Genomic DNA, 57,671 nt, shown 5'->3' with positions numbered 1-57,671 from the left:
TGTTTCATCAAAAGGTTCAAAAGAAAAAGTGTTACTAGCAAAGTTAATTTTAAAAGTATAAAAACCAGCTGTAATTCCGCTAGCTCCTGCAGTAGGAAATCTTTCTGGGTCTGAACCTGTACCATCGTTTACACCAACAGAAGAACCATCATCTGTACCGTATTGAGGTGTCCATAAACCTTTTGTAGCTAAAACTTTAAAGTGTCCGTTATCTGCAAAGAAACCTGTATAATAATAAGTATTACTATCATCAGCATCTCTAAATAAAGCAGGATTGTTGTTGTTGTTGTTCCAACCTGGTGCAGTTGCATCACCTACAATATAAAAATCGTTAAAAACGTAATTAAAGAAAGGATATACTTCTAAAGTTATTGTGTTTGACGGAGTTTTTGCACCATTTTGAGTTCCTAAAGAAGAAACTACTCTAACATATAAATCTTTCCATTCAAAAGGATTTAAACCTGCATTTCCTGCCGCTGCATTAACTTCGTTTACTGATAAAGTTACCGAGTTTAAACCAGTAACTACAGTAGCAATTGCTGGAGCAGTAAACTCTTCGTCTGCAGAAAACTCTACAGTATAATTTACGGCAGCTTGTTGTCCGTAATCTGCTTTATCCCAATTAAGGGTTAAAGCAGGGTTGTTTGTGTTAACAGCATCTAGTTCTAATTTAGAGAAACTTAATTCTGATAAATTAGCAGCTGTAGGTGTCGATATTTCGAATAATTCAGAACTATCATCGCAAGCATTAAATGCTAATAGTAGCATTCCAATGATTGCAAATACTGAAAATCTTTTTATATTTTTCATTCTTAAAATGTATTAGTTTTTAGTAACCTAAGTTTTGTTGTAAGTTTGGACTTGTTGCTAAACTTGCAGAAGGAATAGGGTATAAGTCTAAATGACTTGGTAAAGAAATACCATTTGTACCGTTACCTTTCCATGTCCAATTATAAGAACCACCAGTAAACTTACCAAATCGAATTAAATCTTGTCTTCTATGAGCTTCTAAGTGCAATTCTCTTGCTCTTTCATCTAAGATAAAATCTAAATTTAATTCAGCAGAAGTAATTGTCTGTGGATTGTTAGCTCTAATTCTTAAATTATTAATGTACGTTAAAGCATTTACTTCTGATGTATTTGTAGCACCTCTTAAGTGAGCTTCTGCATACATTAAATAAACATCTGCAAATCTAAATAAAGGAAAATCTGTGTCAACAAAAGTTTGGTCAGAACCAAAACCTCCTGTAGATTTTGCATTCGAAAATTTCTCGATTACATAACCTTGGTCTTTATTAGAAATATCTAAAATATCGATGCTTCTAGAACCAGAGATAATATTATTTCTTGTGTCTTGCAAGAAAACACCACCATCAAATAATTGTACAAATTGTTTTCTTAATCTGATTGCGCCTCCCCAGCCACCAGCGCCAACACCTAATGGTGCACCGTTAGCCTCTAAACTACCTACAGAACCGTTTACCAAAACAGTTGTTGGTCCGTAATTTTGAACAATTGTACCGTCTGAAACTAAAGGAAAAATAATTTCATTCGTTGCCGCATTGGTATCATTGTCTGCAGTAAAGTTTAATAAATAATCTGGTGCTAAAGAATATCCAGCATTAATTATTTTGTTAAGCTCTACAACACATTCGTCATATTTTGCTTCACCAATATATACTTCTGCATTTAAATACAATTTAGCTAAAATCATTGCAGCTACAGCTTTATCTGCTCTACCATGTTCGTTTGTTTTTGCATCTAATAAATCTGCATCGATAGCTTTTAATTCTGCTTCGACATAAGTAAAAAGTTCTGCTCTGTTTGCTGCTTTTGGTATAGAATTAACTTGATCTTCTTCTGTTACAAAGTTTGCTTGACCAAATAAATCTATTAAGTAATAGTAAGACATTGCTCTTAATAATCTTGCTTCTGCTCTGTAGGTAACAATATCTGCTCTTACATCAGTAGAAACATTTCTACTATCTAATTTTTCTGAAGTAGTTTCTCTTAAAAAATTATTAGCAAAAGCTACAGTTGCATGTGCTCTACTAAACATACCTAAAATTAATGGGTTTTGGTCTGTCCAGTTATTTCTTTGAATCCCGGCAACACCACCATCATTTTCATAAGACCAAATTATTTGATCTGCAGCTAGAGTTTGTAAGTATAATAAAGTTCTACCAAACTGACTTGTACCTGCATCTAAACCAATAATGTTAGAAGATTCTGGGCCATTAATACCTGTTAAAGATAAGTTTGCATAAACACCAGCTAATAATTCTTTATAGGAAGTTTCATTGGCGAAAAAGTCTTCTCCTAATAATGTTTGATCATCTTGAGGAGTAATATCTAAATCTTTAGTACATGATGTAAATGAAACGAAAAATATCGTTACCAACATCATTACTTTATATGTTGTTAAATTTGTTTTCATAATTAATTTGATTAAAATTTAATATTAGCTCCTAACAAGAAAGTTCTAGATCTTGGAAAGTTTAGGTTATCTATACCGTTGTTAAAAATTTCTGGATCTAGACCAGAGTAATTTGTAACTGTAAATACATTCTGAACACCTGCCCATAAACGAATACTGTTTCCAGAGAACTTTTTGATTAATGGATTGATTGTGTACCCGAAAGTAATGTTATCCATTCTTAAGAAAGAAGCGTTTTCTAAATAAATATCAGAAGAAATTACATCTGCTGTATTTCTAAAATTATAATCTAATACAGAAGTAGGTATGTTACCTAAAACTTGCTGATCTTGTAATAAAGCATACTGTGCAGTAGAAGAGTTTACGTTATTATAAGCGTAATTACCAATACTTGCTCTTAAATTAAAAGATAAATCGAAGTTTTTGTAGTTAAAGTTAGATTGAAAACCTAAAGTTACATCTGCAAGACCATTGTCTTTAATGTATCTATCATCTGCATTTACAATTCCGTCTCCGTTTAAATCTGCATAAGCACCTTCTATAGGAGCACCGTTTGCGTCATATAATTGTTTATAAACGTAAAATGAATTAGGAGCAAAACCTTCTCTTTGCACTTGAATAGTAGCACCTGTACCACCAGCAATAGAACCTACATTTAAATCTCTACCTAAAGGAATAGAAGTAATTTCTCTATCGATATAAGTTGCGTTAAAGTTTAAGTTCCAATCAATGTCATCAGTTTTAATTACATCAGAATTTAAAGAGAATTCTACACCTTGTATTTGTAATTCACCAATGTTTCTTGTAATGTTATTGGTAAAGTTTGTACCATCTGCAATAGGAGTATCAAATAATAAATCGTTTGAGTTCTTTTGAAAAACGCCTAATGTACCAGAAACTTTATTGTCAAATAAACCATAATCTAAACCAAACTCTAACGTTGTAGTTTCTTCCCATTTAATATCTGGGTTAAATGGTTGTGGTATTGTAGATTGAATTGCGTTACCATCAAATAAAAATTGCGAGTTACTATTACCAAAACGGTAAGTAGTTAAGTAAATTTCTGGGTTGCTAATATCTTGCTGACCAGTAATACCATAACTTGCTCTTAACTTTAAGTTAGAAACTACATCAGAATCTTTTAAGAAATCTTCGTCACTAATTCTCCAAGCTGCAGCAACCGCAGGGAAATTACCCCATCTGTTTTCTGAACTAAATTTAGAAGTACCATCTCTTCTATAAGATAATGTAAGTAAATACTTTTCTAAAAATGTAAAGTTTGCTCTACCAAAAAAACCAATTAATACCTCTGGTGTATTTACGTAAGTATCTCTACTGCTGTTAGGGTCATTTAAGTTACCGCTGTTAAAACCGTCTCCAGTAAATTCTTGGTAAGAATAACCTGCAGTAATATCTGCCTTTACGTTTTTAAACTCTTTTGTATAATTAAAGTAAGAATCTAATAATTCGTTATGTCTATTTTGGTTTCCGTAAGAATTATTACCAACTACTACTGTATTAAAACTTCTTGGTCCTAAAACAGATCCGTTAGAAATGTAACTTCCTTCTGTTCTATCGAAACCAACGTTTACAACAAATTTTAGTTCTGGTAAAAAATGGAATTTATAATCTAAATTTAAATTACCGTATTGTCTAAAAGATTTACCAGTGTTGTTATTTTGTAATAAGCTAGCCACTGGGTTTGTACCACCATTAGCTAATACAAAATCAGAATTTCCGCCTGTGTAATGTTGATAAAAACCACCGTAAGGTCCTGCAGCTCTTACAGGTTGTGTTGGGTCGTATCTTAAAGCAGCACCAATACCACCAGCAGCAAATCTACTATTTGTAAATGCTCTGTTGTAGTTTAAAGAAACCTTTAAATGATCTTCAAAGAAAGAAGGATTCATTGCTAAAGAAACGTTTGCTCTGTCAAATTCTGATGTAATAATACCACCTTGTTGTTCAGAAAAACCAACAGATAATCTAGTTGGTATTTTATTAAAAAGAGATCCTTTTGCAGTAATGTTGTGTTGTGTAGAAACAGTGTTTTGTAAAACTTCGTCTTGCCAGTTTGTGTTGGCATTACCTAATAAACTAGTATCTAAAGTTGTACCAGAAATTGGTTGAGAGTTTACAAGGTTTCTAAATTCGTCTGCAGAAAATACATTAATTCTATCTAAAACTTCACCAGCACTGTATTGATAATCATAATCTAAAGAGAAAACACTTTTTCCTTTTTTAGTTACAATAATAATAACACCGTTAGAAGCTCTAGAACCATAAATTGCAGTTGCAGAAGCATCTTTAAGTACAGAAAAAGATTCGATGTCTGCAGGGTTAATACTAGAAAGGATTCCTCTACTACCAGCAGTACCGTTATTGGTAACTGGTAAACCATCAATAACAATTAATGGTGCGTTTGATGCACTTAAAGAAGAACCACCACGAATGGTAATTTCAGATCCAGAACCAGGAGCACCACTTGTTGTAATGTTTACACCGGCAACTCTACCATTTAATAAGTTTTCTGGCGTTACAATATTTCCTTTTGTAAATTCTTTTGCAGTAATAGCTTCTACAGAGCCAGTTGCATCTTTAATTGTTGTAGTACCATAACCAACAACAATAATTTCATCTAGTTGTTCAGAAGATTCTGTAAGTTCTACAGTTAAGTTTACTTCTGTACCAATAGTAATTTCTTTATCGGCATACCCTAAGTATCTAAAAACAAGAATAGCTCCTGAATTTACCTTTTCTAATCTAAAGTTTCCGTTAAAGTCGGTTTCTGTTCCTTTAGTAGTACCTTTTACTACTACACTTACACCCGGTAAAGGATCACCCGATGCTTTTTCTTTTACGATACCTTTTACAGTTTGTTGAGCAAACATTGTAAATGAAGTACTTAAAAGAATACCAAATAACAATAATTTAAAGTTTTTCATGTATAATTTGTTAAATAATAACTATATTTTGAATTTGTTATTAACAATAAATTTACATTCCACTCTGTAAATATAGAAGTTAGATTCGCAAATACAATATTTTAAAAGTTACGAAATCGGTTTCGTGTTGACAACTTTACTTAAAATATCATTAAATTATAAAAAAAGACTATTAAAAATTGCATTTTTGTAAAATATGAAGCAAAAAGTTACCATAAAAACAATAGCTAAAGAATTAGGGGTTTCTACTTCAACAGTTTCTAAAGCGTTAAAAGACAGCCACGAAATTAGTAAAGAAACAAAAGAAAAAATTCAAGCTTATGCAGATCTATACAATTATAAGCCCAATAATTTAGCGCTACAATTAAGAAATCAAAAAACAAAACTGATTGGTGTCATACTCCCGAAAATAGTACATCACTTTTTTTCTACTATTATTAAAGGTATAGAAGAAGGTGCGCATGATAAAGGTTATAGAATAATGGTTTGTTTTTCTGATGAGTCTCATACTAAAGAAGTCGAAAACTTAAAGGTCTTGTCTAATGGTAGTGTAGATGGTTTAATTGTGTCAATAGCAAACGAAACCCTTGCAAATAAAGATTTTAAACATTTTCAAGATCTAGTATCAGAAGAAATACCATTAGTTCTTTTAGATAGGGTAGTAGATGAAATCTTATGTGATAAAGTTGTAGTTGATGATTTCGGAGCAGGCTACAAAGCAACAAAACACCTTTTAAATACTGGTTGTAAAAAAGTAGCTATTCTTACCACGCCAGAATACGTTAATGTGGGTACTTTAAGAAGAAAAGGATATGAAAAAGCACTTTTAGAAAGAAAAATACCAATTGACAAAGACTTGATTATTGAAATTGACGAGAAACAAAACGTTAAAGAACAAATAAGACCAGTTTTTGATCATAATATTGATGCAATTTTTGCGGTAAATGAAATTTATGCGGCAAAATCTATAAGAATTGCTAAAGAAAAGAGTATTCGTATACCAGAAGAATTGTCTGTAACCGGTTTTACAGACGGTTTAATTTCAGAATATTCTACACCTTCTATTACTACTATTGCTCAACATGGCTTAACAATGGGAAAGCAAGCAGTAGAGGCGCTTATCAATAGAATAGAAAATGAAAGCGAAAAATTTAAGCCTAAAACTATTGTAATTTCTAGCGATTTGAAGCTTAGAGAATCTACGAAACCGTCGTCGTAGATTTGTAAAGTTTTTATTATCAAATTGATAATTTAAGCTTATTTTTGTTGCATTATTACGATTTATCAATAAATTACATTCCACACATGATAATAATTGATAAGTCTAACATGCTTATCGTAATATTAATTTTATAGTATAACGATAATGAACAAAAAGAAATTAAGTTTCTTGCAAATCTGGAACATGAGTTTTGGATTTCTTGGAATTCAATTTGGAATGGCCTTAACAGGTGGTTTCATGTCACGAATATTTCAAACACTTGGTGCAGAAATAGAGGATATTCCTATTCTCTGGGTTGCGGCTCCGTTAACAGGTTTAATTGTGCAGCCAATTATTGGTTACATGAGTGATAGAACTTGGAGTCCTAAGTGGGGGCGAAGAAGACCTTACTTTTTAATTGGTGCTATTCTAAGTTCTTTGGCGTTAATTATAATGCCACATTCACCTACTTTATGGGTAGCAGCTGGTTTTCTGTGGATTTTAGATGCTTCTATTAACATTTCTATGGAGCCTTTTAGGGCTTTAGTTGCAGACAAATTACCAAGCTCTCAAAGATCTTATGGTTTTGTAATTCAAACACTTATTATTGGTGTTGGTACTTGGGTTGCTAGTAGTTTGCCTTGGATGGTTTCTCAATTTGGAGTAAGCGATTCTGCAGCTTCTGGTATTGTACCAATGTCTGTTAAAGTTGCTTTTACAATTGGTGCAGTAGTATTTTTATTAAGTATTTTATATACTGTTTTTACTACGAAGGAGTATCCGCCAGAAGACATGCAAGCTTTTGAGGAAGAAAAGGCGCAAAAGAATAGGTTTGTTGCAGATATTTTAGAAAATATTGGAAACATGCCTACGATTATGAAAAAGTTAGGTGTAGTTCAATTTTTTAGTTGGTTTGCTTTTTTCACTATGTGGTCTATGGCAAACCCTGCATTAACAGAACATGTTTTTAAAACACCTGCTCCTGTAGAAAAAGAGTACGTAATGTCTAATCCAGTGCAAAAAGCTGCTTTTGATGTTGAAAATACTGCTTTTCAAAAATCTTCTAACGAAGTAGGTTCTTACATGGGTATTTATGGTTTGTCTTCTATGGCTTTTGCTTTAATTCTTGTATTGTATACAAGAAAAAGAAGAATCAACAGAAAATACATACATATGGGTTCTCTTATACTAGGAGGATTAGGTTTTATTCTAATGTATTTTATTCCTTCACCAGAATATTTAGCAATTTCATTTATTCTTATCGGTTTTGCATGGGGTAGTATTTTATCTATGCCTTACGCAATGTTATCTAGTGCTGTAAATCCTACCAAAATGGGAGTATTTATGGGGATTTTTAACATGTTTATAGTAATACCACAAATAATTGCAGCTTTAGGAGGTATCAACTTTGTATCTAATTTATTAGGAGAAGAAACTATTAATGCTATGATTGTAGCAGGTTTAAGTTTAATTATTGCAGGACTTTGTAATTTTTTAATTACAGAAAAAAATGCAATTACATATCAAGAGAACAATTAAAAATGAATAAGAAAGGATTTATTTTCGATTTGGATGGTGTTATTGTTGACACTGCCAAATATCACTATTTAGCTTGGAAAAAATTAGCTAATCAATTAGGTTTTGAATTTACTGAAGAACAAAACGAATTATTTAAAGGCGTTAGTAGAAAACGTTGTTTAGAAATTCTTTTAGAAATAGGAAAAAGAGAAGCAACTAAAGAAGAGTTTGATACTTGGATGATCGACAAAAATGAAGATTATTTAGAGTATATAAAAAACATGGATGCATCAGAAATATTACCAGATGTACCTAAGATTTTACAATTTTTAAAAGAAAATAATGTTCCGATTGCTTTAGGTTCTGCAAGTAAAAACGCACAACCAATTTTAGAAAAAGTAGGTTTATTACATTATTTCGATACAATTGTAGACGGTAACAATGTTACAAAAGCAAAACCAGATCCAGAAGTATTTCTTTTGGCAGCAAAACAATTAAATGTTTTGCCAGAAAACTGTGTTGTTTTTGAAGACGCGGTTGCTGGTGTAGAAGCTGCAAATGCAGCTAATATGGTAAGTATTGGTATTGGAGACGATAAAGTCTTATCAGAAGCCCAATTTAATTTTGTAGACTTCACAGAAATTAATACCGATTTTATTAAAGAGTTATTAGAAAAATAAGAAAGGAGAAGATAGAAATAAGAAAATTTTATTTTTTCTCTATTCTTTTCTCTTAAAAGAAAAAAAAATGAATCAAGATTATATACAACCAAATGAATGGTCAATTCTAGAAGAAGGATTTGATGCTCAAAAGGTAAAATCTTCAGAAAGTTTGTTTAGTATTGGTAATGGTGCCATGGGACAAAGAGCTAACTTCGAAGAACAATATACAGGTAGTACATTTCAAGGAAGTTATATTGCAGGTGTTTACTATCCAGATAAAACCAGAGTTGGTTGGTGGAAAAACGGATATCCAGAATATTTTGCAAAAGTTTTAAACGCTCCAAATTGGATTGGTATAAACGTACTTGTAAATAACGAAAAATTAGATTTACATACGTGTAAAGAAGTTTCAAAATTTAAGAGAGAACTTAACATGAAAGAAGGTTGGTTGTCTAGAAGTTTTGAAGCGGTTTTGCAAAACGATGTAAAAATAAAAGTAGACACAAAACGTTTTTTAAGTTTAGAGTTAGATGAAGTTGGTGCAATAAGTTACAATGTAACACCAATAAATTCTGATGCAAAAATTACCTACATACCTTATTTAGACGCAGGTATTACAAATGAAGATACCAATTGGGATGATCAATTTTGGGATGTTTTAGAAGTCTCTCAAAATAATCAGCAATCTTTTATCGAGGCAAGAACCATGAAAACGCATTTTTACACATGCACATTTATGCAGTCTCGTTTGTTTGTAAATGGTAATGAAGTTTCTGCAGATTGTGAAAATGCAAAAACAGATAAAACAGCTTCTTGTAGCTATACACAAGAGATAAAACAGAATGAAACCTACACAATTCACAAATTTGGTGGTTATGTTGTAGACAGAAATCATAAAAAGGAAGCTTTATTAGGTGCTGCTAAAGAAGCATTAGATAAAGCCGTTAGTTTTGGTTTTGATGCATTGTTAGAAATGCAAATTCAGTCTTGGGCACAAATCTGGAAAATGTCTGATATTACGATTGAAGGTGATGTAAAGGCACAACAAGGAATCCGTTTTAATATTTTTCAATTAAACCAAACGTATTTAGGTACAGATGCCTCTTTAAATATTGGTCCTAAAGGATTTACTGGAGAAAAATATGGTGGAAGTACGTATTGGGATACCGAAGCATACTGTATTCCTTTTTACATGGCAACTAAAGATCAATCTGTAGCAAGAACTTTACTAGAATACAGATACGAGCATTTAGAAAAAGCTATCGAAAACGCAGCTAAATTAGGCTTTAAAAACGGAGCAGCATTGTATCCAATGGTTACAATGAACGGAGAAGAATGCCATAATGAATGGGAAATTACCTTCGAAGAAATTCATAGAAATGGTGCTATTGCATTTGCTATTTTTAATTATTTCCGTTTTACAGAAGATTACTCTTACATTCCAGAAAAAGGACTAGAAGTTTTAATAGGAATTGCACGTTTTTGGCATCAAAGAGTTAACTTTTCTTCTGATAAAGAGAAGTTTGTAATGTTAGGTGTAACGGGGCCTAATGAATATGAAAATAATATCAACAATAATTTTTATACAAATTACATAGCAAAATGGTGTATTGAGTATGCTTTAGAAAATATTGATATTGTTAAAAATGATCATATTTCAGATTACATCAGAATTAAAGAAAAAGTAAATATTACTGATGAAGAATTGGCTTCTTGGAAAAATGTTGCAGACAATATGTACTTCCCTTTTTCAGAAAAGCACAATGTTTACTTACAACAAGATGGTTTCTTAGATAAAGAGTTAATTACTGTAGCAGATTTAGATAAAAGCCAAAGACCTATAAACCAAAAATGGAGTTGGGATAGAATTTTACGTTCTCCGTACATAAAACAAGCTGATACATTACAAGGTTTTTATATGTTCGAAGATCAATTTTCTACGGAAGAATTAGAGCGTCATTTTGATTTTTACGAGCCATTTACGGTTCATGAAAGTTCTTTATCACCTTGTGTACACAGTATTCAGGCTGCTAAATTAGGTAGAATGGAGCAAGCTTATGAATTTTACTTAAGAACTTCTAGATTAGATTTAGATGATTATAATCATGAAGTAGAAGAAGGTTTACACATTACTTCTATGGCAGGAACTTGGATGAGTATTGTAGAAGGTTTTGGAGGTATGAGAATTGTAAATAATACACTTTCTTTTACACCAAGAATACCAGATGGCTGGAAATCTTACTCTTTTAAAGTAAATTTTAGAAATCAAGTAATTACAGTTAACGTTTCTCAAAACGGAACAAGTTTTGAGTTGAACGGAAAACAAGAAATAAACATTTTAGTTAACGGAGAAAAAGTAGTTGTGTCTCCTAACAGCTTATTAACAGTTTAAATTAGTAGTTCATGAAACTTATCAGAAACATTTTTTTAGTTGCAATTTTAGTTGCTTTACAATCTTGTAATACATCAGAATCCTCTAAAAATGTTTCTGAGGTTTCTATTTCTAATACTTTTTTAGAAAGAGTAGAACCGCCCAATTGGTTTGTAGATTTTAAAAATACATCACTACAATTATTAGTAAAAGAAGAAAGTATTGGCAATGCTACACCAACAATTTCTTACGCAGGCGTTACAATTAAGAAAGTAAACAAAGCAAAAAGTAAAAATTACCTTTTTATTGATTTGGATATTGATAAAAACACAAAACCAGGAAAATTTGACATTGTTTTTAAATTCGAAAACGGTTCTAAAAAAACACATACTTACGAGTTGAAATCTCGAGTAAAAGCTGCAGAAGATTTTATAGGTTTTAATGATTCTGATGCTATTTATTTAATTACTCCAGATCGTTTTGCAAATGCAGATGCATCTAACGATATCAATAAAAATTTACATGAAATTACTATTGATAGGTCGCATGGTTACAAGCGTCATGGTGGTGATATACAAGGAATAACAAATCATTTAAATTATATAGAAAACCTAGGTTTTACTTCGGTTTGGCCAACACCGGTGTTAGAAAACAACATGTACAATGGTTCTTACCACGGATATGCAATTACAGATTATTATAAAGTAGATCCTCGTTTTGGTAATTTATCTGACTATAAAAAATTAGCAGATGAATTAAGAAAAAGAGGCATGAAATTGATAATGGATCAAGTTGCAAATCATTGCGGTTTAGAACATTGGTGGATGAAAGATTTACCTTTTGAAGATTGGGTAAATAATCAAAAGAATTATGAAGAAAACATAGAAAACTGGAATAATAAAACCAACATAAATTCTAATCATAGAAGAACCACTAATCAAGATTCTTATGCTTCAGAAAGTGATAGAAAAGGAAACAACGAAGGTTGGTTTGTATCGACAATGCCAGATTTAAATCAGAGGAATCCGTATTTGGCAAAATATATTATTCAGAATAGCATTTGGTGGATTGAAACGTTAGGTTTAGGCGGAATTAGACAAGACACATATCCTTATCCGGATAAACAATTTATGTCTGATTGGACTGGTGCAATTATGCGTGAATATCCTAATTTTTCTATTGTAGGAGAAGAATGGAGTTACAATCCTTTATTAGTAGGTTATTGGCAAAAAGGCGCAAAAAACAAAGATGGTTATGAGTCTAATTTAAAATCTACCATGGATTTTCCAATGCAAAAAGCCATTATTGAAGGTGTTAATGAAGAAGAATCTTGGGACAAAGGTTTGGTAAAATTATACGAAGGTTTGGCAAATGATTTTTATTATGCTTCACCAAAAGATATTATGGTTTTTTTAGATAACCATGATAAAAGTAGGTTGTTTACCGAAGTGCAGGAAGATGTTGTAAAAGCAAAAATGGCATTAAGCTATATGTTGATGTTGCCTAGAATTCCTCAAATATATTACGGTACAGAAATTTTAATGAATGATACTGCAAAGCCTGGAGACCATGGTTTGATAAGAACCGATTTTCCTGGAGGTTTTAAAGACGATGCAATAAGTGCTTTTACAAAAGAAGGTTTATCAGAAGAGCAAAAATCAATGCAAGATTTTGTAGCTACAATTTTAAATTATCGTAAAAATAGCGGTGCAATTAAACAAGGTAAAACTTTACATTTTGCACCATATAAAGGAACTTATTTCTTATTCCGAATTTATAATGATGAGGTAGTTGTTCATATCATTAATAAAAATGAAAAACCTATTTCTCTAGATTTAAACCGATTTAAAGAAGTTGGTTTAGAAGGTAAAAAGTTTAAAAACCTAATTACCGGAGAAAGTTTTATCTGGAATGATGTCATAGAACTATCAGAAAAAGGAAGTACGATTTTAACTACAAAATTATAATTCAACTTTTAGTATTGTTACTTTTATAAATTTCGATTCAACCATCAAATTGTATCGATAACAATTCAAAAAATATATAAACATGAAATATTTATCATTATTATTCTCTCTTATCATGCTATTTTCTTGCAAACAAACAAAACAAGAAATAGTTAAAGAGGAGGTTAAAAAAACTAAGATTAATGCTGAAGTTTTAAAATCTGTGCAATTATCCGCAGGAAAAATAATCCGTATTGATTCTTTTCCTACAAAACACATTACACCAAGACCTGTAGATGTTTGGTTGCCAGAAAATTATTCTGATGAAAAAAAATATGCAGTTTTATACATGCACGATGGTCAAATGTTATTCGATGAAACGACTACTTGGAATAAACAGGAATGGAAAATAGATGAAGTTGCTTCAAAATTAATGAAAGAAGGTGTTACCAAAGATTTTATAGTAGTTGGTATTCATAACATACCTGAAATAAGATGGCTAGATTTGTTTCCAGAAAAAGCTATGAACTTTTTATCTGCAGAAGAGTTAGAAACTTTAAAAAGTTTTTCTAATAATAGTTTTAGTTTAGAAGATTTAACAGGTGATGCATACTTGCAATTTCTAGTTAAAGATTTAAAACCTTACATCGACGCAACCTACGCTGTACATACAAATAAAGAAAATACGTTTATAGCTGGTTCTTCTATGGGCGGTTTAATGTCTATGTATGCAATTTCTCAATATCCAGCTATTTTTGAAGGTGCTGCTTGTATCTCTACACATTGGGTTGGCGCTTTACCAAAAGAGAATAATCCGTTACCAAATGCCATTTTTACTTATTTAGAAAAGAATATTCCGAATGCAAAAACACATAAAATATATTTTGATTACGGTAACAAAACTTTAGATCAGTATTATCCACAGTATGCACCTAAAGTAGATGCTATTTTCTTAAAAAACGGTTATACAGAAGCCAATTATAGAAATTTATTTTTCGAAGGAACAGATCATTCAGAAATTTCTTGGCAAAATAGAATTGATATTCCGTTAACTTTTCTTTTGAAGAAATAATAGACAGACTCATTATAATTTATTTGTTAAAAAAATATGAAAACACTTAAGCTATTTATTTTATTACTTTTTTTATCAATTTCTTCATTTTCTCAAAATTCTAGTAGAATTTTTCAAAATGTTGATCAATCTAAAAATAGATTAGAGGTTCATGTAAATGATGGAACTTATTTTATAGAGTTTTATTCTGATAAAATTGTAGAAACTACATTTATTCCGAAAGGAGAAGCTTACACAAAAAAGTCGCACGCAGTTATTTTGGAACCTAAAAATGTTACTATAACACCTTTAATTACTGATGATAAAAGTGTTTTTAATACAACCGGAATTTCTGTACACATCAATCACAAATCTTTTCAAATTGAATATCGATTTAACGGAGAAGTTGTTACATCAGAAAAATTAGGATATTATAAATCTAAACATGTTCCTTTAGAAAATGTAAAAGGAAATATAGCATATGATTTTACAGAGAAAATTGAATTTAATTTAACAAAAGACGAAATTTTATTTGGTGGAGGTTCTAGAGCTTTAGGTATGAACAGAAGAGGTAATCGATTGGCTTTGTACAATAAGGCGCAATATGGTTATGAAACAAAAGCATCACTAATGAATTTTACTTTACCGTTGGTAATTTCATCTAAGAAATACATGATTCATTTTGATAATGCACCAATTGGGTATTTAGATTTAGATAGTAAAAAAGACAATTCTTTAACTTATGAAACTATTTCTGGTCGTAAAACATACCAAGTTGTTGTTGGTGATTCTTGGGAAGATTTAATAGAAAATTATACAAAGTTAACAGGTAAACAACCATTGCCAGCAAGATGGGTTTTAGGAAATTTTTCTAGTAGGTTTGGTTATCATTCACAGCAAGAAACAGAAAAAACGATTGATAAATTTCAAGAAGAAGAGATTCCTGTAGATGCTGTTATTTTAGATTTGTATTGGTTTGGTAAAACAATTCAAGGTACAATGGGTAATTTAGAAGTTGATAAAGATTCTTTTCCTGATATGAAAGGAATGATTTCTAGATTGAAAAATAAAGGAGTTAAAACTGTATTAATTACAGAGCCTTTTATTTTATCAAATTCTTCTAAATGGAAAGAAGCTGCAGAGAAAGGAGTTTTAGCCACAGATTCTGTACAAAAGCCAGCTAAATATGATTTTTACTTTGGAAACACTGGTATTGTAAATATTTACAAAAAAGAAGGAAAAGATTGGTTTTGGAATATTTATAAAGACCTATTAAATATTGGCGTAAAAGGACTTTGGGGAGATTTAGGTGAACCAGAAGTGTTACCGTATTGGGTAAATTTTGGAACTAAAAAAGCAGATGAAATTCATAATATTTACGGTCATGATTGGGCTAGATTAATTTTTGAAGGTTATCAGAAAGAGTATCCAAACGAAAGACCTTTTATTTTAATGCGTGCTGGCGCTGCTGGTTCGCAACGTTTTGGTATGATACCTTGGTCTGGTGATGTAAATAGAACTTGGGGCGGATTGCAAAGTCAACCAGAAATTGCATTGCAAATGGGAATGCAAGGTTTTGGATATATGCATTCTGATTTAGGTGGTTTTGCCGGAGCAAATTTAGACGATAATTTATATACACGTTGGTTGCAATATGGTGTTTTTCAGCCGATATTTAGACCGCATGCACAAGAAGAAGTAGCTAGCGAGCCCGTTTTTAGAACTAAAGAAACAATGCAATTGGCAAAAGAATCTATTGAATTGCGTTACAAATTATTGCCTTATAATTATAATTTGGCTTTTCAAAATAATCAAAAAGGAACACCTTTAATGCGTCCTGTTTTTTTTGAAGAAGATACGCCTGAATTAATTACAAATTCATCTACTTATTTGTGGGGAAAAGATTTTTTAATTACACCAATTTTAAAAGATTCTGTGATTACAAAACAAGTATTTTTTCCTAAAACTGCCAATTGGATAGATTTTTATACAAATGAAAAAATAGAAGGCGGGCAATTTAAAATGGTTAATGTAAAAGAGAACTCAATACCTACTTATGTAAGAGAAGGCGCATTTATTTTAATGTCTGATGTTGTGCAAAGTACAGACAACTATAATTCGGATAAATTGCAAGTTCATTACTACTTAAATAAAGAAAAGCAAGCAACAAAAAGAACTTTTTATAATGATGATGGCGAAACAGCTAACTCTTTTGAAAAAGGCGCTTATGAAATTTTAGAATTTGACGCAGCCTTTTCAAAGAAATATTTAGAAATAGAGTTTGATGCTGTTTTAGGTAAAAATTGGAATCCGAAGAAAAAAGAAATCCAATTAATTATTCATAATATCAATTCCAATCCTAAAAAAATCAAAGTAAACGGAAAAAGAAAAAGAGTTGCTATAGATAGTAATACACTTTCGATTCCTTTAACTTGGAGTACTGATAAAGAATTAGAAATAAAAATTTCATTAAAATAAATAAAAATAATGAAGGGAATTAATAGCGCTTTAATAACTTTAATTTTGATTATAACTTTAGGTTGTACATCAGAAAAGAAATCAGAAATAAAAGAAAAACCTGTGTCGAGTAAAAAAAAGGTAGTTGTTTATCAGGTGTTTACAAGATTATTTGGTAACACAAATACAACGAATAAACCTTGGGGAACAATAGAGGAAAATGGTGTAGGTAAGTTTAACGACTTTACAGATAAGGCGTTAAAAGAAATTAAAGATTTAGGAATTACTCATATTTGGTACACAGGCGTGCCACATCATGATGTTATTCGTGATTACACAGCATTCGGTATTTCTAATGACGATCCAGATGTAGTAAAAGGTAGAGCAGGTTCTCCTTATGCTGTAAAAGATTATTATAATGTAAATCCAGATTTAGCAGAAAATGTAGCAAATCGATTAGAAGAATTTGAAGCTTTAATTGATCGTTCACATAAAAATGGTTTAAAAGTTATTATAGATATTGTACCAAATCATGTGGCTAGAAACTATCAAAGTTTAACAAACCCAAAAGGAACAAAAGATTTTGGTGCAGATGATGATACTTCTGTAGTATATCATGTCGATAATAATTTTTATTACACACCAAATAAAGCATTTGAAGTTCCAGATTTTTTAAATGGTTATAAACCTTTAGGAGGAGAAAAAAATTTTTTGTCTGATCTAAAATTCGAAGAATATCCTGCAAAATGGACAGGAAATGGATCTAAATCTGTAAAACCTAGTTTTTATGATTGGTATGAAACTGTTAAGGTAAATTACGGTATTTCGCCAGAAGGAAAAAAAGAGTTTGATGAATTGCCACAAGGTTTTGATAATGAAGATTACAAAAAACATTTTAAGTTTTGGCAAGATAAAAAAGTACCAAATTCTTGGGTAAAATTTAAAGATATTGCTTTGTATTGGACTGCAAAAGGTGTTGATGGTTTTAGATATGATATGGCAGAAATGGTACCTGTAGAATTTTGGAGTTATATGAATTCTGCAATTAAAATGAAAAATCCAAATGCTTTTTTATTGGCAGAAGTATACAATCCAAAAATGTATAGAGATTACATTAAAAAAGGAAAAATGGATTATTTATATGACAAAGTACAGTTGTATGATACTATAAAACATGTAATGCAAGGTCATGGTTTAACAGATAACATTCCGCCAATTCAAGAAGAATTGAAAGATATAGAACATCATATGTTACATTTCTTAGAAAATCATGATGAACAAAGAATTGCAAGTCCAGAATTTGCTGGTAGTGCAGAAAAAGGAAAACCAGCAATGGTAGTTTCTACAACTATTTCTACTGCACCAACTATGGTTTATTTTGGGCAAGAATTTGGCGAAGATGGTTCTGAAAACGCAGGATTTGGAACACCGTCTAGAACTTCTATTTTTGATTACGTTGGTGTGCCATCTTTACAAAGGTGGGTAAATAATAAACAATTTGATGGCGGTAAATCTACAAAGCAAGAATTGGCGTTAAGAGATTTTTACAAGCGATTGTTAAATTTCACCATTAAAAGTGATGCTTTAATGGGGAATTATATAGATATCCATAAATTCAACAGAGACAATACGGCTAACTATTCTTCTAAAATATTGTCTTTTGTGCGTTGGTCTGAAAACGAAAAATTAATAATTGTTTCTAATTTTGATGATCAAAAAGAATTTGAGTTCAATTTAGAAGTTCCGGCAAACATCATAAAAAAGTGGAATTTAAAAGACGGAGATTATGTGGTAGAAGACCAATTATACTTAGAAAAATCTTTTGGTTTAAAGGTTAAAGAGGGCAGAGGTACTATAGACTTACAAATTAATCCATTAGAATCTTACATTTTAAAACTTCAATAATAATTAGCATGAAAAAACTATTATTTTTATTTTTAATAGCAGCAACAATTAGCTGTAATCAAAAAAATGCGGAAAACAATAAAATTACTGATAAGCAAACAAAAGAGTTTACTTGGGAAGGAGCAAATATTTATTTTCTTTTAACAGATCGTTTTAATAATGGGAATTTAGAAAATGATATCAATTTTGATAGAACTAAAGAAACAGGAACCTTAAGAGGTTTTAAAGGAGGAGATATCAAAGGAATTACAAATAAAATTAAAGAAGGTTATTTTACAAATTTAGGAATCAATGCTATTTGGATGACTCCTATTGTAGAGCAAATTCACGGAGCGACAGATGAAGGTACAGGAGTTTCTTATGGTTTTCATGGCTATTGGGCAAAAGATTGGACTAAAATAGACCCTAACTACGGAACCAGAGACGATTTGAAAGAATTGGTGGCAGTTGCTCATAAAAACGGAATTAGAATATTATTAGACGCTGTAATTAACCATACAGGTCCGGTTACAGATAAAGATTCAGTTTGGCCATCAGATTGGGTTAGAACAGATCCACAATGTCAGTATAGTAACTACGAAAACACTATTACTTGTACTTTAGTTAAAAATTTACCAGATATTAGAACCGAAAGTAATAAAAATGTAGAGTTGCCACCACAATTGGTAGCAAAATGGAAAGCAGAAGGAAGGTATGAACAAGAATTAAAAGAACTTGACAAATTTTTTGAAAGAACAGGACACCCTAGAGCGCCACGTTTTTATATCATGAAATGGTTAACAGATTATATAACGGAATTTGGAATTGATGGTTATAGAGTTGATACAGTAAAGCATACGGAAGAATTTGTTTGGCAAGAATTTAAAAAAGAATGTGATTTTGCTTTCGAAGAATTTAAAAAAAATAATGCAGAAAAAGTGTTAGATAATTCGAATTTCTATTTGGTAGGAGAAGTTTATAACTATGGTATTTCAGCAGAAAAGGCATTTAATTTTGGTGATAAAAAAGTAAACTATTTTGACAAAGCTTTTAATAGTTTGATAAATTTTGAAATTAAATGGAATGCGAAACAAATGGCAGCTAAAGATGTTTTTAGTAAATATGATTCAATTTTAAATAATGGATTAAAAGATTACGGAATTTTAAATTACTTAACCTCTCATGATGATGGGCAACCTTTTGATAAAGAAAGAAAACAGCCTTATAAAACGGCAACAATGTTAATGCTAACTCCCGGAACTTCTCAAGTATACTACGGAGACGAATCTGCAAGAGATTTAACAATAGAAGGAGCCGTTGGTGATGCAACTTTACGTTCTTTTATGAATTGGAATGATATTGAGCAGGATGCAGAGACTCAAAAAATAATGACTCATTGGCAAAAATTAGGTCAATTTAGAGCAAATCATATGGCAGTAGGAGCAGGAAGACATCATTTAATTAGTGATGAAAACGGTTTGATTTTTTCTAGAATTAGAAATGATGATAAAATTATTGCCGGAATTGATTTACCTAAAGGAAAGAAAGTAATAAATGTAAAATCTGTTTATGAAAATGGAGATACTCTTCATGACTTTTATTCAAAAAAATCTTCGATAGTAAAACAAGGGTTAGTTACATTAGAATCTGAATTTGATATTGTTTTACTTGAAAAAAAATAACTAAATTTTTTCTAATAAATTTAAAAAGCCTCATTATTCTTAAAAATAATGAGGCTTTTTTTATGTTATTATAAACTTTTTAATTTTACGCACATTCTTTACAAATTCCTGTTAAAACGCAATTGGCATTTTGCAATTGGTAATCTTTTGGTATTGTAAAGTTTACTTCATCTGGTAAACACTCTATAGTTTCACAGTTTACACATCTAAAGTGAAAATGATGTACTTCTTTTTTTTCAGAATCACACTCTTTACACAATGCAAAATACTGTTTACCATCTTCTGCGACTACTTTATGTAGCACACCGTCATCGCAAAAACGATTTAAAACGCGATAAATAGTTGCTCTGTTGATGTCAATATCAATTTTTTTCTCAATAGCATCTTGACTCATCGCTTTGCCTGTTTTTGTAATTACTTCTAAAACAGCTTGTTTAGTAGGTGTACTTCTTCTTTTCATATTAATGCGATGTATTTGCAATAATTATTGCGATTCTATTGCAATATTATAAAAAATATAATATGTTTGCAACCTTGTTAACGCGACAACATTGCTTTAATAAGAAGGTTTTACTAATTTACTTTGTTTAACGGGAATTAAAAAAAATGAAAATTAATAACAACTCTATAGATATTGTAGCTCTATTTAGCTCTTTAATTTGTGCTGTGCACTGTGCAACAATACCTTTATTACTTTCATTTTCATCTTTAAGTAGTTTACATTTTCTAGGAAATAAATTTATTGAATGGGCATTTATTAGTCTCGGCCTTATTTTTGTCATAATTTCTTTATTACCCAGCTATAAAAAGATTCATAAAAATAGTAAGCCACTTATAATTGCTTTTTTAGGTTTTTTATTAATTGCATTTGGTAGATTAAATCTGTCAGAAATATTTGAAATAGTAAATACCGTTGCTGGTGCTTTTATTGTTTCTTATGCGCATTATTTAAATTGGAAATTATTAAGATTTAAAACAAATTAGAAATGAAAATCTCTGAATAATTTTAGAGGTTTCAGTTAATACAAATAATGAAACTAAGTATTGTAAAAAATAGCATTACCTATCTATTACTAGCGCTTTTTCTATCTATGAAAATGGCTGGTATACATAGTTTATCGCATTCTGATGAGAGTGACGATGTAATATATTGTGCTATTTGCGACAGTTCTATAGATCATAATTTAACACCTACACTTGTACCAAATTCAATTGATTTTGAAGTAAGTACTACCACTTTTACCTTACAAAAAGAAGAAATAGTTAACTACAATTTTTCTATTTCTAAAAACAAAAAACTAAGAAAACTCCTTTCGAGACCACCACCTTCTTTAGTTTAATTTTCTATCCACTTTTAGTATTTACTGTAGACTTTTACAGGTAAATAATAATATCTAATTATCTGCATTTTAGTAGATTAATATCATTTTAGTTTGTCTTTTTAAGACGTAATAATGTACGGGTTTTATCAAAATTCTTGCTAGAGAATATTGTATAAATCTTATAGAATACAATTATGTTTAAATTTTTATTGAGTTTAATACTCTTTTGTAGTATTTGTTTTAATACAACAGCACAAAAGTCTTATCAAATTAACGGAACTGTTCTAAATGCAAAAACGTTAAAACCTATAGAAGGTGCTAATGTTATTGGTAAGAAAGGTTATGCTATATCCTCTAAAAAAGGTGAGTTTAAATTAAATAATCTAATAAAAGGTACTTATAGTTTTAAGGTTTCTCATGTTGGTTTTATAGACAAAACAATATCAGAAACTATTAATTCTGAATCCAAAGAGTTAACTATTTATTTGAATGAAGCCACTACAACATTAAACGAAATTAAAGTTTTAGGAAAATCGAAACAAAGAAAGCTTAAAGAAACACCAATTGTATCTCAAGTGGTTTCAAAAGAATTTTTAAAAAGTAATAGAGAAAATAGTTTAATGCAAACTCTTAGTAAAATTCCTGGGGTAAGCACTATTAATATTGGTTCTGGTCAATCGAAACCTGTAATTAGAGGTTTAGGTTTTAACAGAGTTGCGGTTGTGCAAAACGGAATCAAACACGAAGCACAGCAGTGGGGAAACGATCATGGTTTAGAAATAGATCAACACGGTATAGAAAATATTCAAATTATTAAAGGCCCCGTATCTTTATTATATGGTTCGGATGCAATTGCCGGTGTTGTAGATATTCAGCCAAATAAAATTCCGTTACCAAATTCAACAAAAGGAGAAGTAAATATTCTAGCAGAAACCAATAACGATTTATTAGGAATTTCTGCAGGAATTTCTACTCGAAAACAAAACTGGTTTTATCGTGGTCGCTTAACTTATAGAGATTATGCAGATTACAAAGTGCCAGCAGATCAAATTAATTATGAAAATTACATTTTTAATTTATATGACAATAATTTAAGAAATACTGCAGGTAATGAGGCAGATGCTAGTTTTAGTATTGGGTTTGTTGGAGAAAATTTTGCAACAGAAACTGTTTTTAGTAATGTAAATGCTAAAAACGGATTTTTTGCAAATGCACACGGTTTAGAGGTTAGAACTTCTAGTATAGATTATGATCGTTCTAATAGAGATGTTGATTTGCCGTTTCATAAAGTAAATCATTTTAAGATTACTAATAATACTACAGTTAATTTAGATAATCATACGTTGCATTTCGACTTCGGATTTCAAAACAATCATAGAGAAGAACATTCAGAACCTGTGCCACATGGATTTATGCCAACTCCTCCAAATCCTGTAGAAAGAATTTTTAAGAAAAATACATTTACATTTAATGCAAGAGATGCTTTTAAACCTAATTACAAACACGATATGGTTGTAGGTTTAAATGTAGAATATCAAGATAATAATATTGGTGGTTGGGGATTTTTGATTCCAGAATATGATCGATTTACAGTAGGAGCTTTTGCATACGATCAATATGAAATAAATTCTAATTTACATTTTTTAGGAGGTTTGCGTTATGATTATGGTTTTGTAGATACAAAAGCATATTTTGATTGGTTTCAATCTAGAGTAAATAATAATGATGGTTCTACATCTAATGTGTTTTTACAGAGATCAAAAAATAAAACGGTAAACTTTGGTAATTTAAGTGCTTCTTTTGGTCTTAGTTATATTCATAATAAAACAACTTACAAAGTAAATGTAGGTAGAAGTTTTAGAATGCCTTTGTCTAGTGAGTTGGCTTCGGATGGAGTTAATTATCATATGTATAGATATGAAAGAGGTAATATCAATTTAGATCCAGAGGTTTCTTATCAATTAGATATAGATATAGAACATTCAAATGATAGATTTAGCATTGGTGTAAGTCCGTTTGTAAATATTTTTGATAATTATATCTATTTAAATCCGACACCAAATTACTACGAAACTTTACAAATTTACGAGTACACACAAGCAAAAGTGTTTAGAGCAGGAGGCGAGTTAAAAGCAAGTGCTGCTGTTTCAAAGCAACTGTTATTAAACGCATCTTTAGAATATGTGTATTCTAGACAAACAAGCGGACCAAAAGAAGGATTTACACTTCCTTTTTCTCCGCCTTTATCGACTGTTTTATCTGTTAATTATAAGTTAGAAAATTTATTCTTTTTTAAGAATCCGCAATTTATGGCAGATTTAAGAGTAACCGCAGCACAAGAAGAAATTGTGCCACCAGAAGAAAAAACAGCAGGTTATCAGGTTTTAAATATGTCTTTCTTAGCAGGTTTAGATGTTTTTAAAAACAACAATCCGGTAGAAATGCGAGTAAAGCTAAATAATGTTTTCGATACTAAATATTTTAATCACACTAGCTTTTACAGATTAATAGATGTGCCAGAAGCAGGTAGAAACGTATCTGTATCCTTAACAATTCCTTTTTAATATAAATCAACAAACAATAATTAATTTAAACACAATGAAAACCAAAATTATGAAAACAAATTTTAAACTTTTAGCCATTATCGCTTTTGTCGGTATTACTTTACAATCTTGTAGTAGTGAAGAAGAAATTGAATTAAGCGCACCAGTAATTTCTAACTTCGAATTCGGGGAAGGAAGTGATCATACAACAGACCAAGTTGCATATAAAGGTTCTGATATTCATTTAGAAGCAGATATAACTGCAGAAGCAGTAGTAAGTAGTATTACTTTACATATCCACGGACATGATTTATCAGTTGGAGATAACGAAGTAGAATGGGAGTTTGAGCAAGTTTATACAGATGCTAAATACTTAGTTATTAATCCAACTTTTCATGAGCATGTAGATGTGCCTGCAAATATTCCTGCCGGAGAATATCATGTAGAATTAATAGTTACTGATGAATTAGGAAATACTACAGAAGTTGAAGGACATGTAGATGTTTTAGACCCAATTGCTTTAAGTGATATGTCTGTGGATGCAACAGCTCAAAGAGGTAAAGATTTACACGCAGAATTTATGATTGATGCTGTAAACGGAATCCACAGTATTTCTGTAGATATTCATGCACATGATCTTGCAGTAGGAGACGGAGAAGTAGAATGGGATTTTGAAAAAGAATATACAGAGGGTTACCATGATAAAAATTCAGTAGAATTTCATGAGCACATTGATATACCAGCAACTGCACCAGCAGGAGAGTATCATATTATGTTTACTGTAGAAGATGAAGACGGTAACACTAAAGAGTATGAAACTCATATTGATGTAACTGCATAATTAAATCTAATTAACCGCATACTAATTTAGTGTGCGGTTTAAATCTTATTATATGAAAACAAATCTAAATTATTTTTATCTTTTATTATTTACCTTATTTATTAGTGCTTGTTCTGGTAGTGACAGCATAGATAAAGATGTAGAGAAACCAACAATAAGTATCAATTACAACGAAGGTTTTCCTAAAGGATGTACTCAATTAAAAAGAGGAGAAACTTATAGCTTTAGAGCTAAGGTTACAGATAATAAAGCTTTGGCTTCTTATAGTATAGATATTCACCATAATTTCGATCATCATACGCACGATGATCAAATTGCAGAATGTAGCTTAGAACCCTTAAAGCAAGCTGGTAGTCCGTTAATTTATGTAGAAAATTTTGAGATCGAAGGAGAACAAACTAACTATGAAATTAATGTATCAATTAAAATTCCAGAAGATATCGATACTGGCGATTATCATTGTGCATATTCTGTAACAGACCAAACGGGTTGGCAATCTAGAACTTCTGTAGATATTAAAATAGGAGAATAAATTAACATTTAGAACTTAGATTTTTTTCAGCTTATTAATGCTGAGAAAAATCTTAATTTTATTTTCCGATACAAAAATTACTAAAAATGTGTCCTAAAATATCTTTATCAACATCATATTCTCCGGTAATATTACCTAAATAACGAAGGCATTCTCTAATATCAATAGAAAATAAATCCGTAGAAATTTCTAAATCGATACCTTGTTGTACAGAATTTATTGCAGATAAAGCATTGTTTAATGCCTCAAAATGACGTGAATTTGTTACAATTGTTTCGTTATTACTTAAAGCACCAATATTTACCAAAGAAGTTAATTCATCTTTTAAAGTTTCTAGACCTATTTTACTTTTTGCAGATACTAAAAGTAAATTTTCAATATCCGATTGTAAAATAGAACTGTCATGACAAGATAAAGTGTCTATTTTATTGGCAATTACTAACAGTCTTTTATTAGGAAAACGGTTTTTAATGGTGTTAATTTCTTCTAGAAAATCTTCTCTAGAATATGCATATTTATTAGAGTCTATTAAAAAGATAATTAGTTGTGCATTTTCAGCTTTTTCATATGTTTTTTTAATTCCGATATTCTCTACAACATCTTCCGTTTCTCTAATACCAGCGGTATCAATAAATCTAAAAGCAACACCATCTATAATTAATTCATCTTCAATAGCATCTCTTGTTGTACCAGCAATATCAGAAACAATAGCTTTTTCTTCATTAAGAAGAGCGTTTAAAAGTGTAGATTTCCCTACGTTTGGTTCACCTATAATTGCAACCGGAATTCCATTTTTCATGGCATTTCCAAAAGAAAAAGAATCGATTAGACGTTTTAATACAAAAGTTATTTTTGCAACCAATTCTTTAAATTTGGTTCTGTCTGCAAATTCTACATCTTCACCAGAAAAATCTAACTCTAATTCTATTAAAGCTGCAAAATCTAATAATTGTGCTCTTAAGTTTTTTAGTTCGTTTGTAATTCCGCCACGCATTTGTTGTATTGCCATTTGATGGCTTGCTGCAGAATTAGAGGCAATTACATCTGCTACAGCTTCCGCTTGCGATAAATCCATTTTACCATTCAAAAATGCACGCATTGTAAACTCACCGTTATCAGCCATTCTACAACCTTTCTTTAGGAATAATTGTATAATTTCTTGCTGAATAAAGCTAGAACCATGACAAGATATTTCTACAACATTTTCACCAGTATAAGAATTAGGATTTTTAAAAACTGAGACTAAAACTTCATCAATAATTATAGAATTTTCGATAATGTGACCCAAATGAATTGTGTGTGTTTTTTGGGTTACTAATGTTTTATCTTTTTTAATAGATTTAAAATTGGCATCTACAATATCAATTGCGTTTTCACCAGAAAGTCTAATTACAGAAATTGCACCAACACCAGATGGTGTAGCCAAAGCAATAATAGTATCGTTTTTAATCATGATGCAAAAATACATAAAGATTTTTGTGAATGGAACAAAAAAAATCTGTCAAAATAAATTGACAGATTTAATTGAAATTTATGATTGTATTTAGTTATGCGTTTTCTAAATATTCTTCTTTTTTAGAATCTTGCTTCTCTTTAACTTGAGATAAATTTAGTTTATTGTTTGGTACAAACTCTAAAGTTCTCATCGGGAACGGTATATTAATTCCTTCGTTATCAAAAGCTTGTTTAATTTCAACAATCGCATTACTTTTTGCTTTTAATTTCTCTAAAGCATTTTCTGAATCTACCCAAAATCTACATAAAAAGTTGATAGAACTGTCTCCGAATTCTGTAAAGTAAAATTCAACTTTTTTACCTATTTCATCTTGATTAAAGTTTTTTCTGATTGTTTCTGTGGTAAGTTTTTCAACTTTCTTTAAATCTGCACCATATTCTACACCACATTCAATAGAAATCCTCATTTTAGTTGTTAAAGAATAATTTTTAAAAGGATTCTCTAAAATAGTTTTGTTTGGTAAAACAACCATATTATTATCTGCTTCTCTAATAACAAAGTAGTTTAAATTGATATCGATAACTTCACCTGCATAACCGTTTGTTTCTACCCAATTACCAATATTTAGGTTTTTTCTGAATGATAAAACCACACCAGATATTGTATTAGACAAAGTACCTTGTAAGGCTAAACCAATAACAATACCAGAAACCCCAGCTGCAGAAACGATTGTTTTTAATGTATCGTCGAACTTTAAAACTGTCATGGCTAGATATAAACCAACTAAAATGGTAACTGCAGAGGCGACTCTAGAGACTAAATCTCTAACAGATTTTTGCCTAATTCTTTTACCAATAGTTTTATTTACGATAGAATTCATTGCTCTAGAGGCAAAGTATGCTATCACTAAAACTACCAATGCAATTGCAATGTTTGGTATGTTTTTAATAAATATATCTTTCCAGGTTTCTAACTTTTCTACTATTTTATTCATCTTATATTTTATTTAATTAATACTTTATTTCAATCGGAAATAAAAAGTACTATTTAACAAAACTAGTATCTAAAGCATCTTTGGTGTTTTTAGACCAAGCATTCAACATCCAAGTAGATTTTTCTAATTCTCTAATGTAGGCACCAATTAAATCTATTGTACCCTCGTCATTTGCTTTATCTGCTCTATCAATAACTTTACTTAATTGTTCTATTAAAATCTTATGATCGTCTATAATTGTTGCTACCATTTCTTTATCGGTTAGTAACGGACTAGATTCTTTTACTCTAGAAATTTCTATGTAGTCTGATAATTTACTAATAGGGTGGTATTTTAAAGTAATAATTCTTTCTGCAACTTCATCGATTTTAGTTTTTGTATCATTATACATTTCTTCAAATCTGTTGTGTAGGTCAAAAAAGTTTTCTCCTAATACATTCCAATGAAAGTTTCTTAGTTTTTGATAGTATACATGGTAATCTGCTAAAAGCACGTTTAATTCTGTTACTACTGGTAAAATTTGGTCTTTTTCTATATTTAAATAATTCATAATTATATGTTTTAAATGTTCAATACAAAATTACGTTAGTACTTCGTTTTCGTTTTGCTCAAATAGTTTTCTTCTTAACTCAAATGCTATATTGCCAGGTCTTTTAAAGTTTTTTGTAACAGAACAAGGGTTTTAGCGTCTAATAGGTAATCAACTTTAAAAACAATTACACATACACATGAAAGAAGACAAACAGTTATTAGTAGTTATGCATTTAAGTCAGTTATTAGACTTTATAACAGGAATCGGTGGTTTTTTAGTTCCATTAATTTTATGGTTGCTAAAAAAAGATGAGGTTTTTGGTATTGATGAGCACGGAAAAGCTATTTTAAATTTTAGAATTTCGATGTTTATTTACATTCTAATTTGCATACCGTTAATATTATTGTTTGGCTTAGGTATTTTAGGTTTTATCACCATTGGTATATTTTATTTAATTTTTCCGATTATAAATGCCATTAAAGTGAATAATAATGAAGAACCAAATTATCCTTTTAGTATCAAATTTTTAAAATAATAACTAATTATAGTCCACAAAAAAACCGTCTTTAAAAGAGACGGTTTTTTTATTTTTACATTTATATGTTTTTGATAACATCTTCATATTCGTAGAAGAACATTTCGAATTTGGTCATTGTGTCAACAAAAAACTCATAACAATCTCGCCAGGTATTTTTATTATGAATGCTAAACTTTTTATCAAAAGGAACATAAATTCTATGAATAGTTTTGCCATTTTCTAACAAGAAATCATCATCAAAAATTACTTCTGGTATTTCTGATTCTAATAGAACTTTTAAAGAAAGCATTTGATCGTAGTAGAGTAGGTTTACCAATTCATCCGGATTTTCGATATCTAGACAAACAGCAGCTTTTTTTCTATCTGCAACAAATTTAAAAGACAAGCCTTTCACTTTAGTGTTGTATAGTAACCATTTCTTCGGAAAAGATTTGCCAAAACTAGTCCAAAATTCTTTACGTATTAATTCTGCTTCTGCTTTAGAAAACATGCGCTATAAAGTGTTATTATCCGTGAATTTTTGCACTATTGCCTCGCTCTCTCATCATTTCTGCTTCAAAAGCAAGCAAAGCGTTCCATTTTTCATCTACAATTTCTCTATCTTGATATTTTCTAGCGAAAGACAAGAAAGTTGTATAATGGTTTGCTTCAGAAATCATTAAATTTTTATAGAATTTAGAAAGTTCTTCATCTTCCATGTTTTCAGAAAAAACTTTAAAACGCTCACAACTTCTGGCTTCTATTAACGCGGCAATTAGTAGGCGTTGTACCAAGGCATTTGTTCTGTCTTTTGTTTTGTTAAAGAACTTTTGTAGTCTTACTGCGTAATCATTTTTTTGTTCTCTTCCTAAAACCATTCCTCTTTTAACCATCAATAAATGCACCATTTTAAAGTGTTGCATTTCTTCTATGGCAATATTACTCATTTCTTTTACAAGCTCTGTTTCTTCAGAATAATTAATAATAATAGATACTGCGTTAGAAGCAGCTTTTTGTTCTAGAAAAGCATGATCTGTTAATATTTGTTCTAAATTTACTTTGGCAATTTCTGCCCAAGAAGTAGCTGTTTCAAATTGTAATCCTAACATCTTTTATAACTAGTAGATTTTATTTTTATTAAGGTAATTAAGATATTAAAAATTTCACTTTTAACAAATTAATTAAACGACAAAATTAGTTTATTCTCTTTCAATGATGGTAATTATTTTATAATTTTTTACTCTGATAAATATGCCTGCTAGTTTGTTAAAATTATTTCTTTTTTAAGTTTTTTTTAAGTATTATATTTCTTTTTATCTTGTCATTAATTAAGTTTTAAATATATGTTTGTCAGTATTTTAATGGTGTTTATATAAAGTATTTATTTTATTTTTAGTTAGAATAGATTTTGATAATTTATAGTAATTAGGTCTGTTTTGGGTATTTATTTGTTTGTAAAAGTTGTTTTTGATTGCTTTCTTGCTTTTTTAAATTTTTTAAAACGTTTTTAATTTATTTTATTTATCTTAAAATGAGTTTTTTATGTTGTTTTATGTAAAGTTTTCATTTATATATTGTTTTTGAATAGGTTTTTGTTGGTAATTCTATCTTTGTTTAAGTTTTATGTATTGTAAAAAATAAAGTACATTTATATTTTTAGGCTGATGAAACATTCTTAAATTTACCTCTTAATAAATTTACAAAGAAGTATGTTAGAGTTAGCCGGAATTATCATATTAGGAATATTAGCCCAATGGTTTGCTTGGAAATTTAAAATACCTGCAATTTTACCATTAATTTTAATAGGATTATTAGTGGGACCAATTGCTGCAACATATTTAAGTGAAGACGGGTCTAAGTGGATTGAACCAATATGGAACGGCGAAAAAGGATTGTTTCCTGGAGAAAGTTTGTATTACTTTGTTTCTTTGGCAATAAGTATCATTCTTTTTGAAGGTGGTTTAACACTTAAAAGAAGTGAAATAAAAAACGTTGGTCCTGTAATTACAAAGTTAATTACGTTGGGTTCTGCCATTACGTTTTTTGGTGCAGGAATTGTAGCTAGATATTTTTTTGATTTAGGTTGGGATTTATCTTTTCTATTTGCAGGATTAATTATTGTTACCGGTCCTACAGTAATTACACCAATCTTAAGAAATATTCCACTTAAAAAAGACATCTCAACGGTATTAAAATGGGAAGGTATTTTGATAGACCCAATTGGTGCCTTGGTTGCCGTTTTAGTTTTTGAATTTATTAGTGTTGGTGGTGGAAGTGGATTTACAAAAACTGCATTAATGGAGTTTGGTAAAATATTATTATTTGGTGCTACTTTCGGGTTTACATTTGCGCATGCTTTAGCTTATGCTGTTAACAAAAAATTAATTCCGCATTACTTATTAAATGTTGTTTCTCTATCAACGGTATTATTGGTTTTTGTTTTATCAGATATGTTTGCGCACGAATCTGGTTTACTGGCTGTAGTTGTAATGGGAATGGTTTTAGGAAACGGAAAATTAAAAAACTTAAAAGAACTATTATATTTTAAAGAATCTTTAAGTGTATTGCTGATTTCAATTTTATTTATTTTACTAGCAGCAAATATTAAAATGGAAGATTTACTTTTATTATATACCTGGAAAACTGCTGCTTTATTTGCCTTGGTTGTTTTTATTATAAGACCATTAGCCGTTTTTGCTAGTACATTTAATTCTAAATTAAAATTAAACGAAAAGATTTTTATAAGTTGGGTAGGACCGCGTGGTATCGTTGCTGCTGGTATTGCTTCTTTATTTGGGAGTAAACTTTTAAAACAAGGAGTCGAAGGAGCAGAATATATTACGCCATTGGTTTTTATGATTGTATTAGGTACAGTTTTATTAAACGCTACTACAGCAAGAATGTTTGCAAAAATGATTGGTGTTTTTCTTAAAAAATCTGATGCTATTTTATTTGTAGGTGCTTCTAATCCTTCTAGATTAATAGCAAATTATTTAAAAGACAAAGGTAAAAGAGTCATTTTAATAGATTCTAATAAAAACTTTATAGAACAGGCTTCAAAAGACGGTTTAGAGGCTTTAAATGTTGATATTTATGACGGAGATTTAACAGATAATATAGAGTTAAACGATGTTGGCTATTTAATAGCTTTAACAGGTAGTGATATGGTGAATAAGTATGCTTTAAATAGTTTTTCTGATGTGTTTGGAGAACACGGAGCTTATAAATTAGCGTCATCTAAAGAAATAAAAGAAGCAACAGCTAACGAGCGTAAAAACTTTTTTACACCAAATGATGATTATATTAATTTAAGTGAGGCTTATAGAGAAAACCCTTCAATAATTGAGGTAGAAATAGATAATGAAACCGAATATAATGCTATTTTAGATGCTTTGTCTAAAGAAGAAAAATCGATTCCGTTATTTGTAGAAAAAGGTCAAGGTATATTCTTAGTGCCAGAGTTTGATAAAACAGAAGAAACTAAAGAGAATTTAATATTATCTTACTTAGGTAAAAATATTGGTGATGTTTATAAGTCTAGTTCAAAAGTCTGACGCAACTTATCTAATAGCGGATTTTTTTCTTTTAGCTTGATATATTTTTCTTGCGGAGTGTAAGCAAATTTCTTTTCTGTAGTTTCATTTAAAATTACATTGATGTCAATGCCGTAATTATTTAAACTTTCTCTTAAGAAATTTAATAATTTTGGTCTTCCTTTTAAAAATTGATCTTTCATCAATTTATTAGGTACAGAAAATGAAATTTTATAACCTTTTTCTAATTTAGGAATATCTGTACCAACAATAGAAGCCATGCTTCGTTCTCCTTTTTTATGTAGATTTTGTGCGTATTCCTTCCAAGTTTCTTGTAGCTTTTGTTCGGTAAAGAAATCTTTAGGATGATTGTCAAAATTTTCTTCAACAACAACTTTTTTAACTTTAGTTTGTTGATTAAAACCTTTTAAAGAATATTTACTAGGTTGTTTATTTAAACGACCAAAGTTTTTTAAGACAGGTTTTGGCTTAGCAACTTCTGTAGCTTCTTTTTTATCTGTTGCAGTTTGTTTAGAAGTTAATTCTGATGCAGCATTTTTTATAATAGCTGCTGGTTTTTTATTTTTTGCAGGTGATAAAGATTGAAAAAACGTTGCTGGAATTATGTAATTAGCTGGCTTTTTTTTTTCTCCATCGAAAGTGATAGAGGCAATTTGCATTAAAGTTAATTCAACTAATAATCGTTGATTTTTAGAAGCTCTGTAATTCAAGTCACAGTCATTGGCTTTTTTAATGGATTGCATTAAAAACGGAATGCTAGCTTTTGTTGCTTGAGCTAAATATTTTTTCTTAGCATTGTCTCCAACTTCAAGTAAGTCTAAAGTAACTTTATCTTTAGCAACTAATAAATCTCTAAAATGACTTGCCAAACCATTGATAAAATGATGCCCTTCAAAACCTTTACTTAATACCGTGTTAAATGCATTTAAAACGTCTGGTATTTTATTATCTATTAACAAATCTGTCATTTCAAAATAAGTATCGTAATCTAGTACGTTTAAATTTTCTGTAACAGCTTCTCTTGTTAAATTTTTACCAGAAAAACTTACAACTCTATCAAAAATAGATAATGCATCACGCATTGCACCATCTGCTTTTTGAGCAATGATATGCAGTGCATCGTCTTCTGCAGTAATATTTTCTTTTTCGCTAATCGTTTTTAAATAGTTTTTAGCGTCCAAAACACCAATTCTTTTAAAATCGAAAATTTGACAACGAGAAAGAATAGTTGGTATAATTTTATGTTTTTCTGTAGTTGCTAATATAAAAATAGCATGCGCTGGCGGTTCTTCTAACGTTTTTAAGAAAGCGTTAAAAGCTGCCTGAGATAGCATATGTACCTCATCAATAATATAAACTTTGTATTTACCTGTTTGTGGCGGAATTCTAACTTGATCTGTTAGGTTTCTAATATCATCTACAGAGTTGTTAGACGCTGCATCTAATTCGAAAATATTAAAAGCAAAATCTTCATTTTCTGAAGTTTCTGAATCTTGCTGATTAATCTTTTTAGCTAAAATTCTAGCGCATGATGTTTTACCAACTCCTCTAGGACCAGTAAAAAGCAGTGCTTGTGCTAAATGATTGTTTTTTATAGCATTTTCTAACGTATTTGTAATGGCTTGTTGCCCTACAACATCCTCAAAATTATTAGGACGGTATTTACGCGCTGATACTATAAAATGCTCCATTAATTATATTTTCTATTGATGTAAGCAAAGCTAAAAATAACAATTGCTTATTTTATTATAAATCTTTAACAAAAATAATCATCTAGGGGGGTTTACACAAACAGCTTTCTTAACAAAATGCTAAAGTTGTAAACAACTGTAAAAAGATGCGTAATTTTGCGACTTAATAAATAATTCAGGATTTATATATTTTGAATTAGAAGTTCAGAAAATTGTGCCAAATATTCGCTTTTTATATTTGGTGCAATTTTTATTTTATCAATTATTAAAAATAAAGAATATGAAAATAATTAAATCTATTGTTGTAGCTAGTTTTGCGCTATTATTAGTTTCTTGTTTTGGTTTTACAAACAAAGAAGATACCCAAAAAGAAGCAATGTATGTTCCGCAAGAACACACAGAAGTTGCCTATTTTGCTAGTGGATGTTTTTGGTGTGTAGAAGCAATTTTTGAAAGTGTAGCAGGAGTAGAAGAGGCAGTTTCTGGTTATGCTGGTGGTAATACTTTAAATCCTACGTACGAGAAAATAGGAACAGGTAAAACAGGTCACGCAGAAACAGTTGCGGTGTATTATAATCCTAAGGAAGTTAGTTTCGAAACTTTAGTTACAGTTTTCTTTGGTTCTCATAACCCAACAACAAAAAATGGGCAACATCCAGATTACGGTACACAATATAGATCGATTGCTTTTTACAAAACAGAAAATGAAAAAAAGATAATTGAAAATGCTATTAAGCAATTAAATGCCGAAGTTTATAAGCGTAAGATTGCTACAGAAGTTACTAAGTTTACAAAATTTTATAAGGCTGAAGAGTATCATCAAGATTTTGAAAGAAGAAATCCAAACCAAAGTTATGTAAAGGCGGTTTCTGTGCCAAGGTTAAACAAGTTTAAGAAAAAATATCCGCAGTTATTAAAGAAAAGTGCGCATTAAACTTTAAGTTATGAATAAAAAAAAGCAACTCATTATGAGTTGCTTTTTTTTATTCAATTTTAAAAAAAACTATTATTTAGTTTCTTTCTTAGCTTCTGCTTTATCAGCAATAATTCTTTTATCCATATTGGCAACTTCCCAAGCAGTATGAAATACTAAGCGAGTTCTATTTTCTAACAACTCGTAGTTAATTTTGTCTGGTGTATCAGATGGTCTGTGGTAATCTGCATGTGTACCGTTAAAGTAAAAAATAATTGGCACGTTATTTTTTGCAAAATTATAATGGTCTGATCTGTAATAGAATCTATTAGGATCTTTCTCATCATTATATTTGTAATCTAAGTTAATGTTTGTATACTTTTTGTTAACAGTTTCAGATAAGTTATGTAATTCTGTACTTAATTTATCAGAACCAATTAAATAAACGTAATTTGGGTCTTCTTTATGTCTGTCATCAATTCTACCAACCATATCGATATTTAAATCGCAAACAGTATTTGCTAAAGGAAATAAAGGATCTACATCTGCGTAGTATTTAGAACCTAACAAACCTTTTTCTTCTCCGGTAACGTGTAAAAATAAAATAGAACGTTTTGGACCTTTACCAGCTTTAGCAGCCATTTGAAAAGCTTGTGCAATTTCTAAAATAGCAACAGTTCCAGAACCGTCATCATCCGCACCATTATAAATTTCTCCGTTTTTTACACCTTCATGATCTAAGTGAGCTGAAATTATTACAATTTCGTCTGGTTTCTCTGTACCTTTAATAAAAGCAACTACGTTTTCAGAATCTTTAAATTTTCCTCTACGTACATTTTTGTTTATCCATTCTGCTGGTACTTCTTGAAAATAATCATCTCCACCTAATGGCGAAACAATTCCTTCAGAAACATAAAAGTTTTTTAAATATTCAACAGCTTTTTTCTGTCCAGGTTCACCAGTATTTCTTCCTTCAAACTCATCAGAAGCATAAGTAAATAGGTGATTACCTAAATCTTTGGCTGTAATTGTTGCTGCATATTTAGCAGCATGATCTACGTTTGCATCTTCATTAGAAGCATTTTTACTAGAACCACAAGCCATAAAAGCTACAGCACTAGCAAGATAAAGTATTTTTTTCATCGATGTAAAAAGTATTTGTTTTTGTAATTAGTATTCAAATGTAACAAAATGTTACACTATCATCAAAATTAGCTTTTGTTTATTACAAATTGTTGTAAGGTTTTGTTAAATATTAACAAATTATTGGGAAATAAATTATCGAAGGCATTGCTTTTAATAAGCTTTTCGGTAGTGCCAAATTGTACTTCATTTTCTTTTAAAAGTATAATTTTATCAGTCATTTTTAAAGCAAGATTTATTTCATGTGAAGAAATAATAATTGTTTTTTTAGTTTCTAAAACCAATTTTTTTAAAAGTGCAAAAATGTTTAAAGTTTGATGCATATCTAAATGTGCAGTTGGCTCGTCTAATATAATTACTTCTGTATCTTGTGCCAATGCTCTTGCTATTAAAACCCGTTGTAATTGACCGTCGCTTAATTCGTAAAACCTTTTATCTTTTAAGTGCGAAATCTCTGTTTGAGAAATCGCTAAATCAATCTTTTTGGTATCATTACTTGTAAGTGTATCTAACCAATTAGTGTGTGGTTGTCTACCTAAAGCAATTAATTCGTAAACTGTTAATTGACTTTCTGGCAAACGTTCTGTTAAAACCAAACTTAGTTTTTTAGAAAGTTCGTATTCTTTGTAAGTACTTAATTTTTTTCCTTCTAAATTAATATGGCCAGAAATTGGTTTTTGCACTTTAGAAAGTGTTCTTAATAAAGTAGACTTTCCGATTCCGTTTTTACCCAAAACGCAGACCAATTCACCTTTTTCTAAGGATAAATTAATATCAGATAAAACAATTTTATCTTGTTTTTTATGCTGATAACCAATATTTAGGTTTTCAGTAGAAATTACAATATGTTTTTTTTCTTCGTTCATTTAAACAAATAATTTCTTTTTTCGAACAAGCAGCCAAATTACAATTGGCGCTCCAAATAAAGAGGTAATTGCATTTATAGGTAAAGTAAATTCGCTTGTTGGTAATTGTGCAATAGTATCGCAAATAAGCATAACAATTGCACCGATTATTAAAACCGCCGGAATTAAAATTTTGTGATTAGAAGTTGTAAATAACATTCTAGCAACATGTGGTACAGCTAAACCAACAAATGCAATTGGGCCTGCAAAAGCAGTAATTACACCGGTTAATAAACTTGTAATTAATAAAATGATATTTCTATTTCTTTTAATATTGATGCCTAAACTTTTTGCATAATTTTCTCCTAATAAAAAACTATTTAAAGGTTTTACTATTGCAACTGTAGCAATAACACCAATAATGTAAATGATAAAAAATATAGAAAGTTCTGGCCATGATAAGTTACCAAGACTACCAAAACTCCAGAATATAAATTGTTGAATTTGAGCTGCTTCACTAAAATAAGACAAAACACTAATAATTGCTGAAGTTAAACTACCAAACATTAAACCAATTATAAGAATAGACATCGTATTTCTAATTTTATTGGCAGCGATTATTACGGCAAATAAAACAAAAAATGCACCTAAACTAGAAGCGATTGGTAAAGACCAATTAGAAAGCGAATTACTTAAAAAATAACCGCCAAATAAAGAGCTTCCTAAAATTAATAAAGCAACACCTAAACTTGCGCCCGAAGAAATACCTAAAACAAAAGGACCAGCTAAAGGATTTCTAAACAATGTTTGCATTAATAAACCAGCAACAGATAAACCAGAGCCAACCAAAACAGCGGTTACTGCTTTTGGCAATCTAAAATTTATAATTATTATTTGCCAACTTTCTTTGGTTGCATTATTTGTAAAAAGAATGTTTAAAATGTCTTTTATTGGTATAGAAACAGAACCTAAACTAATGTTTAAAATAAACAAGAGAAGAAGTACTATAGCTAATAAAATAAAATGTCTTTTATAGTTCTTTTGAAGCATTAATTTGTTTTACAAAATTTTAAGAATGATTTTCATTTAAGAATTTAACCAACTTTTGTATCGCTAAACCTCTATGTGAAATCTTGTTTTTTTCTTCGGATGACATTTCTGCAAAAGATTCAGAAAAACCTGCAGGTTTAAATATAGGATCGTAACCAAAACCTTTTTCACCTTGTTTCTCTTTTAAAATCTCTCCTTCACAAATTCCTTCAAAAATATATTGTTCGTTATTTAAATTTAAGCAAACTGCAGTTCTAAATTGCGCTTTTCTATTTTCTTTGTCTTTCAATTCTGAAAGCAATTTCTGCATGTTGTTTTCAGAATTTGAAGGCTCACCAGCATATCGAGCAGAAAAAACTCCGGGTTTATTATCTAAACTTTCTACTTCTAAACCAGTATCATCTGCAAAACAATTAAAGCCATACTTTTTTGTAATATGATTTGCTTTTAATTTAGCATTGCCTTCTAACGTTAATTCAGTTTCATCAACTTCATCAAAACAGTTTATATCTTTTAAACTTAAAATTTCTATAGAATCAGAAAGTATTTCTTGTACTTCTTTTAGTTTATTTAAGTTATTTGTGGCGAAGACTAATTTCATTTTTAAAACGTAGTTTTTTACAAAAGTAATCAAACAAAAGTGTTGGTAAAAGAATTGTTTATATTAGTCTTTAATTATTTTAAGATATTAAAACTTTTTAAAAAGTTGTTTTTTTAATCGAACAGAATAAAATACTTAAAAATGATGTTCTCTGTAAACCCTTGTTATCATTGGTTTGTCGTGGAAATGTAGGGTTAAAAAGTAACTAATTAATTTGTAATTTTAAATAACAGCATTAACATTGTATGGAATTTAACAAACAACATATTATGGAACAACCTGCACTAGGAAAAAAGATTTTAGAATTAAGAAAGCAAAAAGGTTTTACTCAAGAAGAATTGGTAGAACAATGTAATATTAATGTTAGAACAATTCAAAGAATAGAAGCTGGCGATGTTTCTCCTAGAAGTTATACAATTAAAGCTATTTTAGAAGTTTTAGGTTTTGATTATGAAACCGTTTTTAAAGAACCTTACCAAGTTGGTAAGTTCGATGGAATTTTAAGAATAAACAAAAATAGTATCAACAAGCAACTAAACCTTGCAATGATTTTTGGTATTGTTTATTTCTTAACAGTTTTCTTTGAAATAGGAGCAGATATAATAAGTTTAGAAAAAGATAGTCCATTTTTTAAAATGATATACATTATCATAAAAAGTGTTGCTATTATTTCTATGTTTTTATTCTACCGAGGATTTGTGATTACTGGAGTTCTGTTTCGTAATTATTTATTACAAATAAGCGCATTTTTAATTATTGTTTTTACGTTCTTTTTCTCTTTATTAGATATTACATCCTTATACATATGGCAAGACTTTATAGGTGTTTTTGGTATTGCACAATTAGTAAGTTATGGTGTTTTAAGCATTCTTTTTGGTATTGCAATTAAAAGATTAATCAATTTTGGAGATTTGTCTAAATGGACAGGAATCTTAGAAATAATTACAGGTGTTTGTTTGCTACTAATTATTTTAGCGCCGATTGCAATTTTTACTCAACTTACTGTAGAAATTTTCGAAATAATTTTACTTTACAGAATTTTAATCAATAATAAAACGGAATAGTTACTCGTGATGATAAGGCTCGTTCTTTAGAATTGTAAAACCTCTATAAATTTGTTCAACAATAAAAAGACGAATCATTTGATGAGAAAAAGTCATTTTAGATAAAGAAATTTTGCCTGTTGCCTTTTTATAAACAGCATCAGAAAAACCATAAGGACCACCAATTACCAGTACCAACTGTTTTAAACCAGCATTCATTTTTTTCTGTAAATACTTAGAAAATTCAATAGAAGTATAATGTTTTCCTTTATCATCTAGCAACACCAATTGATCGGTATTCTGAAGTTTCGATAAAATTAATTCTCCTTCTTTTTCTTTTTGCTGTATTTCGCTTAAATTCTTAACATTTTTAATATCTGGTATAATTTCTAGCTGAAATTTTACATAATGTTTTAATCGGTTTTCATATTCATTAATCAATAATAAAAGGTTTTTATTATCTGTTTTACCGATGGCTAATAATTTAATTTTCATAAGGCAAAATTACAAATTATCAATTAGTAAATTGTTATTCGTAATTCATAATATAAAATACTATTTTTACATCAGAATACAGAAAATATGATATCGAAACAACAATTTGAAAAAGAACTAGAACTTATAATAACGAATGCAATTCGTGAGGATATTGGCGATGGAGATCACACGTCTCTTTCTTGTATTCCTGCGGATGCTACTGGTAAAGCAAAATTATTGGTAAAAGACGATGGTATTATAGCAGGTGTAGAATTTGCAAAACAAGTTTTTTCTTATGTAGATAAAGATTTAGAAGTAGAAACTTTTATAAATGATGGAGAAAAAGTAAAGTATGGCGATGTTGTTTTTCATGTTGCAGGTAAATCGCAATCTATATTAATGGCAGAGCGTTTGGTTTTAAATGCTATGCAAAGAATGAGTGCAATTGCTACTAAAACTGCTTTTTTTGCTGATTTATTAAAAGGTACAAAAACAAAGGTTTTAGATACCAGAAAAACTACACCAGGAATTAGAGCTCTAGAAAAATGGGCTGTTAAAATTGGTGGCGGAGAAAACCACAGGTTTGCTTTGTATGATATGGTAATGATTAAAGACAATCATATAGATTTTGCGGGAGGAATTACAGCGGCAATTACAAAAACTAAGAAATATTTGGCAGAAAAAAACTTAGACATTAAGATAATTGTAGAAGCAAGAAGTTTAGAAGAAATAAAAGAAATTTTATCTGTAGAAGGTGTTTATAGAATTTTAATAGACAACTTTAATTATGAAGATACTAGAAAAGCTGTAGCTTTAATTGGTGATACTTGTTTAACAGAATCTTCTGGTGGAATTAACGAAGATACGATTAGAAAATACGCAGAATGTGGCGTAGATTATATTTCTTCTGGTGCATTAACGCATTCGGTTTATAATTTAGATTTAAGTTTAAAAGCAATAGACTAAAATGCTAGACAGTTTTTTTGATAGCGAAACCTACTCGAAAATAGATTTTACTTCGACCAAAATTAAAAAAGGAGAATACGACAATTGTGTTTTTAACAATTGTAATTTCGAAGGAATTCATGCGTCAAATATTCAGTTTGTAGAATGTGAGTTTATAGATTGTAACTTTAGCAATACAGTAATAGGAAATACTGCTTTTAAAGATGTTTGTTTTGTAAATTGTAAGATGATTGGTGTTAAGTTTGATGATGTAGATCCTTTTTTATTAGAACTTTCTTTTAAAGAATGTCAATTAAATTTCACATCATTTTATAAACTTAAAATTCCGAATTCTAAATTTCTGAATTGTAATTTAGAAGCAGCAGATTTTACAGAAGCAGTTGTAAATAACTCTTTGTTTGATAAATCCGACTTAAAAGGAGCTGTTTTCTTTAATACAAATATTGAAAAATCTGATTTTAGAAGTGCTAAAAACTTTAATATCAATCTTAATCAAAATAAATTATCTGGCGCCAAATTTAGTAGAAGTTCTATCGAAGGACTTTTAATTTCTTATAAAATTGTAATAGAATAATATATATTACTAATTAGTATTAGCTAATGACAAAAGAAATAGAAGACAAATTAGAAAAAATACCAATTATAAATATTTTGGTAAAACTCGGTAAGAAAATCAAGATTCCGGGTTTAGAAGGTATGTCTTTATATGATGTTTTAGAAATGTATTTTATTGGTATTGTAGAAGGTGCTTTAACAACAAGAGCAGGCGGAATTGCATATAGTTTCTTTATGTCAATTTTTCCATTTATGTTATTTGTGCTTACTTTAATTCCGTTTTTACCAATAGAAGGCGCTCAAGAAGGTTTATTATCTGTAATTTCTGATGTTTTACCACCAAAAACTTTTGATGCGGTAGATTCTGTGTTAGTTGATATTATCAAAAATCAATATGGAGGCTTGCTATCATTTGGTTTTATTGGTTCAATATTTTTAATGACAAATGGTGTAAATGCTATTTTTGGTGGTTTCGAATATTCGTATCATGTTAAAGAAGTAAGAAACGTTTTTCGTTCTTATTTTGTAGCAATGTTAGTATCTATAATTATCGTTTTATTTTTACTTGTTACGGTATCTTTAATAATATTTTTCGAATTAATTCTAAAAGACATGGTAACATTAGGTTGGTTAGAAGATAACATTATTTGGATTCAATTAGTAAGAGGTTTTATATTTTTATTGATGATATTTTTAACAGTATCTATGTTATATCATTATGGCGTTAAAGAAGGTAAACATTCTAAATTTTTTTCCCCAGGAGCTGTATTTACTACGCTTTTATCAATTTTAACTTTCTATTTATTTAGTTATTATGTAAACGAATTTGCCAAATACAACGAGTTGTATGGTTCTATTGGTACACTTTTAATATTGATGTTGTTTATTTGGCTAAATGCAATTATACTTTTGCTTGGTTTCGAATTAAACGCTTCTATTTACTCTTTAAGAAGGTTAAATAAAACCTTTAGAACACCTAAAAAATTATAACTTTTTCACGATATTTGCACTCGCAATTTTTAATTGAGAATATTTAATTTTAAGCAATTGGTTTTGGTAAAACTACTAAAACTAAAAACTAAAACTTTTTTTAATGAAACCAAGCATCCCAAAAGGAACAAGAGATTTTTCGCCAACAGAAGTAGCAAACAGAACGTATATCATGAATACGATAAAAACTGCGTTTGAAACTTTTGGATTTCAGCCAATAGAAACACCAAGTTTTGAAAACTCATCAACTTTAATGGGTAAATATGGTGAAGAAGGAGATAGGCTTATCTTTAAGATTTTAAACTCAGGAGATTTTCTTAAAAAAGCTGATGAAAAACTTTTATCAGAAAAAAATAGCTTAAAACTTACTTCTCAAATATCAGAAAAAGCATTGCGTTATGATTTAACAGTGCCTTTTGCACGCTATGTTGTGCAACATCAAAATGATATTACTTTTCCTTTTAAGCGTTATCAAGTTCAGCCAGTTTGGAGAGCAGATAGACCGCAAAAAGGAAGATTTAGAGAGTTTTTTCAATGTGATGCAGATGTTGTTGGTAGTAAATCTCTATGGCAAGAAGTTGAGTTTGTACAATTATATGATGCTGTTTTTAGCAAACTAGGTTTGGCAAAAACAACTATAAAAATGAATAACAGAAAAATACTTTCTGGTATTGCAGAAGTAATTGGCGCTCAAGATAAATTAATAGATTTTACGGTTGCTTTAGATAAATTAGACAAAATAGGTAAAGATGGTGTTGTAAAAGAAATGTTATCTAAAGGAATTACCGAAGATGCTATCGAAAAAGTACAACCATTATTCGATTTTTCTGGTTCTAATATAGATAAATTAACTTCTTTAGAAGCAATGTTGGCTTCTTCTGTAGAAGGAACAAACGGAGTAGAAGAGTTACGTTTTGTAATAGATTCTATTGAAGGTTTAGGTTTAGAAACTGCTAACTTAGAAATAGATGTAACTTTAGCTAGAGGTTTAAATTATTACACAGGTGCAATTTTTGAAGTGGCAGCACCAGAGGGCGTAAAAATGGGTTCTATTGGCGGTGGAGGAAGATATGATGATTTAACAGGAATCTTTGGTTTAAAAGATGTTTCTGGAGTTGGTATTTCTTTCGGATTAGATAGAATTTACTTAGTATTAGAAGAATTAGGGTTATTTAAATCTGTAGATTTACCAAAGCCTAAGGTTGTTTTTCTAAATTTTGAAGCAGAGTCGGATTTGTTAAAAATGAAAGCTATTAAAGAATTGAGAAATCACAATATCAAATCAGAATTTTATCCAGATTTAGGTGAAAGTAATAAGGCACAAAAACGACAATGGAAATATGTAACAAATAGAGCAATAGAATTTGTTGTTTCTAAAGTTGAGAATGATATTTTTACTTTTAAAAACATGATTTCTGGTGAACAGAATGATGTTTCATTAGAAGAATTAATTTCAGAATTAAAAGCTTAATAAATTATAGTTAGATAGTTTATATTTATTAAGAAATTAAGATAATACGTTGCAAAGACGTAAATTTGCACTATAATTAAGAATGAAATGTTTGAATTGAACAGCAAAATGAATGACGAAAGAATTGAAGATTTAGGAGAAAATCACGTGGCAACATCTGCAGAAAACCCTGTAAGACCAGATGCTTTTGATATTTCTAACGAAGAAAAAATAGCAAAGATAGAAGAAAGTGTTAAAGATATTCTATACACTCTTGGTATGGATTTAACAGATGATAGTATGCAAGGTACTCCTAAAAGAGTTGCTAAAGCATTTGTGAATGAAATGTTTATGGGCTTAGATCCTAAAAACAAGCCAAAAGCGTCTACATTCGATAATAACTACAATTATGGTGAAATGCTAGTTGAAAAAAACATTGTTGTTTATTCTACTTGCGAGCACCACTTGTTACCAATTATTGGTAGAGCTCATGTTGCTTATATTTCTGACGGTAAAGTAATTGGTCTTTCTAAAATGAATAGAATTGTTGAGTATTTTGCAAAAAGACCACAAGTGCAAGAACGTTTAACTATGCAAATAGTTCAGGCAATGCAAGAAGCATTAGGTACAGACGATGTAGCTTGTGTAATAGATGCAAAACACTTGTGTGTAAACTCAAGAGGAATTAAAGATATCGAAAGTTCAACTGTAACTGCAGAATTTGGCGGAAAGTTTAACGAAAAAGAAACAAAAAGAGAGTTTTTAGACTATCTTAAAATGGATACTAAATTCTAAATTTAGTAAATATTACCATACATTAAAAAGCCGTTTAGATTTTTCTAAACGGCTTTTTTGTATACATTCTTTTTTGATTTTTATGCTGAAAAATAAATATTTAAAAATTTTTTGAGACACTATTAAAATTTTCACGTTCTTATAGTGTAAACAAAATTAATCAACCAACCATTTTTTGAGTACAGTCAAAATTATAAAAAAATGTAAAGAGAATAATTATACAGCTCAGTTAGAGGTGTATAACTCATATAAAAATATGATGTTGAATTCTGTTATTCAGATTGTGAAAAACAAATCTCAAGCAGAAGATATTGTTCAAGATTCATTTATAAAGGGTTTTCAAAAAATAAAAAATTTAGATAATAACGCAAATTTAGGAGCTTGGTTAAAGCGAATAGCAATCAATAATTCGCTAGATTATTTAAGAAACAAGAAGAAATTTAATTTTATAGATGACAGTTCTATTTTAGAACTATGCTTAGAAGAGAAAGAAGAAGAGGTTGATGAATCTATTTCTATTGATTTTATTAAAAAATGCATACATCAACTTAAAGAAAAATATAGAATTATACTCGTTTTGTATTTAATAGAAGATTATAATCATAGAGAAATAGGAGAGATGCTTTCATTAAATGAAAGCACAGTTAGAAATCAATATAAGAGAGGTAAAGATTTACTTTTAAAAATGATTCAGCAATAATAATTATGAATTTAAAAAATTATATACATAAAAATAAACAAGCATTTACAGAAGAAAAAATGTCTGTAGAAGCAGATAGAAATTTTAAAAACTTATTAGAGAGTAAGTTTCATAAAAAGAAGATGTTACGTTCTTTAGTTATAAAATATGTTTCTATCGCAGCTTGTTTTACAATTGTTTTTCTTTCAGTTCTTTGGATTGAAAAAAATGTTACTGTTAATAATGAAACAAAAAACCTAATAGCTAATTTAGAAAATAAATCTGCAGGTAAAAGATTAGAGAGTATTTATAAATTTAATGATAATTATAAAAAAGAGGATAAAATTATAATTGATAAACTTATTAATATCCTTATAAATGATAAAAACGTTAATGTAAGAATTGCAAGTATAGATGCATTATTAATGTTTCCTTCTAACGAAAGAATAAGACAAAATTTAATAGACGCTTTAGGAAGAGACGAAAGTCCTTTAGTACAAATCAAACTAATAAAAGCAGTAAGTTTTTTAAGAGAAAATCGCGCGAAAGAACCTCTTAAAAGGCTTATAAATAATAATGAAACCTTTACGATAGTTAAAAATAATGCAACTTTAGCTATGGTAAAATTAAAAAACTAAACACATGAAAAAAATAAATATAATATTCGTTTTTATTCTATCAATCACATTTTTAAATACAAAAGCACAAGAAAAAAAAATAAATTTTAATAAAGGAACTTTAAAGATTTGTTCTTCAAAAAGTTTTATTATTGAAGGATATGATGGAGATGAGGTAATAATAGAAAGTTTACATCAAAAAAATAAAGTAAACTTTAAAGCTGTAAGTAAAAAATCTTCAAAATCAAATAAAGCAGGTGGTTCTGTATTTTCTTTCAAAGGAGTAAGTGGTGATTTTTCAAAAAAAAAGAAAAAAAAATGGGTTGTAACTCCTGGGGATAGTAGTGTTACATTTTCAGATAAAGACTCTACTATTGCGGTTAAAGAAAAGACTAAAAAAATTAGTTATTCAGTTAGCGGGGCATATACAGATGATGATAAAATAATAAAACCTAAAACTGTTTTTTTTAAAATTGATGATCCCACTCGAAAAGATGGTTTAAAAAGACTTGGTAAAAAAGAAGAAAATAGTGAGTTAGCAATATATTTTACTATCGAAAAAAAGGGTGATGAATTAATTTTTAAGGATAAAGTTGATGGTAATCTTATCATGACAAGTTATAGAGAACAATACAAAATTAAAATTCCTAATTCTTTGCATTTAAATTGGACAACTAGTTGCAACACATCGAAAAAGAATAGCAATCATTTCTTTTTTAATTCTGAAAAATCAAGTTTGTCTAATTTTGATGGTGAAGTAGAGATTTCGTCTTCAGTAAGTAATATTAACTTAAAAGATGTTACTGGTCCTGTTTCTATAAATTCTATTGGTGGTAATGTTACTATTGAGTTTGATAAAAAAATGCCAAAAGAACTGTATTCAATTTACTCAAATAATGGTTTTATTGACATTACTTTACCATCTGAGTCTAGTTTAAATTTAGATGCAAATGCTTCTGATATTTTTACAGATATAGATTTTAAAATTTTAGAAGAAAAAGAACTAGATAATCTTCAAAAAATGAAGTTGAAATTAAATTCAGGTAAAGTTTTAATGAAGTTAAATGCTGGCTTAGGTAATATCTATTTAAGAAAAAAATAGTAGATTGTAATTAAAATTAAAAAAGCCGTTTAGAAAATCTAAACGGCTTTTTTGTATATAATAAATTGGTGTTTTATTTGTTAACTAAAACCCATTCACCTTTTTCAATTAAAGGTATTGCTTGTTTAAATTTTACTACTTTTTCTTCGCCACTCATAACGTTTTTAATAGTTACACGTTCGTTTCTACCAACTTTGGGTTGATCTCTAACAATTGTTTCTACAGGTTCAGATGGCTGTTGTTTAGAGTTAGAAATAGCTTGCTCTGTAGTATTTTGAACATCGGCTTTACTTGTATTTAAACTTTCTCTTCTAACTTCTTTTGCTTCAGAAATCTGATTAGAATCTTGTGTTGGTAATTCACCTTTAAATAAGAATGATAATACTTCTTTATTGATTTCATCTACAGTTTTCTTAAACAACTCGAATGCTTCAAACTTATAAATTAATAAAGGATCTTTTTGTTCGTAAGATGCATTTTGTACAGAATGCTTCAATTCATCCATTTTACGCAAATGCTCTTTCCAGTTTTCATCTATAATAGCTAAAGTTATATTTTTTTCGAAATCTGTTACTAAACTTTTACCTTCACTCTCATATGCTTCTTTTAAGTTTGTAACAACTTGTAAAGATTTGATACCATCTGTAAAAGGAACAACAATTCTCTCATAGCGATCACCTTCATTTTCAAAAACATCTTTAATTACAGGAAAAGCTAAAACTGCATTTCTTTCAATTTTGTTTTTGTAATGTTCTGTTATTAGATCATATAATTTATCAGCCAATTCTTTTTCTGAAAGCTTGTTGAATTCTTCTTCTGAAAAAGGAGAAGTCATTGAAGAAAACTTAATTAATTCGAATTCGAAATTCTGATAATCTCTTGCGGCTTTATTATTATTTATTATTGATTCACAAGTTTCATAAATCATATTTGCAATATCTAATTGCAAACGTTTACCATCTAAAGCATTTCTTCTTCTTTTATAAACAAACTCTCTTTGAGCGTTCATAATATCATCATATTCTAAAAGACGTTTACGAATACCAAAGTTGTTTTCTTCTACTTTTTTCTGAGCTCTTTCAATAGATTTAGAAATCATAGAGTGTTGAATTACTTCACCTTCTTTTAATCCCATTCTATCCATCATTTTTGCAATTCTATCAGAACCGAAAAGACGCATTAAATTATCATCTAAAGCAACATAAAATTGAGAAGAACCAACATCACCTTGTCTACCAGCACGACCTCTTAATTGTCTGTCTACACGACGAGAATCATGACGCTCTGTACCTATAATAGCCAAACCACCAGCAGCTTTAACTTCATCTGAAAGTTTAATATCTGTACCACGACCTGCCATGTTTGTTGCAATTGTAACAACACCAGGTTTACCAGCTTCTGCAACTACATCTGCTTCTCTTTTGTGTAATTTTGCATTTAAAATATTATGAGGAATTTTACGCATTTGTAACATTCTACCTAATAATTCTGATATTTCTACAGATGTTGTACCAACAAGTACTGGTCTTTTTTCTGCAACTAATTTAACTATATCTTCTATAACTGCATTGTATTTTTCACGAGCAGTTTTGTAAACTAAATCTTCTTTATCGTCTCTTTGAATTGGTCTGTTTGTAGGAATTTCTACAACATCTAACTTGTAGATTTCCCATAATTCTCCTGCTTCTGTAATTGCAGTACCTGTCATACCAGATAATTTACGGTACATTCTAAAGTAATTTTGAAGTGTAACTGTAGCAAAAGTTTGCGTAGCATCTTCAATTTTTACATTTTCTTTAGCTTCGATTGCTTGGTGTAAACCATCAGAATAACGACGACCATCCATAATACGTCCCGTTTGTTCATCAACAATCATAACTTTATTATCCATGACAACATATTCTACATCTTTTTCAAAAACGGTATACGCTTTTAAAAGTTGGTTCATTGTATGAATACGCTCGCTTTTAATACTAAAGTCTTTATAAAGTTCTTCTTTTAAAGAAGCTTTTTCTTCTGGTGAAGCATCAGAACTATCGATACTTCCTATTTTTACACCAATATCTGGTAAAACAAAGAAAGTTTCGTTTTGTGTTTTTTCTGATAAATGTGCGATACCTTTATCTGTTAAATCAATTTGATTATTTTTTTCTTCGATAACAAACCAAAGTGCCTCATCTACTTCTGGCATTAATTTGTTATTGTCTTGCATGTAGTAGTTTTCTGTCTTTTGAAGAATTTGCTTGATTCCTTCTTGTGATAAAAACTTAATTAATGCTTTGTTTTTTGGTAAACCTCTGTAAACTCTTAATAATTGAAAACCCCCTTCTTTTGTATCGCCAGCAGCAATAAGTTTTTTAGCTTCTGCTAAAACACCAATTAAATACTTACTTTGTATCCCTACTAATTCGTTAACTAAAGGTTTTAACTCGTTAAACTCGTGTCTGTCTCCTTGTGGTACGGGTCCAGATATTATTAAAGGCGTTCTTGCATCATCAATTAAAACAGAATCAACTTCATCAATAATTGCATAATTTGGCGCTCTTTGTACTAAATCGTCTTTAGAGCTTGCCATATTATCTCTTAAGTAATCGAAACCAAATTCATTATTTGTTCCGTAAGTTATATCTGCATTATAAGCTTTTCTACGTGCATCTGAATTTGGTTGGTGATAATCGATACAATCTGTTGTAAAACCATGGAATTCAAAAATTGGTCCCATCCAAGCTTTATCACGTTTTGCTAAATAATCATTTACAGTAACTAAATGTACACCATTACCTGTTAATGCATTTAAATAAACAGGAAGAGTAGAAACTAAAGTTTTACCTTCACCTGTCATCATTTCTGCAATTTTACCTTGATGTAAAACAGAACCACCAATTAATTGCACGTCATAATGTACCATATCCCAAGTTACAGGTTTCCCTGCAGCATCCCAAGAATTTGCCCAAATAGCTTTGTCACCATCTAATGTAACGTGATCTCTTTCGCCAGATAACTCTCTATCATAAGGAGATGCAGAAACCACTATTTCTTTATTCTCTACAAAACGTTTTGCTGTTTCTTTAACTACAGCAAAAGCTTCTGGCATAATTTGCATTAATGTTTCTTCAGAAACTTTGTATGCGTCATCTTTTAAAGTATCAATTTCTGCATAAATTTCTTCTTGTCTGTCTATATCTGCTTTAACAGCTTCTTCTTCTAAAGCAGTTATTTGATCGTCAAACTTTTTAGTTGCCGTTTTAATTCTTTCTTTAAACTCGATGGTTTTAGCTCGTAATTCATCGTTAGTAAGTTTAGAAAAAGTTATTTCAAACTTTTTTACATCATCTACAACTGGTTGTAAAATCTTTAAATCTTTCTGTTGTTTATCACCTACAAAAAGTTTTATTACAGAATTTAAAATACTCATTTATTAATATGTTTTTAGTAGCTAAAAAAATAGCTTTATTATTTGGTTGTATATCAGGTTTTTATAAATAATAAATTTTTGTTTTCTTCTGTTAAAAAGAAAACAAAAAAAAAGCCTCTTTAGAGACTTTTATATTTAATTATCATGTTTAGTATTCATCCTCATTCCAAAGATAATCATCTTCGGTTGGATAATCTGGCCAAATCTCAATAATCGAGTCGTATGCATCACCCTCATCTTCTATGTCTTGTAGATTTTCTACTACTTCTAAAGGAGAACCGGTTCTAATAGCATAATCTATTAACTCATCTTTGGTTGCTGGCCAAGGCGCATCTGCTAAATAAGATGCTAATTCTAATGTCCAATACATTTCTTATCGTTTAATTTTGTGCAAAAATAATTTTTTTGCTGAATTATGCAAGTCTTTTTTAAGAAATTTATTGTGAAGTAATTATTAAATTTTGTGAATCACTTAAAATTAGTGTTTTAAATCTAAAAAAAACTTCAAATCGATAAAAAAAGAACTTATTAATTTTTCTCAGGAATCCATTTTAATTCCTCTACTTGTAAGTCTTTAGACAATTTTCGTGCCAACACAAAAAGGTAGTCAGAAAGTCTGTTTAAATATTTTAAGATCTCATTATTAATAGTTTCTTGGTCGTTTAACTCTACAGATAAACGTTCTGCTCTTCTACAAACACACCTTGCAACGTGACAAAATGACACTGCTTGGTGACCTCCTGGTAAAATAAAGTGAGTCATTTGTGGTAATTCGGCATCCATTTTATCAATTTCTTTTTCTAAAAACGAAATAGAGTTCTCATTAATTTTAGGAATATTTAATCTTTCTTTACCAGATTTTAGCGTTTCTTTTTCTGGTGGAGTAGCTAACATTGCACCCAAAGTAAATAACTCGTTCTGAATTTTGAAAAGTGAAGTTTTAACTTCTGAATTAATTTCTTGGTCTTTAATTAAGCCAATATATGCATTTAACTCATCTACTGTGCCATAACTATCGATGCGTAAATTGTATTTTTTAACTCTAGTTCCTCCAAATAAAGCAGTTGTTCCGGCATCACCGGTTTTTGTATATATTTTCATTTAATTTTGTCTGAATTTAATATTTTCAAATTTACAAAAGTTATTCTTTAGAGTTTTATTAAACTCTAATTTTAAAATGTTCTTTAGCTTGTTCCTTTCTAAAAAATACCAATCCGAAATAAAATAAATCTACTGTAACGGTTACATTCTTATCGTTTTTTATTTCTAACCATGCTTCTTGCATTTCTTGGTTCCAATAAATATCATCAAAAATAAATATTGATTCATTATGTATTGTTTGTAAACAATTATTAAAATATTTTAAAGTTGCATTTTTTGTGTGATTTCCATCAAAATAAATTACATCGAATTCTCTTTCATTTATTGACGTATTTAGTGTTTTACTAAAGTCGCCAACTCTAACTTCAATATTTTTAAAATTTTTACTTTCAAAAAGGTTTTTTGCTATTTTACTTGTTTCTTGGCATCCTTCTAAAGTTGTAATTTTTGCAGAATGATTTGCAATTTTAAATACGGAAGTGGCTAAACCTAGAGATGTACCAAACTCTAAGATATTTAATGGCTTAAAATAAGTTACAATTTTTAAAAGAATGGAAGCTTTTTTATTCGAAATACCAGCAACTTTGGCTATTTTAGAAACTTGTCTTTTATTATTTTTAAAAACTTTTGAACCCGACCCAAAATCTGTGACTTCAATTATTTTTTTATTGTCTAATAATTGCTGTTTAATATTTTTGAATTCAGACCAAAGTTTTTTACTTTTTTTAGAATACAATCCTTTGGTAACCAATTTATACACAAAAGGGGAATGAACACCATGTTGATTACTAGATTTTAGTAAAAATTGAAGATATTTTTTTTGTTGATACAGCATTATAGATAAATGAAAAAACGAAAATAAAATAAAATTATAGCTTTACACTTATAAAAAGTATATTTGTAATTATTGACATTAAAATCTAAAATGAAAAAATACTTAATATTACTCTTTGGGGTAGTTTTTTTTAGTTCTTGTTTATCTAACAAAGAGTTAACGTATCTACAAGGAAACCCAACATCTAATTCAGAAATTAAAAGGATTAACAATATACCTTATAAATTACAAGTAGACGATATTTTGAATATTACAATATCTTCTAAAAAACCAGAAATTGTTGCTGTTTTTCAAAAACAAAATTTAAATAACGGAACAGGAAATGGAGGAGGAGGATCGAATGGTAGCAGTCAGGGTTATTTTTCTGATTACAGTATTGATAACTATGGTAACATTAGAATACCAACATTAGGTGAAATAAATGTATTAGGTTATACTGAGTTAGAAACAAGAAGGAAAATAGAAGATATTTTAAGACAAGATTATATTAATAATGACGAAAGCTTATATGTTTCTGTGAAACTTTCTGGAATTAGATATACTATCTTAGGTGAAATAAATAATACAGGAACAAATGTTATATATCAAAACAGAGTTTCTATTATTGATGCAATCGCAAATTCAGGTGATATTACAGATGTTGGTAATAGAAAAGCTGTTGAGATTATTAGAAAAACAAATAATGGAACTAAAAAGTTTGTAATAGACTTAACTAATATTGATGTATTAAACGATGAAGCTTTTTATATTAAGCCTAATGATATAATTAATATTAAACCATTAAAAGAAAAATCTTGGGGAACTGGTACTACTGGTTTGCAGAGTTTAACTACGATAGTTTCTTTATTAACACTTATTTCTACAACAATAATTTTAGCAAGAAATTTATAAAATACTATGAATAATCAATCTAAAGGTGTTCAAAATAGCGGAGCAAACATAGATGTAAAAGACTATCTATTTAAAGTGCTGGCTTATTGGAAATTATTTTTGGTAACTATAATTATTGGTTTAATTGTAGCCAAATTTATGAATGGTTACTTACAGAAAAAATTTAGTTTAGAGACTGTTATTTCCGTAAAAGAAGAAAATAATCCTTTATTTTCTACAGGAACAAATATTGCATTTAATTGGGGTGGTTCTAGTGACGAATTAGAAACTGTAAAGGTTATTTTACAATCTAGATCTCATAATGAAATAGTAGTTAAACGTCTAAACTTTTATATTCAATATTTTCAAGATGGTAAGTTTAGGTTAGAAGATAAATATGGTTATACCCCATTTACAGTTAATTTAAATACCACTAAACCTCAATTACTTAATAAATTAATCAGTATTGAATTTACTAGTGATACAACTTTCAAACTTTCTTTTGATTATAATGAATCGGGAAATAATGCGATAATTAATTATGATACGAATACAATATCAAGTTTACCTTCAACAGAATTAAATTATTCAAAAGATTATAAAGCAGGTGAACCAATAGAAACTCCATTTTTTAGTTTTACAATTAAACAATTAGCTCCTTTTAATGCAGGAGAACAATTTTTTATAAAGTTTGCTAGTTTTGATGGAACTGTTGGTGCTAATAAAGGTGTTTCTGTAAGTACGATAACAAATGCAGCTTCGATGCTAAGGCTTCGTAAAGATGGTGTTAATAAAAAAAGATTAGAAGATTATTTAAATGCTACGGTAAAAGTTTTAGATTCTGTTAAACAAGTTCAGAAAATTGAATATGCAGTTAAAACCAGAGCTTATATTGATACATTATTTAAAGATGAAGAACAGAAATTAATAAAACTAGAAAAAGAATTAGGTGAATATAGAGAGAAGAATAATATTTTCGATTTATCTACTCAAGGTACAGAAATTTTTGGTGAAGCTATAAGCATAGAAAAAGAGAAACAACAAATACTAAGTTATAGAGAGTATTTAAATAACTTAAAGAGTTACTTAAAATCTAATAATAAATACAACAGAGATAATTTAGTTCCGGCTACACTTCAAATAGAAGATCTTAAAATAGCTGAATTAATTAATAACTTGGTGACAAAATCTAGTTTTAGAGAAAGTCTAAGAAATCTTGTAAAAGACAATCATCCAGATGTTATTCAAATATCTAGAGAGATTGAGATTATTAAAAATAATTTATTAGAAAATATTTCTTCTTTAGAACAGGTAAATAGTAATAGGTTAAGAAAATTAAATGCAAATCTAAATAAGTATCAGTCTCAAAAGAGAAAACTACCGAAGAAAGAGCAGGGGTTACTAACTTATCAAAGAGATTATGAATTGTCTGAGGCAAATTATAATTATTTAAAGCAGAAAAAATATGAAGCGGGTACAGCTATTGCTGCAAATGTTTCTGATGTTAAAATTATTGATACTGCTAAAGATTTAGGTCAAGGGCCAAATTATCCAATACCTAGTTTTAACTATTTAGTAGCTATTATGTTGGGTGGTATTTTACCATTATTTTACATTATTATTAAAGAAATTTTAGATAATAAGATTCATACTGCAGAAGAAATTCAAAATAATTATTCAATTCCTGTTTTGGGTGTAGTTGGTAATAATGCAGGTAATAACAATTTAGCAGTTTTTGAAAGGCCAAAATCTTCGGTGGCAGAATCTTTTAGAGCTCTTCGATCTAATATTCAATTTTTATTTAAAGATGCAAGTAATAAAGATTCTAAAACGCTTATTTTAACCTCTTCTGTAAGTGGAGAAGGTAAAACCATGATATCTATAAACATGGCAACTGTTTTTGCGTTAAGTGGTAAAAAGACAGTCTTATTAGGTTTAGATTTAAGAAAACCTAAAATTTATGACGATTTTAATTTGCCAAATGACATAGGAATTGTTAATTATTTGATTAAGCAAAAAACTTTAGAAGAAGTAATTACACCAACAAAAATACCAAACTTAGATTTAATTTTATCAGGTCCAATACCTCCAAATCCGTCGGAATTATTATTAGGTAATGCTGCCGATGAAATGATAGAACAATTGAAAAAAGATTACGATTACGTAATTATTGATACGCCTCCTGTAGGTTTAGTTTCTGATGCTTTAGAATTATTTAAACATTCTGATGCTGTTATTTATGTGGTTAGACAGAATTACACAGAAAGAGGTATGATGAGAATGATTGATGATAAGTATAAAAACAAAGAAGTTGCTAATATTAGTTATGTTTTAAATGATTTTTCTATCAAAAACAAATACGGATATGGTTACGGTTATGGCTACGGTTATGGTTACGGCTACGGTTATGGTAAGTATGGTTATGGATATCACGAGAATGAGGAAAGCACGAGTTTTATGTCTAGAGTATTTAATATTTTTAAACCTAAAAAATAATTTTATAAATGATTTCTAAATCAGAATACGCACCTTATTTTGAGCAATACATGCAGTTGGTTTCTGTAAAAGAGATGTCTATAATTGATAATTTAGAAGCATCTCAAAAAGAGTTTCATAATTTATTAGACAATTTACCTGTAGAAAAACATAACTATGCTTATGATGAAGGTAAATGGACGTTAAAAGAACTGATACAACATGTAATAGATACGGAGAGAGTATTTTGTTACAGAGCATTATGTTTCGCCAGAAATGATAAAACAGAATTGCCAGGTTTTGATCAAGATATTTTTGTTGATAATGATAATGCAAACGATAGATATTTTTATGAGTTACTTTCAGAAATGAATGTTTTAAGAAAATCAACCATACAAATGTTTAAAAGTTTTACTTCAGAAGCTCTTTTAAGAAAAGGAATTGCTTCTAAAAACTCAATTTCAGTTAGGGCATTAGGTTATTTATTCTCAGGTCACCAATTACATCATGTAAATATTATAAAAGAAAGATATTTGTAAAAAAAACCGAAGCATTTAAGCTTCGGTTTTTTTATTTAATATTCGGTTTTGTCTTCTTTTTCAGACCATTTTTGAAAAGGTTCTAAAGCAATTTCTCTTCCAATTTGTTCAAAAGGAATACTTCTTTTTTCGTAAGGTAACGGAATTTCTTTATATATAAACTCATCATCAAAACCAATATTTGCAGCATCTTGCTGATTGCTTCCGTAATAAACTTTATCAGGTCTTGCCCAATAGATTGCACCTAAGCACATAGGACAAGGTTCACAAGAAGTGTAAACAATACAGCCATCTAACTGAAAAGAGTTTAAGTTTTTACAAGCATCTCTTATTGCAGTAACCTCTGCGTGTGCTGTTGGATCGTTTGTAGAAGTAACCTTGTTGTTTCCTCTACCTACAATTTCACCGTTTTTTACAACAATACAACCAAAAGGTCCTCCTTCATTGTTACTCATTCCTTTTAATGCAGCTTTTACTGCTTCACTCATAAATCCTTCGTGATTTGTCATCTTCATTAACTTTATTTATAATTATTTTTTAAGCCAAAAAAAAGCTGCAAAATTAATTACAGCTTTTAATTCTTGTAATTTCAATTTTATTTTAAGCTACCAGTCATTTCTTCTGGTTTAACCCATTCGTCATATTCTGCTTCAGTAACATACCCTAAACGAACAGCTTCTGTTTTTAGTGTTGTTCCGTTAGCATGAGCAGTATTAGCTATTTCTGCAGCTTTGTAATATCCTATTTTGGTGTTTAAGGCAGTAACTAACATTAAAGAGTTATTTACCAACTCTGTAATTCTAGAGTGATTTGGCTCTATACCTGTAACACAATTTTCTTCAAAAGAAACACATGCGTCACCAATTAATTGTGCAGATTGTAAAACATTTGCAGCCATCATTGGTTTAAAAACATTAAGTTCATAATGACCTTGCGTACCACCAATTGTTACGGCAACATCATTACCCAAAACTTGCGCACAAACCATTGTTATTGCTTCTGCTTGTGTAGGATTTACTTTACCTGGCATTATAGAAGACCCTGGTTCGTTTGCAGGGATAATAATTTCTCCTA

50 protein-coding genes (2 of these 50 running past the window's edge) are annotated in these 57,671 nt (G+C 29.5%); 29 read left to right on the top strand and 21 right to left on the bottom strand.

Annotated elements, in window-relative coordinates:
- The 3 genes in view from B5464_RS01120 to B5464_RS01110 are tightly spaced (at most 19 nt apart) and all read right to left on the bottom strand, a layout consistent with a single transcriptional unit that may run on beyond the window.
- Nucleotides 1–810: the 5' portion of a SusE domain-containing protein gene (locus tag B5464_RS01120; RefSeq protein WP_079736856.1), read on the bottom strand. It extends 288 nt beyond the left edge of the window; only the first 810 of its 1,098 coding nucleotides appear in the window; the start codon lies at nt 808–810; its stop codon lies off the left edge, out of view.
- 19 nt (nt 811–829) lie between these two features.
- Nucleotides 830–2,437 carry a RagB/SusD family nutrient uptake outer membrane protein gene (locus B5464_RS01115; RefSeq protein WP_079736855.1) on the bottom strand — a complete coding sequence of 536 codons (1,608 nt, stop codon included), beginning with the start codon at nt 2,435–2,437 and terminating at the stop codon, nt 830–832.
- A gap of 11 nt (nt 2,438–2,448) precedes the next feature.
- On the bottom strand, nt 2,449–5,382 hold the full coding sequence (locus tag B5464_RS01110) for a SusC/RagA family TonB-linked outer membrane protein (protein WP_079736854.1): 2,934 nt from the start codon (nt 5,380–5,382) through the stop codon (nt 2,449–2,451).
- A 196-nt stretch (nt 5,383–5,578) separates the two neighbouring features.
- Between B5464_RS01110 and B5464_RS01105 the strand changes: the two genes are divergently transcribed.
- The 9 genes from B5464_RS01105 to B5464_RS01065 all read left to right on the top strand — a co-directional run bounded on the left by B5464_RS01105 (nt 5,579) and on the right by B5464_RS01065 (nt 20,154).
- Nucleotides 5,579–6,601: a LacI family DNA-binding transcriptional regulator gene (locus B5464_RS01105; RefSeq protein ID WP_079736853.1), complete on the top strand. Its 1,023-nt coding sequence runs from the start codon at nt 5,579–5,581 to the stop codon at nt 6,599–6,601.
- A gap of 147 nt (nt 6,602–6,748) precedes the next feature.
- Nucleotides 6,749–8,122 (top strand): MFS transporter, encoded by a 1,374-nt coding sequence (locus B5464_RS01100; RefSeq protein WP_079736852.1) that lies wholly within the window; start codon nt 6,749–6,751, stop codon nt 8,120–8,122.
- Nucleotides 8,123–8,124: 2 nt separating this feature from the next.
- Nucleotides 8,125–8,781, top strand: a complete 657-nt coding sequence (pgmB, locus tag B5464_RS01095; RefSeq protein WP_079736851.1) for a beta-phosphoglucomutase — start codon at nt 8,125–8,127, stop codon at nt 8,779–8,781.
- A gap of 67 nt (nt 8,782–8,848) precedes the next feature.
- Entirely contained in the window at nt 8,849–11,155 is a 2,307-nt protein-coding gene (locus B5464_RS01090) for a glycoside hydrolase family 65 protein (protein WP_079736850.1), read from the top strand.
- 11 nt (nt 11,156–11,166) lie between these two features.
- Nucleotides 11,167–13,101 (top strand): glycoside hydrolase family 13 protein, encoded by a 1,935-nt coding sequence (locus tag B5464_RS01085; protein WP_079736849.1) that lies wholly within the window; start codon nt 11,167–11,169, stop codon nt 13,099–13,101.
- Between the two features lie 82 nt (nt 13,102–13,183).
- The gene (locus B5464_RS01080) at nt 13,184–14,152 is read left to right on the top strand and encodes an alpha/beta hydrolase (RefSeq protein WP_079736848.1); all 969 of its coding nucleotides are present in this window, start codon (nt 13,184–13,186) and stop codon (nt 14,150–14,152) included.
- Between the two features lie 36 nt (nt 14,153–14,188).
- Nucleotides 14,189–16,609: a TIM-barrel domain-containing protein gene (locus tag B5464_RS01075; RefSeq protein WP_079736847.1), complete on the top strand. Its 2,421-nt coding sequence runs from the start codon at nt 14,189–14,191 to the stop codon at nt 16,607–16,609.
- A 9-nt stretch (nt 16,610–16,618) separates the two neighbouring features.
- Nucleotides 16,619–18,493, top strand: coding sequence for an alpha-amylase family glycosyl hydrolase (locus B5464_RS01070; protein ID WP_079736846.1), 1,875 nt, complete (start codon nt 16,619–16,621; stop codon nt 18,491–18,493).
- Between the two features lie 8 nt (nt 18,494–18,501).
- Nucleotides 18,502–20,154: an alpha-amylase family glycosyl hydrolase gene (locus B5464_RS01065; RefSeq protein ID WP_079736845.1), complete on the top strand. Its 1,653-nt coding sequence runs from the start codon at nt 18,502–18,504 to the stop codon at nt 20,152–20,154.
- 85 nt (nt 20,155–20,239) lie between these two features.
- Here the strand turns inward: B5464_RS01065 and B5464_RS01060 are convergent, their stop codons facing one another.
- Nucleotides 20,240–20,614 (bottom strand): Fur family transcriptional regulator, encoded by a 375-nt coding sequence (locus B5464_RS01060; protein ID WP_077809600.1) that lies wholly within the window; start codon nt 20,612–20,614, stop codon nt 20,240–20,242.
- A gap of 146 nt (nt 20,615–20,760) precedes the next feature.
- Here B5464_RS01060 and B5464_RS01055 point away from each other — a divergent pair, with 146 nt between their 5' ends.
- The 5 genes from B5464_RS01055 to B5464_RS01035 all read left to right on the top strand — a co-directional run bounded on the left by B5464_RS01055 (nt 20,761) and on the right by B5464_RS01035 (nt 25,392).
- Nucleotides 20,761–21,138, top strand: coding sequence for a MerC domain-containing protein (locus tag B5464_RS01055; protein ID WP_079736844.1), 378 nt, complete (start codon nt 20,761–20,763; stop codon nt 21,136–21,138).
- Between the two features lie 47 nt (nt 21,139–21,185).
- The gene (locus B5464_RS01050) at nt 21,186–21,494 is read left to right on the top strand and encodes a hypothetical protein (RefSeq protein ID WP_154066914.1); all 309 of its coding nucleotides are present in this window, start codon (nt 21,186–21,188) and stop codon (nt 21,492–21,494) included.
- A 191-nt stretch (nt 21,495–21,685) separates the two neighbouring features.
- Complete coding sequence (locus B5464_RS01045) at nt 21,686–24,040, top strand: TonB-dependent receptor (protein ID WP_231963622.1); 2,355 nt, start codon at nt 21,686–21,688, stop codon at nt 24,038–24,040.
- Between the two features lie 49 nt (nt 24,041–24,089).
- On the top strand, nt 24,090–24,860 hold the full coding sequence (locus B5464_RS01040; protein ID WP_172830839.1) for a DUF4625 domain-containing protein: 771 nt from the start codon (nt 24,090–24,092) through the stop codon (nt 24,858–24,860).
- Nucleotides 24,861–24,912: 52 nt separating this feature from the next.
- The gene (locus B5464_RS01035) at nt 24,913–25,392 is read left to right on the top strand and encodes a DUF4625 domain-containing protein (protein ID WP_079736840.1); all 480 of its coding nucleotides are present in this window, start codon (nt 24,913–24,915) and stop codon (nt 25,390–25,392) included.
- Between the two features lie 58 nt (nt 25,393–25,450).
- Here B5464_RS01035 and mnmE read toward each other — a convergent pair whose 3' ends face one another.
- The 3 genes from mnmE to B5464_RS01020 all read right to left on the bottom strand — a co-directional run bounded on the left by mnmE (nt 25,451) and on the right by B5464_RS01020 (nt 28,392).
- Nucleotides 25,451–26,845, bottom strand: coding sequence for a tRNA uridine-5-carboxymethylaminomethyl(34) synthesis GTPase MnmE (mnmE, locus tag B5464_RS01030; RefSeq protein ID WP_079736839.1), 1,395 nt, complete (start codon nt 26,843–26,845; stop codon nt 25,451–25,453).
- 94 nt (nt 26,846–26,939) lie between these two features.
- Nucleotides 26,940–27,842, bottom strand: coding sequence for a mechanosensitive ion channel family protein (locus B5464_RS01025; RefSeq protein ID WP_079736838.1), 903 nt, complete (start codon nt 27,840–27,842; stop codon nt 26,940–26,942).
- Between the two features lie 49 nt (nt 27,843–27,891).
- Entirely contained in the window at nt 27,892–28,392 is a 501-nt protein-coding gene (locus B5464_RS01020) for a Dps family protein (RefSeq protein ID WP_077809593.1), read from the bottom strand.
- Nucleotides 28,393–28,570: 178 nt separating this feature from the next.
- On the opposite strand from B5464_RS01020, the gene B5464_RS01015 reads away from it, so the two are divergent.
- Nucleotides 28,571–28,909, top strand: a complete 339-nt coding sequence (locus tag B5464_RS01015; RefSeq protein WP_079736837.1) for a DUF4870 domain-containing protein — start codon at nt 28,571–28,573, stop codon at nt 28,907–28,909.
- Nucleotides 28,910–28,970: 61 nt separating this feature from the next.
- On the opposite strand, the gene B5464_RS01010 is transcribed toward B5464_RS01015, so the two are convergent.
- Nucleotides 28,971–29,402 (bottom strand): DUF4268 domain-containing protein, encoded by a 432-nt coding sequence (locus B5464_RS01010; protein WP_077809591.1) that lies wholly within the window; start codon nt 29,400–29,402, stop codon nt 28,971–28,973.
- 16 nt (nt 29,403–29,418) lie between these two features.
- On the bottom strand, nt 29,419–30,000 hold the full coding sequence (locus tag B5464_RS01005) for a tRNA-(ms[2]io[6]A)-hydroxylase (protein ID WP_077809590.1): 582 nt from the start codon (nt 29,998–30,000) through the stop codon (nt 29,419–29,421).
- Between the two features lie 600 nt (nt 30,001–30,600).
- On the opposite strand from B5464_RS01005, the gene B5464_RS01000 reads away from it, so the two are divergent.
- On the top strand, nt 30,601–32,445 hold the full coding sequence (locus B5464_RS01000; protein ID WP_079736836.1) for a sodium:proton antiporter: 1,845 nt from the start codon (nt 30,601–30,603) through the stop codon (nt 32,443–32,445).
- On the opposite strand, the gene dnaX is transcribed toward B5464_RS01000, so the two are convergent.
- Complete coding sequence (gene dnaX, locus B5464_RS00995) at nt 32,421–34,136, bottom strand: DNA polymerase III subunit gamma/tau (RefSeq protein WP_079736835.1); 1,716 nt, start codon at nt 34,134–34,136, stop codon at nt 32,421–32,423. The genes B5464_RS01000 and dnaX overlap by 25 nt on opposite strands.
- Before the next feature lie 280 nt (nt 34,137–34,416).
- On the opposite strand from dnaX, the gene msrA reads away from it, so the two are divergent.
- Nucleotides 34,417–35,070 carry a peptide-methionine (S)-S-oxide reductase MsrA gene (gene msrA, locus B5464_RS00990; RefSeq protein ID WP_079736834.1) on the top strand — a complete coding sequence of 218 codons (654 nt, stop codon included), beginning with the start codon at nt 34,417–34,419 and terminating at the stop codon, nt 35,068–35,070.
- Nucleotides 35,071–35,142: 72 nt separating this feature from the next.
- Here the strand turns inward: msrA and B5464_RS00985 are convergent, their stop codons facing one another.
- The 4 genes from B5464_RS00985 to B5464_RS00970 all read right to left on the bottom strand — a co-directional run bounded on the left by B5464_RS00985 (nt 35,143) and on the right by B5464_RS00970 (nt 38,688).
- Nucleotides 35,143–36,192, bottom strand: coding sequence for a M28 family metallopeptidase (locus B5464_RS00985; RefSeq protein WP_079736833.1), 1,050 nt, complete (start codon nt 36,190–36,192; stop codon nt 35,143–35,145).
- Between the two features lie 68 nt (nt 36,193–36,260).
- Nucleotides 36,261–37,058 carry an ABC transporter ATP-binding protein gene (locus B5464_RS00980; protein WP_079736832.1) on the bottom strand — a complete coding sequence of 266 codons (798 nt, stop codon included), beginning with the start codon at nt 37,056–37,058 and terminating at the stop codon, nt 36,261–36,263.
- Nucleotides 37,059–38,087, bottom strand: a complete 1,029-nt coding sequence (locus B5464_RS00975; protein ID WP_079736831.1) for an iron ABC transporter permease — start codon at nt 38,085–38,087, stop codon at nt 37,059–37,061.
- A 19-nt stretch (nt 38,088–38,106) separates the two neighbouring features.
- Nucleotides 38,107–38,688 (bottom strand): non-canonical purine NTP diphosphatase, encoded by a 582-nt coding sequence (locus tag B5464_RS00970; RefSeq protein WP_079736830.1) that lies wholly within the window; start codon nt 38,686–38,688, stop codon nt 38,107–38,109.
- A 269-nt stretch (nt 38,689–38,957) separates the two neighbouring features.
- Here B5464_RS00970 and B5464_RS00965 point away from each other — a divergent pair, with 269 nt between their 5' ends.
- Entirely contained in the window at nt 38,958–39,752 is a 795-nt protein-coding gene (locus B5464_RS00965; protein WP_172830838.1) for a helix-turn-helix domain-containing protein, read from the top strand.
- Here B5464_RS00965 and rlmH read toward each other — a convergent pair whose 3' ends face one another.
- Complete coding sequence (gene rlmH / locus B5464_RS00960) at nt 39,753–40,226, bottom strand: 23S rRNA (pseudouridine(1915)-N(3))-methyltransferase RlmH (RefSeq protein ID WP_077809581.1); 474 nt, start codon at nt 40,224–40,226, stop codon at nt 39,753–39,755. It lies immediately after the preceding gene.
- 87 nt (nt 40,227–40,313) lie between these two features.
- Here rlmH and nadC point away from each other — a divergent pair, with 87 nt between their 5' ends.
- From nadC to B5464_RS00920, 8 genes are all read left to right on the top strand, one after another.
- Nucleotides 40,314–41,174: a carboxylating nicotinate-nucleotide diphosphorylase gene (gene nadC, locus B5464_RS00955; protein WP_079736828.1), complete on the top strand. Its 861-nt coding sequence runs from the start codon at nt 40,314–40,316 to the stop codon at nt 41,172–41,174.
- A 1-nt stretch (nt 41,175) separates the two neighbouring features.
- On the top strand, nt 41,176–41,748 hold the full coding sequence (locus B5464_RS00950) for a pentapeptide repeat-containing protein (protein ID WP_079736827.1): 573 nt from the start codon (nt 41,176–41,178) through the stop codon (nt 41,746–41,748).
- Between the two features lie 26 nt (nt 41,749–41,774).
- Nucleotides 41,775–42,719 (top strand): YihY/virulence factor BrkB family protein, encoded by a 945-nt coding sequence (locus tag B5464_RS00945; RefSeq protein WP_079736826.1) that lies wholly within the window; start codon nt 41,775–41,777, stop codon nt 42,717–42,719.
- A 103-nt stretch (nt 42,720–42,822) separates the two neighbouring features.
- Entirely contained in the window at nt 42,823–44,190 is a 1,368-nt protein-coding gene (hisS, locus tag B5464_RS00940; RefSeq protein ID WP_079736825.1) for a histidine--tRNA ligase, read from the top strand.
- A 108-nt stretch (nt 44,191–44,298) separates the two neighbouring features.
- On the top strand, nt 44,299–44,964 hold the full coding sequence (gene folE, locus B5464_RS00935; protein ID WP_231963621.1) for a GTP cyclohydrolase I FolE: 666 nt from the start codon (nt 44,299–44,301) through the stop codon (nt 44,962–44,964).
- 175 nt (nt 44,965–45,139) lie between these two features.
- Nucleotides 45,140–45,664 carry an RNA polymerase sigma factor gene (locus B5464_RS00930; RefSeq protein WP_154066913.1) on the top strand — a complete coding sequence of 175 codons (525 nt, stop codon included), beginning with the start codon at nt 45,140–45,142 and terminating at the stop codon, nt 45,662–45,664.
- 5 nt (nt 45,665–45,669) lie between these two features.
- A complete protein-coding gene (locus B5464_RS00925) occupies nt 45,670–46,281 on the top strand; it encodes a HEAT repeat domain-containing protein (protein ID WP_079736823.1) in 612 nt (203 codons plus the stop codon).
- 4 nt (nt 46,282–46,285) lie between these two features.
- Nucleotides 46,286–47,362, top strand: a complete 1,077-nt coding sequence (locus B5464_RS00920; RefSeq protein ID WP_079736822.1) for a hypothetical protein — start codon at nt 46,286–46,288, stop codon at nt 47,360–47,362.
- A 73-nt stretch (nt 47,363–47,435) separates the two neighbouring features.
- Here B5464_RS00920 and secA read toward each other — a convergent pair whose 3' ends face one another.
- The 4 genes from secA to B5464_RS00900 form a co-directional block, all read right to left on the bottom strand.
- Complete coding sequence (gene secA, locus B5464_RS00915) at nt 47,436–50,777, bottom strand: preprotein translocase subunit SecA (RefSeq protein WP_079736821.1); 3,342 nt, start codon at nt 50,775–50,777, stop codon at nt 47,436–47,438.
- A gap of 148 nt (nt 50,778–50,925) precedes the next feature.
- On the bottom strand, nt 50,926–51,147 hold the full coding sequence (locus tag B5464_RS00910; protein ID WP_077809574.1) for a DUF2795 domain-containing protein: 222 nt from the start codon (nt 51,145–51,147) through the stop codon (nt 50,926–50,928).
- 158 nt (nt 51,148–51,305) lie between these two features.
- The gene (locus B5464_RS00905) at nt 51,306–51,878 is read right to left on the bottom strand and encodes a cob(I)yrinic acid a,c-diamide adenosyltransferase (RefSeq protein ID WP_079736820.1); all 573 of its coding nucleotides are present in this window, start codon (nt 51,876–51,878) and stop codon (nt 51,306–51,308) included.
- 58 nt (nt 51,879–51,936) lie between these two features.
- Nucleotides 51,937–52,713 (bottom strand): O-methyltransferase, encoded by a 777-nt coding sequence (locus B5464_RS00900; RefSeq protein ID WP_079736819.1) that lies wholly within the window; start codon nt 52,711–52,713, stop codon nt 51,937–51,939.
- A 90-nt stretch (nt 52,714–52,803) separates the two neighbouring features.
- On the opposite strand from B5464_RS00900, the gene B5464_RS00895 reads away from it, so the two are divergent.
- Genes B5464_RS00895 through B5464_RS00885 form a run of 3 tightly spaced genes read left to right on the top strand, consistent with a single transcriptional unit; the run spans nt 52,804 to nt 56,597 of the window.
- Nucleotides 52,804–53,604, top strand: a complete 801-nt coding sequence (locus tag B5464_RS00895; RefSeq protein ID WP_079736818.1) for a polysaccharide biosynthesis/export family protein — start codon at nt 52,804–52,806, stop codon at nt 53,602–53,604.
- Between the two features lie 6 nt (nt 53,605–53,610).
- On the top strand, nt 53,611–56,079 hold the full coding sequence (locus B5464_RS14470; protein WP_079736817.1) for an exopolysaccharide transport family protein: 2,469 nt from the start codon (nt 53,611–53,613) through the stop codon (nt 56,077–56,079).
- A gap of 8 nt (nt 56,080–56,087) precedes the next feature.
- Entirely contained in the window at nt 56,088–56,597 is a 510-nt protein-coding gene (locus tag B5464_RS00885; protein ID WP_079736816.1) for a DinB family protein, read from the top strand.
- Between the two features lie 35 nt (nt 56,598–56,632).
- Here B5464_RS00885 and B5464_RS00880 read toward each other — a convergent pair whose 3' ends face one another.
- Together B5464_RS00880 and fumC are read right to left on the bottom strand one after the other, a co-directional pair.
- Nucleotides 56,633–57,106, bottom strand: coding sequence for a nucleoside deaminase (locus B5464_RS00880; RefSeq protein WP_079736815.1), 474 nt, complete (start codon nt 57,104–57,106; stop codon nt 56,633–56,635).
- Nucleotides 57,107–57,192: 86 nt separating this feature from the next.
- On the bottom strand, nt 57,193–57,671 hold the 3' portion of the coding sequence (fumC, locus tag B5464_RS00875) for a class II fumarate hydratase (protein WP_079736814.1). The gene runs 922 nt beyond the window's last position; 479 of the gene's 1,401 nt are visible here — the last part of the coding sequence; its start codon lies beyond the right edge, outside the window; it ends in the stop codon at nt 57,193–57,195.

This window comes from Polaribacter sp. KT 15, from assembly GCF_900143115.1.
Lineage (GTDB): Bacteria > Bacteroidota > Bacteroidia > Flavobacteriales > Flavobacteriaceae > Polaribacter > Polaribacter marinaquae.
This window is presented reverse-complemented; position numbering and strand designations above follow the sequence as displayed.

Bases quoted from the DNA above. Each gene is read 5' to 3' on its own strand.
- B5464_RS01075 (WP_079736847.1), top strand. From the start codon at position 14,189: ATGAAAACACTTAAGCTATTTATTTTATTACTTTTTTTATCAATTTCT.
- B5464_RS01070 (WP_079736846.1), top strand. From the start codon at position 16,619: ATGAAGGGAATTAATAGCGCTTTAATAACTTTAATTTTGATTATAACT.
- B5464_RS01060 (WP_077809600.1), bottom strand. From the start codon at position 20,614: ATGAAAAGAAGAAGTACACCTACTAAACAAGCTGTTTTAGAAGTAATT.
- dnaX (WP_079736835.1), bottom strand. From the start codon at position 34,136: ATGGAGCATTTTATAGTATCAGCGCGTAAATACCGTCCTAATAATTTT.
- B5464_RS01080 (WP_079736848.1), top strand. From the start codon at position 13,184: ATGAAATATTTATCATTATTATTCTCTCTTATCATGCTATTTTCTTGC.
- B5464_RS01115 (WP_079736855.1), bottom strand. From the start codon at position 2,437: ATGAAAACAAATTTAACAACATATAAAGTAATGATGTTGGTAACGATA.
- B5464_RS01010 (WP_077809591.1), bottom strand. From the start codon at position 29,402: ATGTTTTCTAAAGCAGAAGCAGAATTAATACGTAAAGAATTTTGGACT.
- B5464_RS01000 (WP_079736836.1), top strand. From the start codon at position 30,601: ATGTTAGAGTTAGCCGGAATTATCATATTAGGAATATTAGCCCAATGG.
- B5464_RS01050 (WP_154066914.1), top strand. From the start codon at position 21,186: ATGAAACTAAGTATTGTAAAAAATAGCATTACCTATCTATTACTAGCG.
- B5464_RS00910 (WP_077809574.1), bottom strand. From the start codon at position 51,147: ATGTATTGGACATTAGAATTAGCATCTTATTTAGCAGATGCGCCTTGG.
- B5464_RS01055 (WP_079736844.1), top strand. From the start codon at position 20,761: ATGAAAATTAATAACAACTCTATAGATATTGTAGCTCTATTTAGCTCT.
- B5464_RS01100 (WP_079736852.1), top strand. From the start codon at position 6,749: ATGAACAAAAAGAAATTAAGTTTCTTGCAAATCTGGAACATGAGTTTT.
- pgmB (WP_079736851.1), top strand. From the start codon at position 8,125: ATGAATAAGAAAGGATTTATTTTCGATTTGGATGGTGTTATTGTTGAC.
- B5464_RS00985 (WP_079736833.1), bottom strand. From the start codon at position 36,192: ATGAAAAAAATACTTTATCTTGCTAGTGCTGTAGCTTTTATGGCTTGT.
- B5464_RS01085 (WP_079736849.1), top strand. From the start codon at position 11,167: ATGAAACTTATCAGAAACATTTTTTTAGTTGCAATTTTAGTTGCTTTA.
- rlmH (WP_077809581.1), bottom strand. From the start codon at position 40,226: ATGAAAATTAAATTATTAGCCATCGGTAAAACAGATAATAAAAACCTT.
- B5464_RS01015 (WP_079736837.1), top strand. From the start codon at position 28,571: ATGAAAGAAGACAAACAGTTATTAGTAGTTATGCATTTAAGTCAGTTA.
- B5464_RS00905 (WP_079736820.1), bottom strand. From the start codon at position 51,878: ATGAAAATATATACAAAAACCGGTGATGCCGGAACAACTGCTTTATTT.
- B5464_RS01035 (WP_079736840.1), top strand. From the start codon at position 24,913: ATGAAAACAAATCTAAATTATTTTTATCTTTTATTATTTACCTTATTT.
- B5464_RS00900 (WP_079736819.1), bottom strand. From the start codon at position 52,713: ATGCTGTATCAACAAAAAAAATATCTTCAATTTTTACTAAAATCTAGT.
- B5464_RS00965 (WP_172830838.1), top strand. From the start codon at position 38,958: ATGGAACAACCTGCACTAGGAAAAAAGATTTTAGAATTAAGAAAGCAA.
- B5464_RS00920 (WP_079736822.1), top strand. From the start codon at position 46,286: ATGAAAAAAATAAATATAATATTCGTTTTTATTCTATCAATCACATTT.
- B5464_RS00980 (WP_079736832.1), bottom strand. From the start codon at position 37,058: ATGAACGAAGAAAAAAAACATATTGTAATTTCTACTGAAAACCTAAAT.
- B5464_RS00880 (WP_079736815.1), bottom strand. From the start codon at position 57,106: ATGACAAATCACGAAGGATTTATGAGTGAAGCAGTAAAAGCTGCATTA.
- hisS (WP_079736825.1), top strand. From the start codon at position 42,823: ATGAAACCAAGCATCCCAAAAGGAACAAGAGATTTTTCGCCAACAGAA.
- B5464_RS00970 (WP_079736830.1), bottom strand. From the start codon at position 38,688: ATGAAATTAGTCTTCGCCACAAATAACTTAAATAAACTAAAAGAAGTA.
- folE (WP_231963621.1), top strand. From the start codon at position 44,299: ATGAATGACGAAAGAATTGAAGATTTAGGAGAAAATCACGTGGCAACA.
- B5464_RS01090 (WP_079736850.1), top strand. From the start codon at position 8,849: ATGAATCAAGATTATATACAACCAAATGAATGGTCAATTCTAGAAGAA.
- B5464_RS01025 (WP_079736838.1), bottom strand. From the start codon at position 27,842: ATGAATAAAATAGTAGAAAAGTTAGAAACCTGGAAAGATATATTTATT.
- nadC (WP_079736828.1), top strand. From the start codon at position 40,314: ATGATATCGAAACAACAATTTGAAAAAGAACTAGAACTTATAATAACG.
- B5464_RS01110 (WP_079736854.1), bottom strand. From the start codon at position 5,382: ATGAAAAACTTTAAATTATTGTTATTTGGTATTCTTTTAAGTACTTCA.
- secA (WP_079736821.1), bottom strand. From the start codon at position 50,777: ATGAGTATTTTAAATTCTGTAATAAAACTTTTTGTAGGTGATAAACAA.
- B5464_RS01040 (WP_172830839.1), top strand. From the start codon at position 24,090: ATGAAAACAAATTTTAAACTTTTAGCCATTATCGCTTTTGTCGGTATT.
- B5464_RS00975 (WP_079736831.1), bottom strand. From the start codon at position 38,087: ATGCTTCAAAAGAACTATAAAAGACATTTTATTTTATTAGCTATAGTA.
- B5464_RS00895 (WP_079736818.1), top strand. From the start codon at position 52,804: ATGAAAAAATACTTAATATTACTCTTTGGGGTAGTTTTTTTTAGTTCT.
- B5464_RS01105 (WP_079736853.1), top strand. From the start codon at position 5,579: ATGAAGCAAAAAGTTACCATAAAAACAATAGCTAAAGAATTAGGGGTT.
- mnmE (WP_079736839.1), bottom strand. From the start codon at position 26,845: ATGATTAAAAACGATACTATTATTGCTTTGGCTACACCATCTGGTGTT.
- B5464_RS01020 (WP_077809593.1), bottom strand. From the start codon at position 28,392: ATGAATTATTTAAATATAGAAAAAGACCAAATTTTACCAGTAGTAACA.
- B5464_RS00945 (WP_079736826.1), top strand. From the start codon at position 41,775: ATGACAAAAGAAATAGAAGACAAATTAGAAAAAATACCAATTATAAAT.
- B5464_RS00885 (WP_079736816.1), top strand. From the start codon at position 56,088: ATGATTTCTAAATCAGAATACGCACCTTATTTTGAGCAATACATGCAG.
- B5464_RS01065 (WP_079736845.1), top strand. From the start codon at position 18,502: ATGAAAAAACTATTATTTTTATTTTTAATAGCAGCAACAATTAGCTGT.
- B5464_RS00950 (WP_079736827.1), top strand. From the start codon at position 41,176: ATGCTAGACAGTTTTTTTGATAGCGAAACCTACTCGAAAATAGATTTT.
- msrA (WP_079736834.1), top strand. From the start codon at position 34,417: ATGAAAATAATTAAATCTATTGTTGTAGCTAGTTTTGCGCTATTATTA.
- B5464_RS14470 (WP_079736817.1), top strand. From the start codon at position 53,611: ATGAATAATCAATCTAAAGGTGTTCAAAATAGCGGAGCAAACATAGAT.
- B5464_RS01005 (WP_077809590.1), bottom strand. From the start codon at position 30,000: ATGTTAGGATTACAATTTGAAACAGCTACTTCTTGGGCAGAAATTGCC.
- B5464_RS00925 (WP_079736823.1), top strand. From the start codon at position 45,670: ATGAATTTAAAAAATTATATACATAAAAATAAACAAGCATTTACAGAA.